The sequence below is a fragment of the Mesorhizobium sp. BR1-1-16 genome, assembly GCF_020165495.1.
GTDB lineage: Bacteria > Pseudomonadota > Alphaproteobacteria > Rhizobiales > Kaistiaceae > Kaistia.
In genome coordinates, this window is record NZ_JAIUIE010000021.1 from 1 (window position 1) to 42,079 (window position 42,079).

Genomic DNA, 42,079 nt, shown 5'->3' on the forward strand with positions numbered 1-42,079 from the left:
CCCGCCCCGCAAACCTTGCCCGGCACGAACCTCCGGAGAGCCCTGCCATGACCAGCTTCAATCTTCTGCTTCTGCCCGGCGACGGGATCGGCACCGAAATCATGGCCGAGGTGAAGCGGGTCATCGACTGGTTCGGCGCGCGCGGCGTTGCGTCGTTCGAATATGAGCACGACCTCGTCGGCGGTTCGGCCTATGACGCGCATGGCAAGGCCGTTTCCGAGGCGACCATGGCCAAGGCGCTCGCCGCCGACGCCGTGATCTTCGGAGCCGTTGGCGGTCCGAAGTGGGATAGCGTTCCCTATGACGTCCGGCCGGAAGCAGCCCTGCTGCGGCTTCGCAAGGACCTCGCACTCTTTGCCAATCTGCGTCCGGCGATCTGCTATCCGGCGCTCGCCGACGCCTCGTCGCTGAAGCGCGAGCTGGTCGAGGGCCTCGACATCCTGATCGTGCGCGAACTGACCGGCGGCGTCTATTTCGGCGAGCCGAAGGAGATCGTGACGCTGGAGAATGGCCAGAAGCGCGCCATCGACACCCAGCTCTACACCTCGCCCGAGATCGAGCGCATCGCCCGTGTCGCCTTCGAGCTTGCCCGCACGCGTGGCAAGCGCGTCGCTTCGGCGGAAAAGCGCAACGTCATGAAGTCCGGCGTCCTCTGGAACCAGATCGTGACGCGGATCGGCAAGGAGGAATATGCCGATGTCGCGCTCGAACACGTGCTCGCCGACAATTGCGCGATGCAGCTCGTGCGCCGTCCGAAGCAATATGATGTCATCGTCACCGACAATCTCTTCGGCGACATCCTCTCCGACGTCGCGGCCATGCTGACCGGCTCGCTCGGCATGCTCCCTTCGGCCTCGCTCGGCGCGCCGGATGAAACAACCGGCCGCCGCAAGGCGCTCTACGAGCCGGTGCACGGCTCTGCGCCCGACATCGCCGGCAAGGGCATCGCCAATCCGATCGCCATGATCGCTTCGTTCGGCATGGCGCTGCGCTATTCCTTCGGCCTCGCCGCCGAGGCGGATCTGCTCGATCGCGCCATCGCCGGCGTGCTCGGCAAGGGGCTGCGCACTGCCGATATCGCCGCCGCGGGCGCCAGCCCCTGCAGCACCAGCCAGATGGGCAGCGCGATCATCGCCGAGCTCGACCTCTTGTCGACCTGACCGCTGCGGCCGCGAGGCATGCCGCGAGAGCACCGGAAGGTGGCGAATGTTTTTGCCGCTTCCTTCTGGTCAAGGGCCGGTGATCTCTGTATAAGGCCGCATTCAAATTGACTGCTATGCCCCGCCGGGCGGCACGCCGCCGGTTGGCGGCGACGTGACGAAGGAAGATTGAAATGGCTGTTCCGAAGCGAAAGACGTCGCCGTCGAAGCGCAACATGCGCCGCTCGCACGATGGACTCTCCCAGCCGGTCTATGTCGAGGACAAGAATTCGGGCGAACTCCGCCGCCCGCATCACATTGACTTGAAGACCGGTATGTATCGCGGCCGTCAGGTCCTGACGCCGAAGACCGAAGCCTGATCCGCACCACCAGCATGGATCGGGACTGATGAGGCCGGCTTTCGCCGGCCTTTTCTTTTTGCGATTCTTTTCCAGGGCGGTTGGGCGCGGCATTGTTCGCGATCATCCCGCATGCGATTGTCGCGCCGGTTGTGGCGGCTGGCGGAGGGCTGGCTTATCGAGGGTCCGGCATGCCGATGGACGACGCTCCGATCGAGGCGGTTCTCGCTCATATCGGTCAGGCTGCCTATCGATGGTCGATCCCAAATGACGACATCGTCTGGAGCCTCGGCGCTGCGGAGATCCTCGGCGTCGCCGACGTGGCAGCGATCGCAACCGGCGCTGCCTATGAAGCGCTGGCCGACGCCGGCAATCCGGTCTCGCGCCGCGATATCCTGAAAGGCGTCGGCCATGACGCCGGCGAGGGTGTCGGTTACCAGATTGAATATGCGATCCGGCCGAGCGGGCCGACCGGACCCGTGCTCTGGGTCGAGGATACCGGGCGTTGGTATGCCGATGGCGCCCGTCGCGCGGTCCGCGCCGAGGGCGTGATCCGCATCATCAACGAGCGCCACGCCCGCGAGCAGCGTCTTGCCTTCCTGACGCGCTATGATGCCGATACCGGGCTCTTCAACCGCGCCTATATGATGGATCTGCTGCGCGCGACGATCGAGGATGCGCAGAAATTCCGCAAAGCGGCTGCGTTCCTGCTGATCGCGATAGACGATCTTTCGCTGATCAACGAAGCCTATGGCCTCAAGGCCGGTGACCGCGCGCTGGTCGCGGTGGCGCATCGGATTCGCGGGCGGCTCCGCGAGGGCGACGCCATCGGCCGCTATTCGGGCGGCAAGCTCGCGATGTTGCTCATGAATTGCGACGAACACGAGATAGAAGTCGCGGCCGAACGTTTTCTCTCCGTGGTACGGGAGGATGTCATCGCGACGAGCGAAGGCACGTTCGCCATTACCGTCTCGATCGGCGGCGTGTCGATTCCGCGTCATGGTCGTGGCCGGGAAGACTGCGTCGAACGGGCACAGGAAGCGCTAGATCTTGCCCGGACCGAGGGACGTGGACGCTTCGTCGCCTTCGTGCCTTCGACGGAGCGGGCGGCTGAACGGCATGAGAATGCCGAATTGTCGCGCCAGCTGATCGGCGCGCTGACGGCGCGGCGGCTCCGCCTCGCCTTCCAGCCCGTGGTCGACATCACGACGCGCGAACCCGTCTTTCACGAAGCGCTCCTGCGGCTGGAACAGGCTGACGGCAGCATCGTCGGCGCCGGCCATATCGTGCCGCTGGCCGAGCGGCTCGGCCTCGCCCGCCTGTTCGATCTCGCGATCCTCGAACTCGTCCTGAAGGCGCTGGTCGAGCATCCGGGCGCGATCCTTTCGGTGAATGTCGCGCCGGAAACGGCGGCTTCCCCGGATTGGCTTGAGCTGGTCTCGGCGGCGGTCCGCCGCCAGCCGGACATCGGCAGGCGGCTGATCGTCGAGATCACGGAAACCAGCGCCATCCGCAATATCGAGGAGACGACGAACTTCGTCGCGGCCGTGCATGCGCTCGGCGCGCGGGTGGCGATCGACGATTTTGGCGCCGGATTCACCTCGTTCCGCAATCTGCGCATGCTCGCCGTCGATCTCGTCAAGATCGATGGCGATTTCGTCAAGCGGCTGGCGGCCAGCCCCGACGACCAGATATTCGTCCGCCGGTTGACCGAGCTTGCGCGGGATCTCGGCATCGAGACGGTTGCCGAATGGGTTCAGGACGAAGCGGCGGCAGGGCTCCTCGCCGGCTGGGGTGTGCAGCGCATCCAGGGCCAGCTCTCGGGCGAAGCCCGGCTCGATCCGCCCTGGCTGGCGGCCTCCTCAGGCTGAGGCGCCGCCAAACCTGTTCATTGCGGCCGCGAGCGCAACATCCTTGTCCGTCAATCCGCCGGCATCATGCGTCGTCAGCTTGACCGTGACCGTCTTGTAGACATTCGACCATTCCGGATGATGGTTCATCGCTTCGGCCGCCAGCGCCACGCGGGCCATGAAGCCGAACGCCTCGCTGAAATCGGCGAAAGAGAAGACGCGCGTTATCGCGGTTCCGTCAGGTGTGATCTGCCAACCCGGCAGCTTCGCCAGTTCGACTGCCCGCGCCGACTTACTCAATGTTCGCATCAGGCGGCCTCCGCCAGTGGATAGCTCTGTTCAAGCAGATAGGGCCCACCGCCGGTCGAATCCTTCGACGAATAGAGCACGAAGCGGCTGACCGGAAACGGACCCGCGAAAAAGCCGCCCCTCAGCGTCAGGTAGTTGGCGACGTCGCGCTGCGGCGTGCCGCGCAGGCGAGCCAGCGTGACATGCGGCGTGAAACGCCGGCCTTCCGGCGGCAGGCCTATTTTCTGCACGATGCGTTCCTGTTCGGCCTGCAATTCGCCAAGCCCTCGCGAGGGCGCAACGCGTGCGACGACTGAATGCGGCTTGGCCGAGCCGAAGGCGGCGAGGCCATCGATATTCAGCTCGATATCGCGCCGCTTCACCCGCGAGAGCGCATCGGCGACCTCGTCCGCGGTTCGGAAATCGATGTCGCCGATGAAGCGCAGCGTCACATGATAGAAGTCGGTATCGATCCAGCGCGCCCCGGGCAGCCCGCCTCGCAGCAGCGCGAGACGTTCCCCCACCTCGGACGGGACCTCGAGGGCTGTGAAGAGACGCGGCATCGGCATCCTCCGGTTCGGGTTGAGGATAGCGAAGCATTGCGGTTTGAGGTTGGCCTGTAAAGCAGCCGCGCTGCCGCGCCCCCCGGGGAAGGCACGGCAGCAAGGATCAGGGGCAGGGGTTGCCGCGCCGCTGCAGCACCGCGTCGAGCCGGTTCTCGATCTCGGACGTGATCGTGATGTCAACGCTGGCGATATCCGTCGCGAGTTGCTCGATCGTCGTCGCGCCGATGATGTTGGCGGTGACGAATGGCCGGCTGGTGACGAAGGCGAGCGCCAGCTGCGCGGGATCGAGGCCGAAATCGCGGGCCACCGCCAGATAGTCGTCGATCGCCTCGGCGGCGCCGGGCGTCTCGTAGCGGTCGCCGCGCTGGAATAGCGTCGTGCGAGCCCCGGCCGGGCGGGCGCCATTTTGGTATTTGCCCGAGAGATAGCCCTGCGCCAGCGGCGAATAGGCAAGAAGGCCAACCTGCTCGCGCATCGCGATTTCCGCGAGGTTCACCTCGAAGGTGCGGTTGAGCAGGTTGTAGGCGTTCTGGATCGAGACGACCCGCGGCCCCTGGCCCCTCTCACTCGCCGTCACGAACCGCATCGTGCCCCAGGCGCTCTCGTTCGAGAGGCCGACATGGCGGATCTTGCCGGCGGTGACGAGGTCGGCGAGCACGCCGAGCGTTTCCTCGATCGGAACCTCGTCGGCTGCGGGGGCCGGCACGCGATAGCTGGTCGGGTTGGAGCCCCATTGCGTCACGTGGCGGTCCGGCCAGTGCAACTGGTAGACGTCGATATAGTCAGTCCCGAGCCGCTTCAGGCTGCCCTCGATCGCATGCTCGATGTCGGCGCGGACGAGCTTCGACGGCCGGCCGCCGCGAAACCAGTTCATCGGCGTGCGGCCGACGACCTTGGAGGCGATGACGATCTTGTCGCGGTTGCCGCGTGCCTTCATCCAAGAGCCGATGATCCGCTCGGTCGCGCCCTGCGTCTCGGCGCGCGGCGGGATCGAATAGAGTTCGGCGGTGTCGAGGAAGTTGATGCCGTGATCGATGGCATAGTCCAGCTGCTGATGGCCTTCAGCCTCGGTATTCTGCTGGCCCCAGGTCATTGTGCCGAGGCAGATGGCGGACACGGCCAGATCGGTCCGGCCGAGCGAACGATATTCCATTTATGAACTCCGGAGGAGGGCAGGCGGCGGGCTGTCTCGTTCAGCGGGGCTTCGTTTCGCCGACGAGACGTTCGACGGAGGGTAGCATCCGTTCGACGATCAGCGCGACCCCCTTGGCGTTCGGATGCAGGCCATCGGCCTGCAGCAGTGTTGACTGCGCGGCTGCCCCGTCCAGGAAGAACGGGTAGAGGATCGCGCCATATTGCGTCGCAAGCTCGGGATAGATCGCGTCGAAGCGCGCGCCATAGTCGGATCCGAGATTGGGCGCGGCCAGCATGCCGGCGAGAAGGGTCGGGATCTTCTTTTCGCTGAGCTTTGCGAGAATCGCATCGAGCGCCTTTCGCGTGCCGGCCGGGTCCATGCCGCGCAGCATGTCATTGGCGCCGAGTTCGACGATCGCCGCGTCGGCGCCGCCGCCGAGCGCCCAGTCGAGCCGGGCAAGGCCACCCTCGGCCGTATCCCCGGAAACGCCGGCATTGATGACGGTGACGTCGAGGCCCTTCGCCTTCAGTGCCCGCTCGAGCTGTGTCGTGAAGCCGTCCTCAGGGCCGAGCCCGTAACCGGCGGTCAGGCTGTCGCCGAGCGCCAGGATGCGGATTGGCGCCGCCGAGGCTGCGACAGGGGCCATGACTGCGACAGGGGGAAGCAGCACGGCGAGCGCGAGCGCCAGAAGCGGCAGCAGGGTCTTTTTCATCCGTCTCCGGCTCCCATATGCAAACGATGCGTGCCGCGACGGGCGGCGACAAGCGAGACATATAGGGCGGCCGCCATTGAACGTCAGTGACATCTCCCCATCCGCCGTCATCTCGCTCGCGGATGTCGACCTGTCGCTGGGATCGGGACCGGCACGCGTCCATATCCTCAAGAAGGTGAGCCTTTCGGTCGCAGCGGGCGAGACCGTGGCGCTGGTCGGGCCGTCGGGTTCGGGCAAGTCGACGCTCTTGATGGCGATGGCCGGGCTCGAGCGCATCGACAGCGGGCGCCTCAGCGTCTCGGGCGTCGAGCTGTCGCGAGAGGACGAGGACGGGCTGGCGCGGTTCCGCGGCGCGAATGTCGGCATCATCTTCCAGTCCTTCCATCTCATTCCCAACATGACGGCGCTCGAAAATGTCGCGGTGCCGCTCGAATTGCAGGGACGGCGTGATGCGTTCGCGCGGGCCGAGGCTGAACTGATGCTGGTCGGCCTCGGACATCGGCTGACCCATTATCCCTCCGCCCTTTCCGGCGGCGAGCAGCAGCGCGTCGCGATCGCCCGCGCGCTCGTCGCAGAGCCCGCCGTGATCTTCGCCGACGAGCCGACCGGCAATCTCGACGAGGCGACGGGCCGACAGATCGCCGATCTCCTGTTCGAGACCTCGGCTCGGCGCGGGACTACGCTCGTGCTGGTGACGCATGACAATGCGCTTGCGGCCCGCTGCGCCCGCGTGGTGCGCATTCATTCCGGCATCATCGACCCTGCGGAAGCCGTGCGGAGCGCTGCCGAATGACGGCGCTGCGCTTCGCGGTCCGCGAGCTCAGGGCCGGGCTCAACGGCTTCATCATCTTCCTGGCGCTGATCGCGCTCGGCGTTGCTGCGATCGCGGCTGTCGGCTCGGTATCGCGCGCCATGACGGTGGGCCTGGCGCGGGAAGGCGCCAACATCCTCGGCGGTGATCTCTCCGTCACGCTGGTGCAGCGGCAGGCCAACCCCGAGGAACGACGCTTCCTCGATGCGGCCGGCAAGGTTTCCGAAATCGCGACGCTGCGCGGCATGGCTCGGAAGACCGATGGCAGCGACCAGACCCTGGTCGAGATCAAGGCCGTCGACGGGGCCTATCCCCTGACCGGCACGCTCGACATCGCATCGGGCGGCAGCAGCCTCGATCCGGCACGGCCGCTCGACGCCGTTGTGGATTCTGAGCTCTTGATACGCCTCGGTCTTCAAGTCGGCGACAGCATCGATCTCGGTTCGGCGCGACTGCGCATCGCCGGCGCGATCGCAAGCGAGCCTGACAAGCTTTCGACCGGGCTCGGCTTCGGGCCGCGCCTTCTGATATCGCGTGCCGCGCTCGACGCCAGCCAGCTGCTGCAGCCGGGCAGCCTCGTTCAGTGGGCCTATCGCGTCCGTCTGCCGTCAGGCGGCGATCCCATTGCGGTCTCCGATCAGGCGACCAAGGATTTTCCGGAAGCCGGCTGGCAGGTCCGCACCCGGGACGACGCATCGCCCGGTCTGAAGCGCAGCATCAACCAGTTCGCGCAATACCTGACACTGGTCGGGCTGGCCGCGCTGATCGTCGGCGGCGTCGGCGTTGCCAATGCGGTGGGCGCCTTTCTCGACATGAAGCGGCCGGTCATCGCCACGCTGCGATCGCTCGGTGCTTCGGCGCGCTTCGTCGTGGCGCTCTATTTCATCCAGATCATGGCCATCGCGCTGGTCGGCATCGTGATCGGGCTCGTCATCGGCGCGCTGGTGCCTTTGATCGCGCTGCGCTTTCTGGTCGACGTGCTGCCGGTCGGCGCCGAGACCGGCTTCTATCCGAGCGAACTTGCCATCGCCGCGCTGTTCGGCCTGATGACCGCCATCTCCTTTGCGCTTGCCCCACTCGGGCGCATCCGGGATGTGAAGCCGACGGCGCTGTTCCGCGATGTCGCGTCCGGCCTGCCGGCCCGCATCCGCCCGGCGTTTCTCGCCGCCGCGATCGCCTCGGCAGGGCTGCTCGCCGCGCTTTCGGTGCTGCTCGCCTATGACCGCCGTATCGCGATGATGTTCGTCGTCGCCATGGGTGGTTCGTTCGTGCTGCTGCGGCTCGTCGGCTTCCTGGTGATGCTGGCGGCCCGGCGGGCGCCGCGGCCGCGCTCGACGGAATGGCGCTTCGCCATCGGCAACATCCATCGCCCCGGTGCGCTGACTGCGTCCGTCGTCCTCTCGCTCGGGCTCGGGCTGACATTGCTGGTCGCGATCGCGCTGATCGATGGCAGCCTGCAACGGCAATTGACCCGTTCGATGCCGGACAATGGCCCCAGCTTCTTCTTCCTCGATGTGCCGAGCAGCCAAATCGAGCCATTTTCTGCTTTCCTCACAAAGGAAGTTCCATCGGCGACGCTCGAAAGTGTGCCGATGCTGCGCGGACGGATCGTCAGTGTCGGCGGCGTCGCGGCGGCCGATCTGAAGCCGGCGCCGGACCAGGCCTGGGTGCTGCAGGGCGACCGGGGTGTCACCTTCTCCGCGATTGTGCCGAAAAACTCCCGCCTCGTCGCCGGCGACTGGTGGCCGGCCGGTTATGCCGGGCCGCCGCTCGTCTCGCTGGAGGCGCGTGTTGCCGAGGGTCTCGGCGTCAAGGTCGGCGACAGCCTCGTCGTGAATGTGCTCGGCCGCCCTGTCGAAGCCAAAATCGCCAATCTGCGCGAGGTCGATTGGGAGAGCCTTGCGATCAATTTCGTCATGGTCTTCTCGCCGAATGCCTTCACCGGCGCGCCCTATACGGTGCTGACGACGCTCGCTTATCCCGGTGCCGCCGATCCGGCGCTGGAAGCCCGCGTCATGAAGGATGCCGGCGCGGCTTTCCCTGGCATCACGGCAGTGCGCGTCCGCGAGGCGCTCGACCGTATCTCGACCATCCTTGGGCAATTGATGTTGGCGATCCGCATCGCCTCGTCCGTCGCGCTGGCGGCTTCGGTGCTCGTCCTCGGCGGGGCGCTGGCTGCCGGTCATCGCCGCCGGCTTCACGATGCGGTGATCCTGAAGACGCTGGGCGCCACGCGCCGGCAACTCATCACGGCTTTCAGCCTCGAATACGGGCTGCTCGGGCTCGCCACCGCTACCTTCGGCGTGCTGGCCGGGTCGCTGGCGGCATGGGGCGTCGTCGCGGGGGTGATGAAGCAGACGTTCCATTTCGCGCCGATGAGCGCGCTCGGCGCTGCGGTCGCGGCCGTATTCGTCACCTTGGTGCTCGGCCTTGCCGGTACTTGGCGGCTGCTCGGCCAGAAGGCGGCGCCAGTGCTCAGAAACCTGTAGGATCAAGGCTCCGCTTCAGCTACCATTTGCGAGACGCTGTCATCTGGCGCACTTGCGCGCCGGGGTGGCAAGGGCCATATCGCAGGCACATCCCGGGCGGCCGGTTCCGGAGTTTTCGGAGGGTCGGATCGACGGGGCGTCGCGTGACAACGCGGTACACTGTTCGGGAGAAGGGACTTCGATGGCAGATTTCGACAATCGCGTCTCACCGTTTGGCGCAGCGCGTGCCGAAACCGGTGTTATCGACCAGGGCCTGCGCACGCATATGCTGCAGGTCTACAATTACATGGCGATCGGCCTGATGATCACCGGCGCGGCCGCGATCGGGCTGTTCCGCCTGGCCACGACCACCGACGCCTCGCAGGCGGCGGCGACGCTGGCCAATGGCGTGATGCTGACCAGCCTCGGCACGACGGTGTTCACCGGCCCGCTGATGTGGGTGCTCGTGCTGGCGCCGGTCGCGCTGGTCTTCGTGCTTTCCTTCGGCATCCAGCGGATGTCGGTCGGCACGGCGCAGATCACGTTCTGGGCCTATTCCGCGCTGATGGGCCTGTCGCTGGCCTCGATCTTCGTCGTCTATACCTCGGAATCGATTGCCCGCGTGTTCTTCATCAGCGCCGCCACCTTTGGTGCGATGAGCCTCTACGGCTACACCACCAAGCGCGACCTGACCGGGATGGGCTCGTTCCTGTTCATGGGCCTGATCGGCATCGTGATTGCGTCGATCGTCAACATCTTCATCGGATCGTCGGCCCTCGGCTTCGCGATCTCGATCCTCGGCGTGCTGATCTTCGTCGGCCTGACGGCCTATGACACGCAGAAGATCAAGGAGATGTATTCGGCCAATGACGACGGTACCGTCACCGGCCGCAAGGCGATCATGGGCGCGCTGACGCTCTATCTCGACTTCATCAACCTGTTCCTGATGCTGCTGCGCCTGTTCGGCGACCGCCGCTAAGCCGGAACCACGACACGGCAAAGGGCGCGGCTTCGGCCGCGCCCTTTTCGTATCTGCGCCAGACATTCTGCCGATGCCGTCCTTGCCCCGCTTCTCGATCAGACCCGTTGCCGACGCAGACCTCGCCGCGATCACCGCGATCTATGGCGCCGCTGTCATCGAGGGAACCGCCAGTTTCGAACTGGATCCACCGTCGCTGGACGAGATGGGCCGGCGATGCACCGCGCTCCTGGCAGGCGGCCACCCCTATCTCGTCGCGATCTCGGACACCGATGCCGTGCTCGGCTACGCCTATGCGGGGCCCTATCGGGCGCGGCCGGCCTATCGCTGGACGGTCGAGGATTCGATTTATCTCGCCGCCGAGGCGCGCGGTGCCGGCGTCGGGCGAGCTTTGCTCGCCGCGCTCCTGGCGACCGCGACGGAGGCGGGCTACCGGCAAATGATTGCCGTCATCGGCGATTCCGGCAATGCCGCGTCTATCGCGTTGCATCGCGCGCTTGGTTTCCGCCTGGTCGGGACGTTCGAGAATGTCGGCTTCAAGCATGGCCGCTGGCTCGACAGCGTGCTGATGCAATGTGCGCTTGGCAGCGGCGCCACGGTGCCACCGCCCTGACGTCAGCTCTCGACGAGCTTCAACCGCTTGTCGAGCACCGTCAGCACTTGGCGAAGATCGTGGCCTCGCTTCATGACATAGCCGCCAGCGGCAATGACCGCATAGGCGCCCTGGCGGCGCGCGAGGCTTGGATCCTTCTCGACGCGATAGAGCGGCATCTCCGAGGTACGGCGGAAGATGGAGAACACTGCCTTTTCAGCCATATGATCGATGGCATAGTCGCGCCATTCGCCGGCCGCCACCATGCGGCCATAGACCCGAAGGATCTGGTTGAGCTCCTGGCGGTTGAAGGCGATCTGCCGAGTACCGGGCGCCGGCCCCGCAAAGGAAACCAGCGTCGCGGCCTCGCCGCTCTTTGCTTCCTCTTCACCGTCGCTCAAAAGCGCCTCCGCCAAATGCCGCCTTTGTCACCGATCCGTCATGATCGCGCCGAACCGCGGCGCTGGCAAGGCGGCGCCGGTGTCGGCGGAAAGCGTGGTCTCACGAAGGCGTGAATTCATAACAGCAAAATCCACTTTTTCGCCCTCTTTCAGCCCGCCACCAGCCGCAATACACTGGCTACCTTAGCATCGTATTCAGACGGTCCGGCTCGGCGGGAACTTCGGAATTTCTCAGCCCCCCAGCCCCCCGGGGAACCTTGTTCGAGCCGGACCACCTTTTCGCGCCAAGTGCGCCTGCGTCTGAAACAACCCATCCGCTCTTTCATTGATGCCGCGCGCCTCGCGCCGTCGGTCCAGCTTGACAGTCAAGGGCCTTGCCGCCAGTGTGCGCGCGCTTTCGGACCCCGCCCCCGCCACGGGCCGGTCCGCTGATTTTGGTCCGGCGCGTAGGTCTGGATGCGAACCTTTCTGGAATTTGAGAAGCCCGTCGCCGATCTCCAAGGCAAGGTGCAGGAACTGCGCGCCATGGGGGAGAGCGGCGATGCCGTCGCCATCGGCGAGGAGATCCAGCGCCTCGAGGCGAAGGCAAGCCAGGCGCTGGCCGACATCTATGGCAAGCTGACGCCATGGCAGAAGACGCAGGTGGCCCGCCATCCCGACCGGCCGCATTTCGTCGCCTATGCCAAGGGGCTGTTCGAGGACTTCACCCCGCTGGCCGGCGATCGCAAATTCGGCGACGACCAGGCGATCCTGGCCGGCTTTGGCCGCTTCCGTGGCCGTCCCGTCGCCATCATGGGGCAGGAGAAGGGTAACGACACCGAGACCCGCCTCCGGCACAATTTCGGCATGGCGCGGCCCGAGGGCTATCGCAAGGCCGTGCGGATCATGGAACTCGCGGAGCGATTCGGCCTGCCGGTCGTTTCGCTGGTCGATACGGCGGGCGCCTTTCCAGGCATCGATGCCGAAGAGCGCGGCCAGGCTGAGGCGATCGCCCGCTCGACCGAGGCGGCTCTCGGTCTCGGCGTGCCCAATGTCTCCGTGATCATCGGCGAAGGCGGCTCGGGCGGCGCGATCGCGATCGCCACGGCGAACCGCGTCCTGATGCTCGAACATGCGATCTACAGCGTGATCTCGCCGGAAGGCGCGGCCTCAATCCTCTGGCGCGATTCGACCCGCGCCCAGGATGCCGCTACGAACATGAAGATCACCGCGCAGGACCTGCTGCGCTTTGGTGTGATCGACCAGATCATCGCCGAGCCGGTGGGCGGGGCTCATCGCGGCCCGGAACAGGCGATCGAGGCGGTTGGCGATGCGGTTTCGGTTGCGCTCGCCGCGTTCGACGGCATGCCCGAGGCCGATATCAAGCGGCAGCGACGCGAGAAGTTTCTTGCGATCGGCCGTTCGCTCTGACACGATTCCGCCTGTCTTTTGAGGCATTCGGCCGGCCGGGCGCCGCTGGGCCGCGCCGCCGGCCCGACGGCTGGCGCGTGGTGTGATCGCTGCGCTGCGACGGATCCTTGAGGTGTTCATGCTGAGAATCGCGCTGACAGGCCGTCTCATCCGCGCCGTGCTCGTCGTTGCCGCAGGCCTGCTGCTGGCGGCCTGCGAGGATTATTCCGGTCCGAACGGCCCGAAGGAACTGATGCCGGTTCCGGAAAAGCTCGTCACCAAGATGACCGAGCTCGATATGGCGCCGACGGCGCCGATCTATGTCCGCGGCTACAAGGAAAGCTCCGAACTCGAAGTCTGGAAGCAGACGCGCTCGGGCAGCTACAAGCTGCTGACGACCTATTCGATCTGCAAATGGTCCGGAAAGCTCGGGCCGAAGATCAAGGAAGGCGACCGGCAGGCGCCGGAGGGCTTCTATACGATCACGCCCGGGCAGATGAACCCGAAGTCGAACTACTATCTGTCGTTCAATATCGGTTTCCCCAACGCCTATGACCGCGCCCTCGGCCGCACCGGCACCAATATCATGGTGCATGGCGCCTGCTCCTCGGCCGGCTGCTATTCGATGACGGATGCCGCCGCCGGCGAGATCTATGCGCTTGCTCGCGACTCGTTCCGCGGCGGCCAGCGGTCGTTCGAGGTGCACCTCTTCCCGTTCCGAATGACGCCGGAAAACATGGCGCATCATCGGCAGGACCCGAACTATGAGTTCTGGGTGATGCTGAAGGAGGGCAGCGACAATTTCGCTGTCACAGCGAAGGTGCCGAAGGTCGGTGTCTGCGGCAAGCGCTATATCTTCAATGCCAATTCTAGCACGGCGCTGAATGCGTCGATCGCCTGTCCGCCGCTCACCTATTCGCCGACGGTGCTCGCCGCCGTGAAGGCCAAGCAGGCGAGCGACAACGCCCTGATCGCCGAACTCGCGCCGAAATACGAGCAGGAAGAGCAGATCGCAGCCGCCAAGGCCGCCGAGCAGGCGGCCCGCATCGCCGCGGTCAAGGCCGCCAACGAAGCGCAGAAGGCAGGCGGCGCCACACCCGCGACCGTCATGCCTGTGCCGACGATTGCTGCCAGCGAGCAGGCCGTGGCAGCGGCGAATGTGTCGGTTCCGCTCGCGGTGGCGCCGCCTGCAGACGCGTCGCTCGCAGGCGCTGCGGGTGCCGCCGCTGCAGTGGGCACGGCCGCTCCGGCTGAAAATCCCGATGACGCCATCGACCCGGTCGCGACCGCAGCGCTCGGCGGCACGCCGGCCCCCGGCATCCCGCTGCCCGTCGCCTCGCCGTTGCGGCCTGTCGTGACGCCCGTCGTCGCGCCCGAGCCGCAGCCCGGCTTCTGGGGCAAGATCAAATCGAAGATCCCGAAGGTCCCGAACCCGTTCGGCTAGGATCGCTGGCAGGACCGTCCGGATAGAAGTCCTCCGGCCGTCCCTCGGCGAACCAGGGCGGCAGCGACCAGCGCTCGGGTATGTGCTCGACGCCCCAGCGTGCGAGCGCCTGCAGCACCGGCAGCAGGTCGGCGCCCCGCCGCGTCAGCCGATATTCATGCCGCGGCGGCGCCTGCTGATAGGGGCGCTTCTCGATCAGCCCGAAGGTCTCCAGCCGCTCGAGCCGATCGGCGAGGATGTTGCTCGAAATCCGCTCGGACGCGCCGGCGAGTTCGCCGAAGCGGCGCGCGCCGGCAAAGATCGTCCGCAGCACGACCAGCGACCAGCGGTCGCCGAACAGGTCGAGCGCCGAGGCGATCGGGCATTGCGAGCGGAAGCCAGTCTCCATCATGCCATTCAGTCCATCAGGCGGGAGCGCCGTCGGGTCGGTATAGTGACTTGCATATTGCAAGTCACTGGCCGTCGTGCTTTTCTCGTCAACAGTGGCATCTTGAGAGGGGGGATCTCATGGCGGCTGCATCGCGTTCCGGTGCGGGCGTCGACGCGGGGTCGAGCGGCGCAGCCGCATCGGGCCCTGCCGGACGCGTTCGCGCCATTCTTGCCGGGCCCGGCGGCAGCGAGAAGCCTATGTTCGGCGGGCTCTGCTTCCTGATCGGAAGCCGGCGGAGGAGCAGGCTGACATGACCCGCTTCGGTCTCGCCGTCCTCGCCTATCTGCTGCCGACCTTCGCGCTCGGCTTCGTCTGGCATCTCGTCGCCTTCGAGGACTACTACCGCGCGCTTGCGATGTATCGCGCCGATCTGATCATCCCGCTCGGCTTTCTCTCGATGCTGATCCAGGCGGTGATCTTCGCTCTCGTCTACGAGCGCTGCTTCGCGCAGCGGCCGGGATCCTGGCTCGAGCGCGGCCTCGCCTATGCCGCGCTCGGCGCGGTTCTGTCATGGAGCTACACGACACTCGCCGTCGCGGCCAAGAACGTCATGGCCTCGGTGCCGGACTATGTGCTGATCGAAACCAGCTTCACGCTCGTGCAATGGATCATCGTCGGGCCGCTGACGGCGCTCGTCTTCGCATGGCGGAGCGAGAGCCGCAGCAAGGCGCCGGCTTAGCTTGGCGCCCAGGTTCCCCGCACGGCCGCCTCAGGCGAAACGGCCGTGGCAGTGCTTGAACTTCTTGCCCGAGCCGCAGGGGCACAGCGCGTTGCGCTGGATCTTGCCCCAGGTGGTCGGATCGTTCGGATCGACGCCGGCCGCTTCGAAGCCCTGCTGCTGCGAGGGCGTGAAGCTCGAATAGAACGCTTCGTCCAGTTCGTTGCCGCCGGTCACCGGATCGAGATGAATAGGCTCGACATCCTCGACATCGGTCGGCATCAGAGGCGGCGACTGCATGATCTCGACGCGCATCATCTGCGCCGTCACGGCCTCGCGGAGGCTCTGCAGCATCGCTTCGAACAGCTCGAAGGCCTCGGTCTTGTATTCGTTCAGCGGGTCGCGCTGTGCATAGCCGCGGAAGCCGATCACCTGGCGCAGATGATCGAGCGTCACCAGATGCTCGCGCCAGAGATGGTCCAGCGTCTGCAACAGCACGGCCTTCTCGACCTGGCGCATGACTTCCGGCGAGAAGCGCGAGGTCCGCTGTTCGGCCGCTTCATCGCCGGCCTTCAGCACGCGCTCGCGCACTTCAGCATCGGCGATGCCGTCCTCGGCAGCCCAGTCCTCGATCGGCAGGTCGAGATTGATCGCCTGCTGCAGCGCCTCGCGAAGGCCTTTCGAATCCCACTGCTCGGGATAGGCGCGCTCCGGAATGTGCTTGGCGACCAGATCGCTGATCACTTCCTGACGCATGCCGTCGACGGTGGCGCTCACATCGGCCTCGCCCATGAGTTCGACGCGCTGGTCAAAGATGACCTTGCGCTGGTCGTTCATGACGTCGTCGTATTTCAGCAGGTTCTTGCGGATGTCGAAATTGCGCGCCTCGACCTTCTGCTGCGCCTTTTCGAGCGCGCGGTTGATCCAGGGATGAACGATCGCCTCGTCTTCCTTGAGGCCGAGCTTCTGCAGCATGCCGTCCATGCGCTCGGACCCGAAGATGCGCATCAGATCGTCCTGCAGCGACAGGAAGAAATGCGAATGGCCGGGGTCGCCCTGGCGACCGGAGCGGCCGCGGAGCTGGTTGTCGATGCGGCGGCTTTCATGCCGCTCGGTGCCGATGACATAGAGGCCGCCGGCGGCGAGCGCCTTCTGCTTCAGGACAGCGATCTCGGCCTTCACCTCTTCGGTGCGGCGGGCGCGCGCAGTTTCGTCCTCGATGCTGGCAAGCTCATGCTCGAGCCGCATGTCGAGATTGCCGCCGAGCTGGATGTCGGTGCCGCGGCCGGCCATGTTGGTGGCGATCGTCACGGCGCCCGGCACGCCGGCCTGGCTGACGATATAGGCCTCCTGCTCGTGGTAACGGGCGTTGAGGACCTGGTGCGGCACCTTCTCCTTCTTGAGGAACTCCGAAAGCAGTTCCGACTTCTCGATCGACGTGGTGCCGACGAGGACGGGCTGGCCGCGCTCGCTGCAGTCGCGGATGACGCGGATGATCGCCTTGTACTTCTCGGCCGCCGACCGGTAGACCTCGTCGTCATCGTCGATGCGCGAGACGGGCACATTGGTCGGGATCTCGACAACATCGAGGCCGTAGATGTCGAGGAACTCGGACGCTTCGGTCTGCGCCGTACCTGTCATGCCGGCCAGCTTGCCATACATGCGGAAATAGTTCTGGAACGTGATCGAGGCGAGCGTCTGGTTCTCGGGCTGGATCTGGACGTGTTCCTTGGCCTCCAGGGCCTGGTGCAGGCCTTCCGAATAGCGACGGCCCGGCATCATGCGGCCGGTGAACTCGTCGATGATGATCACCTCGTCGCCCTTGACGATGTAATCCTTGTCGCGCTGGAACAGCCGGTGGGCGCGCAGCGCCTGGTTGACATGGTGCACGACGGTGACGTTCTCGACGTCGTAGAGCGACTCGCCCTTGAGCAGGCCCGCTTCCGTCAGCAGCTGCTCGAGCTTCTCGTTGCCAGCCTCGGTGAAATTGGCCGTGCGCTGCTTTTCGTCGATCTCGTAGTCATCCGGCGTCAGGCTCGGGATGAACTTGTCGATGGCGTTGTAGAGCTCCGAGCGGTCGTCGAGCGGGCCGGAAATGATCAGCGGCGTGCGCGCCTCGTCGATCAGGATCGAATCGACTTCGTCGACGATGCCGTAATGGTGACCGCGCTGGACCATCTGCGCGAGGTCGTACTTCATGTTGTCGCGCAGGTAATCGAAGCCGTATTCGTTGTTGGTGCCGTAGGTGATGTCGCAGGCATAGGCGGCGCGACGCTGATCGTCGTCGAGCCCATGCACGATCACGCCGACTGAAAGGCCGAGGAAACGATAAAGGCGGCCCATCCATTCACTATCGCGCTTGGCGAGATAGTCGTTCACCGTCACGACATGCACGCCCTTGCCGGCGAGCGCATTCAGATAGACCGGCAGCGTCGCGACCAGCGTCTTGCCTTCGCCGGTCTTCATCTCGGCGATCGAGCCGTCGTTGAGGACCATGCCGCCAATGAGCTGGACGTCGAAATGACGCATCCCGAGCGCGCGTTTGGCGCCCTCGCGCACCGTGGCGAAAGCCTCGACGAGAATATCGTCGACGGAGGCGCCGTCGGCGGCGCGTCGCTTCAGCTCTTCCGTCTTCGCGCGAAGTTGATCATCGGTGAGCGCCGCATATTCGGCTTCGAGGGCGTTGATCTCGACAACGCGAGGACGATAGCCCTTCACGCGCCTGTCATTGGCCGAACCGAAGAATTTGCGCGCCAGCGAGCCGAGACCTGCCATGGGTCATCCTTGATTGTTGGTCGGCGCCTTGATCCGGGAAGAAGGGTCGGCGCCGGGCATTCCTTGCAGGCTCCGAGGTCGGAGACCATCGGAAGCGCCGTAACCACGAACGTCAAAGCGTTCTGGACGCCGCGACCCGAGACAGATAAGAGGGGGCACCCAGGATGTCAACGTGGCCGAGAGGCCTCGGAATGCCCGCAGAATGCCGCATTCTCAACCGATCCACGAGGCGATCGGCGGCCGGCTGACGCTGCCCCGCTCGCGCGAGTGACTTCACCATGGACAAGGACAATTCGATGACCTTCCGTCTTCCGCCGCGGCGGTTCCAGCTCAGCGTTTCGGCGCTGGCCTTTCTCGGCCTCATGACGGCCGCAGGCGCCGCCGCTGCGCAGGATGCGCCGGCTCCCGCTCCGGCTGCGCCCGCCGCTGCGCCGGCCCCGGCCGCGGCTCCCGCTCCGGTCCTCGACCCGAAGACGGTTGTTGCAACCGTCGACGGCCAGCCGATCACCGATGGTGACCTCGCGCTTGCCTCGCAGGATCTCGGCGACGAGCTCGGCAAGGTGCCCGCCGATCAGCGCCGCCGCGCCGTGCTCGACGTGCTCATCGACCTGAAGCTGATGGCCAAGGCCGCGACCGCCGCCGGGCTCGACCAGTCCGACACGTTCAAGAGCCGGGTCGAGCTTCTGCGCGAGCGCGCGCTGCGCAATGAATTCTTCCGCGTCGAGATCGATGGCAAGGCGACGGACGATTCCGTGAAGAAGCGCTACGACGAAGAGATCGCCAAGGTCACGCCGCAGGAAGAAGTCCAGGCAGCGCATATCCTCGTGCAGACCGAGGACGAGGCCAAGGACATCATCAAGCAGCTCGATGCCGGCGCCGATTTCGCGACGCTCGCCAAGGAGAAGTCGAAGGATCCGGGCTCGGCCAAGATGGGCGGCCAGCTCGGTTATTTCGCCAAGGGCCAGATGGTGCCTGAATTCGAGGCGGCTGCCTTCCAGCTGCCGGTCGGCAAATATACCGAGACGCCGGTCAAGACGAAGTTCGGCTATCACGTCATCGAAGTGACCGACAAGCGCAGCCAGCCGGTCCCGACCTATGATCAGGTCAAGGACCAGGTCCGCCAGATGGTGCTCCGCGACATGTTCGTGAACGCAGTGGCTCAGCTGCGTAAGGACAACAAGGTCGAGATCGTCGATCCGGCCCTGAAGGCGGCTCCGGCGCCGGTCGCGCAGTAGTACCGCCCGGCAGACGGGAGGAGCGATCCTCCCGCCTGCCGTTGCCGGCGCGGCGCGGGTCCCGCATTCGCATCGGCCTTGGCCTTTGCATTGATCGAGGGCCGAGCTCGTCGGATCGGCGCCTGCCGGACCGACGGCTTTTTGTCATGTTCGTCGCCCATAGAGGGCGATGTTGTTTTTCCACGGGATCGTCCATGTCCACCGCCGTCTCGCCGCTCGCCGTTCCGTTTCCTGACATGCCGCCGATCGCCGGTGTCGCCTTCGCCACGGCGGCGGCCGGGATCAAGTATCGCGACCGCCGCGACGTGTTCCTCGCACTCTTCGAGGCTGGCACGACGGTCGCGGGCGTGTTCACGCGTTCGAAATGCCCGTCGGCACCGGTCGACTGGTGCCGGGCAGCGCTTGCCGGGGGCTCCGCCCGCGCGCTTCTCGTCAATTCCGGCAATGCCAACGCCTTCACCGGCAAGAAGGGCCGCGCCACCACCGAGGCGCAGGGCGCGTTGGCGGCAGCGGCTGCCGGCTGCCGCCCCGACGAGGTGTTCATCGCCTCGACCGGCGTCATCGGCGAGCCGCTCGACCCGGAAAAGTTTGCCGCCGTGCTGCCTGAGACGGCGCAGCGCGTCGCGGAAGGGCCGTGGATCGACGCGGCGCGGGCCATCATGACCACCGACACCTTCCCGAAGGGCGCCACGCGCCGCGTGAAGATCGGGGATGCCGAGGTCATCATCAACGGCATCGCCAAGGGCGCCGGCATGATCGCGCCTGACATGGCGACGATGCTGTCCTTCGTCGCGACCGACGCGGCGATCGCGGCGCCGGCGCTGCAGGCCATTCTCTCCGACGGCGTCGAGGCGAGCTTCAATTCGGTGACGGTCGACAGTGATACGTCGACCTCGGACACGCTGCTTCTGTTCGCGACGGGCAAGGCGGATGGCGCGACGCTCATCACCGAGCCGAGCGATCCGCGGCTCGAGGATTTCCGTTTGGCGCTCGACGAGGTGCTGAAGGATCTCGCGATCCAGGTCGCTCGCGACGGCGAGGGCGCACGCAAGCTGATCGAGGTTCGCGTCTTCGGTGCGCTTTCCGATGCATCGGCGAAGCGCGTCGCGCTGTCGATCGCCAATTCGCCGCTGGTCAAGACCGCCGCGGCTGGCGAGGACGCCAATTGGGGCCGCGTCGTCATGGCCGTCGGCAAGGCCGGCGAGCCCGCTGACCGTGACCGCCTGTCGATCGCGTTCGGCGACATCCGCGTCGCCTTCGAGGGCGAGCGCGATCCGGATTATTCTGAGGCCGCTGCGTCCGCCTATATGAAGAATGACGAGATCGTGATCACGGCCGATCTTGGCCTTGCCGCCGGCAAGGCGCGGGTATGGACCTGCGATCTCACCAAGGAATATGTCGCCATCAATGGCGACTATCGGAGCTGAGATGGCGGGCGAGGCGCGGACGCTGCCCACGACACTGCAGATCGAGGGGGCGTGCCTTTCGGCCTGGCCGGCGATCGCGGTTGTCCATGAGGGGGCGTGGCTTTGGCGCTTCGCGCATGGCTACAGCAAGCGCTCGAACGCGTTCCAATGCCTCGATCCCGCCGATGACGGCGATGCCGAGGCGCGGATAAAGGCGCTGTCGGCGCTGTCGCGTCGGCATGGCATCGAGCCGGTGTTCCGCGTCACGCCGCTGGCCGGCCCCGGCGTCGTCGCCGCGCTCGACCGACTCGGCTGGGCGCCGTTCGAGGAAAGCCGCGTTCTGGCGATGGATCTGACGGCGGAGCCGCCTGCGCCTGCGGGCGATATCCGCTGGCTCAATCCGGGCGATCCGCGCTGGTATCGCGCCGAGGCGAGCCTTTCCGGCTATGACGCGCGCACGCTCGAAACGCTGAAGACGCTGCTCTCGCTGATCGCCTATGAGAGCAAAGGCATTGTGGTTCATGGCCGCGACGGAACGCCGGCGGCGGCGGCGCTGGCCGTCAATGCCGGCGGCATCGGCGTCTATCTGAATGTAGTGGCCGACAAGGCGCGGCGCCGCCAGGGCCTCGGTACGGCGGTCATGCGCGCGGCGCTCGGCTGGACGCGCGAGAAGGGCGCCACCAGCGCCGCGATCCAGGTCGTCTCCGACAATGCGCCGGCGATCGCGCTCTATGAGCAGCTCGGCTTCGTCGAACAGTACCGCTACCATTATCGCCGCCCTCCGAAAGCCTGAGTTTTCATGTCCCGATTGCTGCTCGTCGTCGCCTGCGCGCTTGTTGATCCCGACAATCGTGTGCTGATCGCCCAGCGGCCGGAGGGAAAGTCTCTGGCCGGTCTCTGGGAGTTTCCGGGCGGCAAGGTCGACGCCGGCGAGGCGCCGGAAGCGGCGCTGATCCGCGAACTCCGCGAGGAGCTCGGCATCGAGACCAAGGAAGCCTGTCTCGCGCCGCTGACCTTCGCCAGCCATGCCTATGACGACTTCCACCTGCTGATGCCGCTCTATGTCTGCCGGCGCTGGACCGGCACGCCTGAAAGCCGCGAGGGCCAGGCGCTGAAATGGGTGCGCGCCAAGGCGCTCCGCGACTATCCGATGCCGCCGGCCGACCTGCCGCTGATCGCGCCGCTGGTCGATCTTCTCTAGGGTCCGTCGTCCGCCGGCGGGCGTGATTCTGCCATCTCATCGGCCGTCGCGGGCGGCAGGTGATCGGCAAAGGTGACCAGCGCGCCGTGCCCCGCGCCGGTCAGGCCGTAGATGCCGCGCTCGATGCGCTCGAACCAGCCATAGACATTGGTTTGCAGGATCTTTGCCGCGTCCGGAGCGAGCGGCTTCAATTGGCGCGGCGAAGCGCTTGCCGCCGCCAGCGCGTTGGCGATCGTCAGGGCCTGCTGGCGATAGGCGGTCATCTGCGGCAGCCGCGTCGAGCCGCCGGTCACCGGATCGCCGCGGCGGCGGCGGAATTCGGCGACGATGCGCGAGCGCCGCTTGCCATCGCGGCGCGGCTTCCAGGGTTCGGGCTCGACGATCACTTCGATCCCGCCTGAAGGTGTGACGGCCAGAAGGCCGAAACCGAGGAAGCGGCAGAGCTTCTTCACGCGTGGGTCGCCTTCGCGGCCGCGACCGCGCTTCGAGGCGGCGACCGCGAGCCAGATCTCGTCGCAGGCCGGCGTCCTGTCGACCGCCTGCAGGACAAGCTCGAGCGTAAAGGTCTGTTTCAATTCGCCGATGACGACGAGTTCGGGCGTCCCATCCGCGATGCCGACAAGATCGCAGCCCCGCACCTCGCCCTTCACCGCAAGGCCGAGAGCCTCGAGATAACGCTTCACCGGCAGATAGAGGTCGGTTTCCAAGGGGCGAGCTCTCGATGGCAGGCCGATTCGGCCGGCATACCCCTGTCTCGGACAAGGGCGCGGCCGTTGGCAAGCGCGCGGCTTAGTCGGTCCCTTTTTCCTTCTCGGCGGGGAGGGCGGCATGCCGTGCCGCATTCACGGCATCTTCGAGCCGCGCTGTGGCCGAGCCCGGCTTCAGCGGCTTCGGCTGGCTTTCATGCGGCGCCCAGGCCGAAACCGAAACGAAGTCGAATGTGGCGCGGATGCGCCCATCGGCATCGGCGAACCGCTCGGCATAAAGCGCGGCCGCGCGGCCGGCGATGGCGCGGGTCAGCGGCCGTGGATCGCGTTCGGCCAGCACATTGCCGGCGCCCATGGCGCGGAGGTCGCGCACCAGATGGAACATCGTGTCGTAGCGGACCGTGATGCGATCGGTATCGACGACGGGCAGCGCGAAGCCGGCCCGCTGCAGGAGCGATCCGACATCGCGGATATCGGCGAACGGCGCGACACGCGGGCCGGCGCCGCCGCGCAGTTCGGCCTCGGCGCCGGCCAGCGCGGTGCGCAGCTCCATCAATGTCTCGCCGCCCGCGAAGATCGCGAGCAGCAGCCCATCGCCGGCAAGCGCGCGGCGGATCTGCGTCAGCATGCCCGGCAGATCATTGACCCATTGCAGCGCCAGCGCGCTCACGGCGAGATCGAACTGTGCGGGCTCGAGGGCCAGCGCTTCGGCGCCGCCCCCATGCGTCCACGCGGCTCGCTCGATGCTGCCGACCTGTCCGCCTGCCAGAAGCGCTTCGGCGAGCGCGGGCGTCGGCGTGCCGATATCGACGGCGCGGGCGAAGTGGCGGTTGACGGTCATGAGGCGATCGGCCAGTTCATCGACGGCCTGGCGGAGCAGGAAATCGGCGCCAGGGACGGCCATGCGCGAAGCGCGCGCCTGGCGGAGCGCGAGCAGGGCCGGATCGAAGATGGTCGGTGCGCCGCTCATGGGGAAATCCGCGCTCGGAAGGGGTCCGCTGCTATATGGGCTGCTCCTGCGCCGCGGTCAAAGCCGCTTCCGCGTTGCGGCTGCGGCGCCTATGCTTGCGACATGGAAAGCGCGGACCTCATCGGCGAGGACGAGATCCCTGCCGCCGCGCTGCGCCGGCCGGGCCTCCTCACGCGTGCGCTCGACCTCGTTCTGCCGCCCGCCTGCATGGCCTGCGGCAAGCCGGTTGCGACCGGCGGCGCGCTTTGCAGCCAATGCTGGGGCGTCATCCGCTGGATCGAGCGGCCGTTCTGCGAGCGGCTGGCGATTCCCTTCGGCTATGACATCGGACCCGGCGCGCTATCGGCGGAGGCCATTGCCCATCCGCCGCCCTTTGCCCGCCTGCGCGCGGTCTGCATCTATGGGGCCGAAGCGGGCCATATCGTCCAGGCGCTGAAATATGGCGACCGCACCGAACTTGCCAAGCCGATCGGCGTGATGATGGCACGGGCACTCGGGCCTGTTGCCGATGAGGTCGACGTGGTCCTGCCGGTGCCGCTGCATCGGCGGCGGCTGTGGCAGCGGCGTTTCAACCAGTCGGCGCTGCTCGCCGAGGCGCTGGCCGGGGCCATCCACCGACCCTATGACCCCGCGCTCCTCGCGCGCATCCGCCCGACGCGGCAGCAGGTCGGGTTGAAGGCCAACGAGCGCGCGAAAAACGTCGAGGGTGCGTTTCGGGTGCCGGCGGCGCTGGCGCCATCGCTGAAGGGGCGGCGGGTGCTGTTGGTGGACGACGTCTATACCACTGGCGCGACCGTCAAGGCCGCGACGCGGGCGTTGCTCCGAGGCGGCGCGAAGGCCGTCGAGGTGGCCGTTTTCGCGCGGGTTGTCGAAGGGATGCCCTGAGCCCTATATTGCGCTGCTTCCAAAGCCATCAGGGATCCAGCAATGGCCGATGTGACGATCTACACCCGGCAGGGCTGCGGCTACTGCGTCGCGGCCAAACGGCTGCTCGACCGGAAGGGCGTCGCCTATGCCGAGCATGATGCGACCGGCAATCCGTCGCTGCGCCAGCAGATGATCGATCGCGCTCATGGCCGCTCGACATTCCCGCAGATCTTCATCGGCGAGACGCATGTCGGCGGATGCGATGATCTGCACGCGCTCGAGGCGGAGGGCCGGCTGGAAGCGCTGCTCGCTTCCTGAGTGCTCTGACCACTTTTTTGACGTTCGAAGGAGAAGCCGATGACGAGCTTCAAGGCTGCTTGCGTGCAGATGAACAGCGGCCGGTCGGTGGAGGCCAATGTCGAAGCCGCCGAGGCGCTGATCCGCGCCGCCGCCGCTGCCGGTGCAAGCTATGTGCTGACGCCCGAGATGACCACCATCCTCGATCGTGACCGCGAGAACCTCTTGGCCTCGATCGGCCCTGAAGATGTCGATCTCTCGCTGCAGCGCTTTCGTGAGCTGGCGCGCGAGCTCGGCATCCACCTCCATATCGGCTCGATGGCGATCCGGCTGCCCGACGATCACATCGCCAACCGCTCCTTCGTGATCGCGCCAAACGGCTCCATCGTCGGCCGATACGACAAGATCCACATGTTCGACGTCGATCTTTCCGGCGGCGAGAGCTATCGCGAATCGGCGACCTATCGTGCCGGCGAGACGGCCGTGGTCACCGATCTTCCCTGGACCAAGCTTGGGCTCACCATCTGTTACGACGTGCGCTTCCCGGTCCTGCATCGGACGCTCGCCAAGGCCGGTGCCGCCGTGCTCGCCGTCCCCGCCGCCTTCACGAAGAAAACCGGCGAGGCGCATTGGCATGTGCTGCTGCGCGCCCGGGCGATCGAGACCGGCTCCTATATCGTTGCGGCGGCGCAGGCCGGTCATCACGAAGACGGCCGCGATACGTTCGGCCACAGCATGATCATCGATCCCTGGGGCAAGATTCTCGCCGAGGCCAGTGGCGATCAGCCGGGCTTCATTATCGCCGATATCGACCCCGCCTTTGCCCAGTCAGCGCGGCAGGCCATCCCGGCGCTCGCCAACCAGCGCGAATTCGCCCTGCCGGCCATGCCGCAGGTTGGGTCCTTCGTGAACTGACCCCATATCAAGACGCATGATACGCTATGATCTCATCTGTGAGGCCGGCCACGATTTCGATGGCTGGTTTCGCGACGCCGGCGCCTTCGACAAGGCGGTGGCTGCGGGCGCCGTGAGCTGCACGATCTGCGGCTCCGAGAAAGTCATGAAGGCGTTGATGGCCCCGGCCGTCGCGACCGCGCGCAAGCGCCAGCAGGTGCAAGAAAAGCTGGCGGCGCTTCAGGTTGCGGCGCCCGATCCGCGTCAGGCGGCGCTGGCCGACATGCTCCGGCAGGTGCGCGCGCATGTCGAGGCAACGGCCGATTATGTCGGCGACCGCTTCGCGGAAGAGGCGCGCAAGATCCATTACGGCGAGACGGAAGCGCACGGCATCTATGGCGAGGCTTCTCCTGCCGAGGCCCATGCCCTCGCGGAAGAGGGCATCGAGGTTCATCCGCTGCCGCGGCTGCCCGAAGAGGGCAACTGACCGCCGCGCTCAGTCGCGCGTGGCCGCCAGCATGTAGTTGACGTCCATGTCGCGCGACGTCTTCCAGATATCGCGCAGCGGGTCGTAGACGACGCCGGATTGTGCCGAGGGCGCGAGGCCCGCCTCGGCGAGCGCTGCTTCCAGTTCGCGCGGCTTGACCAGCTTCTCGTAGCTGTGCGTGCCGCGTGGCAGCCAGCGCAGCACATATTCGGCCCCCATGATGGCGAGCATGAAGGCCTTCGGCGTGCGATTGATGGTCGAGAACACGATCAGGCCGCCCGGCCGAACCATGCGCGCCGTTTCGCGCACGAAAAGGCCGAGATCGGCGACATGCTCGACGATTTCCATCGCCAGCACGATGTCGAAGCTTTCGCCCGCCGCGGCCAGCGCCTCGGCCGTGGTGGCGCGATAGTCGATGTCGAGGCCGGCCTCGCTGGCGTGCAGCGTGGCGACACCGATATTGGTCGCCGACGCATCAGCGCCGACGACGGTGGCGCCGAGCCGGGCCATCGGCTCGGACAGCAGGCCGCCGCCGCAGCCGATATCGAGCAGGCGAAGGCCGGAAAGCGCACGCGGGTCCCTGGCATCGCGGGAGAAAAGCCGCGCGGCCTCATCCTTGATGAACTGGATGCGGATCGGGTTCAGCCGATGCAGCGGCGCAAACTTGCCGCCGGACGCCCACCATTCGTCGGCGATGGCCGAAAAATGCGCGATCTCGGCATCGTCGACGGTGGTGTTCTGATCTCGTGTGGCTGCAGACATCCGGCCAACTCCTTTGCGGGGAAGGTCGGTGGCGCGGGTCGCGAAGTCAAGTTCGCCCGCCGCCCGTCCTTACCGGGGCAGGGGGCCGAGAATGGAGATCGAGTGGCGCTCGGCAGCCGCCACAAAGCCGGCCATGTCAGGCGGAACGGGCGTCGCATCCTTCGGAACGCTGGTTTCGGCGATGAAGTCGGCGAAGTCGCCGCCGGTCGTCAGGAACAACAATCGCAGCGGGCCGCTTCCCTCGACGCGGAAACCATGGGGCGTTCCGCGCGGGCCGAAGCCAAAATCGCCGGCTTGGAGCGTGGTGATGGTGTCGCCGACGATGACCGTGACGGTACCGTCGATCACATAGAACGACTCGTCTTCGGAATGATGCACATGCCAGGGCGATTCGAAGCCGGGCGGGATGATCTGCTCGACCAGACTGAGGCTGCCGCCGGTCTTGGCGCGATCGGCCTTGATCCAGGTCGGGAGTCCGAGAAACCTGACCTCGTCGACCTTCGCGGCTTGGCCGGAACTGATGTGAACATTCATGGTGCGATTCCCCGTCTCGTCGCCGCTTCGATGGACAACCTGCGGCGTCATTGTTAATTTGACGGAATATTTATTTCGCGAAAAGTTCTTCGCGTCAATAGGGGTGATGATGGTCCGTCGCGAATATCGGATGAAGGAACGCGCGAAGGCGCGCGACGAGACGCGGGAGCGCATTCTCGCCGCAACGATGCAGCTGCATGATGAGCAGGGGGTGGCCGCGACATCCTTTGTGGATATCGCCAAGCGCGCGGGGATCGGCGCGGCAACCGTCTATCGCCATTTTGAAACGCCGGGGGCTCTGGTGAGAGCCTGCGGCGAGCATGTCTGGGCGGAAATGCGTCCGCCGCAGAAAGACCATGCGCCGGAACTGTTCGATTCAATCCGCGGGCGCGATGCGCGCTTGCGGCGTCTGGCCGAGGAGCTCGACCGGTTCTACGCCCGCGGTGCTCTCCGCCTTGAACGCGCGACGGCCGATCGCGACCACGTGCCGGAACTGGACCAGTTTCTCGGAGCTGTCGAAGCGGGCGTCGCGTCCTGGGTCGACTATGCGGTCAAGGATACGGAGGAACCGGGTGGACCGTCGACGACCCCGATCCGCCGCTTGCTGGCGCTGACCAGCTTCGGCGTCTGGCTTTCCATGCTGCGGGCCGGATTGGGTCCGGAGGAGCGCGTCGACCTCCTCGCCCGTGTGCTCGCCTGTGCGATGAGGCCATGATCGTCGCGGCCGCGTCGTTGCCGGCGACTTAACGCCAGCGCTGCCGTTGCCGACCCGCGCCCGACCCGCTATGAAGGCGCCGCCCGGCGCGGTTTCCTTTGCCGGGAGTGCCCCATTCCTTCCGCCCTTCTGCGGAAACTGCCCTTCGAAGGTTGATGATGGCCCGGCTGGTGATGAAATTCGGCGGAACCTCCGTCGCCGATATCGATCGCATCCGCAATGTGGCCCGTCATGTCAAACGCGAGGTCGATGCCGGCTTCGAGGTTGCCGTGGTCGTCTCGGCGATGTCGGGCAAGACCAACGAACTCGTCGGCTGGACCCGTGCTGCCGCTCCCATGCATGACGCGCGCGAATATGACACCGTGGTCGCTTCGGGCGAGCAGGTGACGTCGGGCCTCCTCGCGATCGCGCTGCAGGAAATCGGCGTCAATGCGCGTTCCTGGCAGGGCTGGCAGATCCCGATCCTCACCGATAATGCGCATGGCGCGGCCCGCATCATGGAGATCGACGGCTCGCGGCTGATCGAGCGCATGGCGCAGGGCCAGGTCGCCGTCATCGCCGGCTTCCAGGGGCTCGCGCCGGACAACCGGATCGCGACGCTCGGCCGTGGCGGCTCGGACACCAGCGCCGTCGCCATCGCCGCGGCGATCGGGGCGGTGCGCTGCGACATTTATACGGATGTCGACGGCGTCTACACGACCGACCCGCGCATTGTCCCCAAGGCGCGCCGGCTCGACCGCGTCTCGCATGAAGAGATGCTGGAGATGGCCTCGCTCGGCGCCAAGGTGCTGCAGGTCCGCTCCGTCGAGCTGGCCATGGTGCATGGCGTCAGGACCTTCGTGCGTTCGAGCTTCGACGATCCGGCGGATCCCCGCCTTGCGGACGCCGACAATCCCCCTGGCACCCTTATTTGCGACGAGGACGAGATCGTGGAAAAGCAGGTTGTCACCGGCATCGCCTATTCCAAGGACGAGGCCCAGATCTCGCTGCGCGAGGTTGCCGACAAGCCGGGCGTCGCCGCCGCCGTGTTCGTGCCGCTGGCCGAGGCGAACATCAATGTCGACATGATCGTGCAGAACGTCTCCGAAGACGGCACGACCACCGACATGACGTTCACCGTCCCGACCTCGGAACTCGACCGGGCGATGAAGGTGCTGGAAGGCGCGCGCGCCTCGATCGGCTATGCCAGCATCCAGGGCTCGGGCGATCTGGTGAAGGTGTCGGTGATCGGCATCGGCATGCGCAGCCATGCCGGCGTCGCCGCTTCGGCCTTCCGCGCGCTCGCCGGCAAGAGCATCAACATCCGCGCCATCACGACCTCGGAGATCAAGATTTCGATCCTGATCGACTCGGCCTATACCGAACTGGCGGTTCGGACGCTGCATTCGCTCTACGGCCTCGACGCGGCCTGATCGGGGTGCCGGCCGGACTTCTCGATAGAGTGTATATTTCGGCCGCTACTCATGTCACGAGTAAGCTGAAATCGGTCCCGGGGCGACGGGTGAGTCGCTGTATCGGCGCGTTTGGAATGCGCCGGGCCTTTGGTTCTTGAGGGAAGGCGGACGATGCGGGGGTCTCTCGCCGGGCCGCGCGTCCTGCTCCGCCGCCTTCGCGAGATCATGGCGGAGCCGATCAGCGCGCAAGACCGGCTCGACAAGATCGTGGCGCAGATCGCGTCGAACATGGTCGCCGAAGTCTGCTCGGTCTACGTACTGCGCGCCGACGACGTGCTCGAGCTCTATGCGACGGAAGGCTTGAAGCGCGAGGCCGTGCACCATGCCGGCCTTCGCGTCGGGCAGGGCCTTGTCGGCCTGATCGCGGCCGAGGCGCGCCCGCTCAACCTGCCCAACGCGCAGAGCCACCCGTCCTTCGCCTATCTGCCGGAGACGGGCGAGGAGATCTACAACGCCTTTCTCGGCGTGCCGATCCTCCGCGCCGGCCGCACGCTCGGCGTGCTGACGGTCCAGAACCGCGCTCACCGCACCTATTTCGACGAGGAAGTCGAGGCGCTGCAGACGACTGCGATGGTGCTCGCCGAGATGATCGCCGTCGGCGAGCTCGAGGGCCTGGCGCGGCCCGGAACATCGCTCGACGTCAAGCGGCCGATGTCGATCCGCGGCAGTTCTCTCTCCGAAGGCATCGCGCTCGGCCATGTCGTGCTGCATGAGCCGCGGGTCGTCGTCACGGCACTGATCGCAGAGGATGCGGAAAAGGAGCGGCTGCGTCTGGAGGAGGCGATCGCCCATCTCCGCCTCTCGGTCGACGACATGCTCTCGCGCGACGATATCGCGCTGGCCGGCGAGCATCGCGAGATCCTCGAAGCCTATCGCATGTTCGCCTATGACCGTGGCTGGGCGCGGCGCATGGACGAGGCGATCCAGAACGGTCTTTCCGCCGAGGCGGCGGTCGAGAAGGTGCAGAGCGATACGCGGGCGCGGCTGCTGCGCCAGACCGATCCCTATCTTCGCGAGCGGCTGCACGATTTCGACGACCTCGCCAACCGGCTGCTGCGCGAATTGATGGGCAAGGGCGCGGCCTTCGATCGCAAGGAGATGCCGAAGGACAGCATCGTCGTCGCGCGCAACATGGGCGCCGCCGAGCTGCTCGACTATGATCGCAGCCGCCTGCGCGGCCTCGTGCTGGAAGAGGGCGGGCCGACCAGCCATGTGACGATCGTCGCGCGCGCGCTCGGTATCGCCACCATCGGCCGGGCGACCAATGTCGTCTCGCTGGTCGAGAACGGCGATGCCATGATCCTCGACGCCGATACCGGCGAGGCTCATATCCGCCCGCCGGCCGATGTCGAGGTGTCCTATGGCGAGAAGGTGCGCTTCCGCGCCAAGCGCCAGGCGCAATATCGGCTGCTTCGCCACAAGCCGGCGGTGACGCGCGACGGCGTGCGCATCGGCCTCAACATGAATGCCGGCCTCCTGGTCGACCTGCCGCATCTGGCCGAGGCCGGCGCCGAGGGGATCGGTCTTTTCCGCACCGAGTTGCAGTTCATGGTCGCCTCGACCATGCCGCGGATGAACGCGCAGACCCAGCTCTACGCCTCCGTGCTCGCGGCCAGCGGCGAGCGGCCGGTGACGTTCCGCACGCTCGATATCGGCGGCGACAAGGTGCTGCCCTACATGCGTAGCCATCCGGAGGAGAATCCGGCGCTCGGCTGGCGGGCGATCCGGCTTGGCCTCGACCGTCCGGCCTTGCTGCGCATGCAGCTTCGCGCCCTGATCCGTGCCGGCGCCGGACATGAATTGCGAATCATGCTGCCGATGGTCACGGAAGTGGCCGAGATCGAGCAGGCGCGCGCCCTGCTCGACCGCGAGGTCGAGCATGCCCGCCGGCACGGGCATGAGCTGCCTTCGCGCATCCTGCTCGGCTCGATGGTCGAGGTGCCCGCGCTGCTGTTCCAGCTCGATGCGCTGATGGCGTCAGTCGATTTCGTGTCCGTTGGTTCCAACGACCTGTTGCAGTACATGACGGCGAGCGATCGCGGGAACACGCTGGTCGCCAGCCGCTTCGACCCGATCTCGCGCCATTTTCTGCGGGCGCTCCGCGCGATCGTCGCCGCGGCCGATGCGGCCGGCAAGCCGGTGACGCTGTGCGGTGAGATTGCCGGACGTCCGCTCGCCGCGCTGGCGCTGGTCGGCATCGGCTTCCGCTCGCTGTCGATGTCGGCAGCCTCGATCGGACCGATCAAGGCGATGCTGCTGGCGCTCGACATCACCAAACTCACGGCGCTACTCGATCCGCTTCTCGCCGATAATGGCGCCGAGGACGGCATCGCGGAGACGCTGCGCGGCTTTGCCGCCGACCATGGCGTGCCGATATAATAGAGATGCTGCCAACCGGACTCCCCTGGGACAAGATCGACCAGCTCGTCACGCGCGCTGAGATCATCGATCAGAAACTCGCCTCGACCAGCGACGGGGAGGAGCTCGTGCGCCTCTCGAAGGAGCGTGCCGAGCTTTCCGAAATCGTCGATACCGTCGGCCGCCTCAAAGCGGTCGCGGGCGAGCGCGCGGCGCTCGACGAACTGGCCGGCGATCCCGAGATGGCGGCGCTTGCCGACGAGGAGCGCCCGCAGCTAGACGCCGAGATCGAGCGGCTCGTGCAGGATGTGCGACTGCTGCTGCTGCCGAAGGATGCGGCCGACGAGAAGAGCGCGATCCTCGAAATCCGCGCTGGAACCGGCGGCGACGAAGCGGCGCTTTTCGCGGGCGATCTCTTCCGCATGTATCAGCGTTACGCGGCGCTGCATGGCTGGAAGGTCGAAGTGCTCTCGGAGAGCGAGGGCGAGGCCGGCGGCTTCAAGGAAATCATCGCCAATGTCAGCGGGCGCGGCGTCTTCGCGCGGCTGAAATACGAATCGGGCGTCCACCGCGTCCAGCGCGTGCCCGCCACAGAGGCGAGTGGCCGCATCCACACCTCAGCCGCCACGGTGGCCGTTCTGCCGGAGGCCGAGGATGTCGATATCGCGCTGAAGGCCGAGGACATCCGGATTGACACGACGCGCGCCTCCTCGGCCGGCGGTCAGCACGCCAACACGACCGACACTGCCGTCCGCATCACCCATGTTCCGACCGGCACGGTGATCGTCGTAGCGGGTCGCTCGCAGCACCAGAACCGAGCGCAGGCGATGCAGATCCTGCGCGCCCGTCTTTTCGAGGATGAACGGGCGCGGCTCGACAGCGAACGTGCGGCCGACCGTCGCGGCCAGGTCGGCTCCGGCGATCGCTCGGAGCGCATCCGGACTTACAATTTCCCGCAAGGGCGCGTCACGGACCATCGCATCAACCTGACACTCTACAAGCTCGAATCCGTCGTTTCCGGCGAGGCGCTCGACGAGGTCATCGGGCCGCTGATTACCGAGCACCAGGCGAGCCTGCTCGCGGCGCTCGATCGATGAGCGGCGACGCGGTCACGCTCGGAGCTGTCCGACGCCTGGCCGCGAAGCGCCTCACCGAGGCAGAGACGGTCGATACGCCCGCGCTTGACGCCCGCCTGCTGATCGCTGCCGTCGTCGGCATGGCCCCGAACGAACTCGTGCTTGCCGACTATCGGGCCGTCTCGATGGACGAGAGCGCCCGGATCGACGCGATGCTGGAGCGCCGCGCGGCCGGCGAGCCCGTGGCGCGAATTCTGGGCGCGCGCGAATTCTGGGGCCTGTCGTTCAATCTTCAGCCGGCAACGCTGGTGCCGCGACCCGATTCGGAGACCGTGATCGAGGCTGCGCTTGGCTTTATCGACCGTACCGGCGGGCGAGAGCGGCCGTTGCGGCTGGTCGATATCGGGACCGGCAGCGGCGCGCTGCTGGTCGCGCTGCTCTCGGAACTGCCAAATGCAGTCGGGCTCGGCATCGACCTTTCGGAGGCGGCCGCGCGGGCGGCGCGGGACAATGCCGACCGGCTCGGCTTCGGCGCGCGCAGCCTCTTTGTCTGCGGTGATTTTGCCGCATGTGCGCGACCAGCCGATGTCGTCGTCAGCAATCCTCCCTATATAGAGAGTGCGGTAATCGCGACGCTGCCGGCCGAGGTCAGGGATTTCGATCCTCGCCTTGCCCTCGATGGCGGTGCAGACGGGCTTGATGCCTATCGCGTGATCATTCCCCCGTTGACGGCTCTTCTCGATCCCGCAGGGGCGGCTTTTCTGGAGATCGGCTTCGACCAGGGGGATGCCGTCCAGCGCCTTGCGGTGGAGGCGGGATTCGCGGCAGCCCTGCACCGCGATCTCTCTGGACATGACCGTGTCGTCGAAGTGGCGCCGGCGTGATGGGAGGCGGAACATCAAGGTTGCCGAGCGGCTCTGAAATCTCCGCTTGGAAAACCCGAGCGAAACAGCTAGCTTCCGAGCCGCCGCAGATGGATTTGATGCGTTTCCCGATGACATGGCGTGAGCCATACGGGAGCTGCGCGGCGGAGGCCACCAGATGGCCTGCGGGTCAGACCGGGGGTCCGACCCAGATCTGGTTGTCACGGATGTCATCTCTGCTCGGCGCGGCACGATGCGCTGATCCTGCCTGATGGGTGTTGACCCGCGTCAGCTCTTCGTGAGCCATGCGGGCCAGGCGCTCCTCTGTGAGGCTCGATCGAACGATGCCGATGCACCTATCGCCGATTCCGGCGCCGCGGCTTCTGACCGCGACGGCCCAGTCGACGGGTTTGCCGACCGGCTTGATGCCGTTCGTTGACGCGATTTGACCTTCGAGGGTCACGGAAGAGAAAACTCATGCGACCAGGACAGCAAAACAATAACAATAACAACAACAAACGGATGCGCGGGAGGAACCGGAAGGGACCCAATCCGCTCACCCGCTCCTATGAGAGCAACGGCCCGGATGTGAAGATCCGCGGCACCGCGCTCCACATCGCCGAAAAATATGTGACGCTGGCGCGCGATGCGCAGTCGTCGGGCGACCGCGTGATGGCCGAGAGCTATCTGCAGCACGCCGAGCATTATTTCCGCCTGATCGCCGCGGCGCAGGCGCAGACCCAGACACCGGGCCAGAACGCTCCGTTCTTCCGCGCCGACCAGGACGATGATGGTCTGGACGAGGAGGATGATCGTTTCAGCGACCGCTTCGGTCAGCACGATCGCGGCCAGGAGGGCGAGGGCCAGCAGGCTCCCGGCCAGAACGACCAGCAGCCCTTCGTGAATGGCAACGGCAATGGCAACGGCCATTACCAGAACGGCCAGGGCAATCAGGGCGGTGGCCAGCGCGAGCGCGGCGACCGGCAGGACTTCCGATCTGACAATCGCGACCGCGACAACCGCGACAACCGCGAGCGTGGCGACAATCGCGATCGGCAAGAGCCGCGCGATCGGCAGGAGCCACGCCAGGAATCACGGCAGGAGCCGCGCCAAGAACCACGCCAGGACGCCCGCCCCGAAGGCGAGCGCACTGACAATCGCGGCGGTGAGCGCCAGGAAGGTCGCGGCGAGCGGCCGTTCCGCCAGAATCGCGAAGGCCGTGGCGAACGCCGCGAGCGGGGCGATCGGCAGGACCGTTCGATGCTGCCGCGTTTCGTGACCGGCGAGCCCGCCGAGGCTCAGCCGGCCCCGGCTGCCGAAGCTCCGCGCCCGGTTGATCCGGCCAGTGCGCCGCAGCCCGTGGCGGAATATATCGCGGAGGCTCCGGCCGTTACGACGCCGCCGCCGGCAGCCGCCCCCGCGCCGGCGCCTGCACCCGTTGCGGCCGAGCCGGCCGAAGCTTCGGCGCCGCCAGCCGATGAAGCGGCACCTGTTGCCGATGAGGAAGGCTTCCGCCCCCGCCGCCGCCGCACCACGCGGGCACGGACGCGCCGGGCTGATGATGCCGAGCCGACGCTGGACGTTGTCCCCGCTGTCGAGGAATGAGCGATACGGAAGCCCGAACGGGCATTTCGATGACAAGTGGCCGGGGCTTTCCCCGGCCATTTTCTTGTCGGCTCCCCGCCCGAGCCGCTGCGCCGCCAAGGCTTCAGAAAAACCCTTCGTGTCCCCTTCCTGTTGCTATAGTGTCACACCATATCGATGGTGCTGGCGGATCTGACGATCGTCAGCGGGCCGGGCCGGCATGACTGGCTGGCTCATTCCAGAACGATCGGGTGTGCTTTACGGTTGAAGGCGTCCGATACGGCCAGGAGGGACGATCTTGAATATCGAGAAATACTCCGAGCGCGCGAAGGGTTTCATCCAGTCGGCCCAGACGCTTGCGCTGACGCGCGGACACCAGCAGTTCGCGCCCGAACATCTATTGAAGGTGCTGCTCGACGACGAGGAAGGCTTGGCTGCCGGCCTCATCGACAGCGCTGGCGGTCGCTCGCGCGATGCGCTGGCTGCCACCGAACGACTGCTCGCGGCCATTCCGAGTGTCTCGGGCGGCGGGGCAGGCCAGCTTTATCTCGCGGGGCCGCTCGCCAAAGTGTTCGAGCAGGCCGAGCAACTCGCCAAGAAGGCGGGCGACAGCTTCGTCACGGTCGAGCGGCTGCTGCTCGCGCTCGCGCTTGAGAAGGATGCGAAGACCGCACAGGCGCTGAAGGACGCTGGCGTCACGCCGGTCGGCCTCAACCGTGCGATCGAAGCGCTGCGGCAGGGCCGTACAGCCGATTCGGCAGGGGCCGAGGGCCAGTATGATGCGCTGAAGAAATATGCCCGTGACCTCACCCAGGTTGCGCGCGACGGCAAGCTCGACCCGGTCATCGGCCGCGACGACGAGATCCGCCGCACGATCCAGGTGCTCTCGCGGCGCACCAAGAACAATCCGGTGCTGATTGGTGAGCCCGGCGTCGGCAAGACGGCGATCGCCGAGGGCCTCGCGCTCAGGATCGTCAATGGCGATGTGCCGGAGAGCCTGCGCGACAAGCGTCTTCTGGCGCTCGACATGGGCTCGCTGATTGCGGGCGCGAAATATCGCGGTGAGTTCGAGGAGCGGCTGAAGGCCGTGCTCTCCGAAGTCACGGCAGCCAATGGCGGCATCATCCTGTTCATCGACGAGATGCACACCCTGGTCGGAGCCGGCAAGGCGGACGGGGCGATGGACGCCTCGAACCTCCTGAAGCCGGCGCTGGCCCGCGGCGAACTACACTGCGTCGGCGCGACCACGCTCGACGAGTATCGCAAGCATGTCGAGAAGGATGCGGCGCTCGCCCGGCGCTTCCAGCCGATCTTCGTCGGCGAGCCCACCGTCGAGGACACGATCTCGATCCTGCGCGGCATCAAGGAGAAATACGAGCTGCATCACGGCGTGCGAATCACCGATTCGGCGCTTGTGGCAGCCGCGACCTTGTCGAACCGCTACATCACGGACCGCTTCCTGCCCGACAAGGCGATCGACCTCGTCGACGAGGCCGCGGCGCGGCTCCGTATGCAGGTCGATTCGAAGCCGGAGGCGCTCGACGAACTCGATCGCCGCATCATCCAGCTGAAGATCGAACGCGAGGCTCTTAAGAAGGAGACCGATCAGGCTTCGAAGGATCGGCTCGAGCGGCTCGAAAAGGAACTGACCGACCTCGAGGAGGAATCGGCCGCCTTCACGCAGCGCTGGCAGACCGAGAAGGAGAAGCTCAATTCGGCCCAGAAGCTGAAGGAGCAGCTCGATCAGGCGCGGAGCGACCTCGAAAAGGCGCAGCGCACCGGCGATCTCGCGAAGGCCGGTGAGCTTGCCTATGGCACCATCCCCGCGCTGGAGCGTCAGCTTGCGACCGCTGAGAGCGCCCAGACCAGCGCGATGATGGAAGAGGCGGTGACGCCTGAGCATGTTGCGCAGATCGTCGCCCGCTGGACCGGTGTCCCGGTCGACAAGATGCTGGAAGGCGAGCGCGACAAGCTGCTGCGCATGGAGGACGACCTCGCCAAGCGCGTCGTCGGCCAGGCGGAAGCCGTCCATGCGGTTTCGACCGCTGTCCGTCGTGCGCGGGCCGGGCTGCAGGATCCGAACCGGCCGATCGGCTCGTTCATGTTCCTCGGGCCGACTGGCGTCGGCAAGACCGAGCTGACCAAGGCGCTCGCCGCGTTCCTCTTCGACGACGAGAGCGCGATGGTGCGCATCGACATGTCGGAATTCATGGAGAAGCACTCCGTGTCCCGGCTGATCGGCGCTCCGCCCGGCTATGTCGGTTATGAGGAAGGCGGCGCCCTGACCGAAGCGGTTCGGCGCCGGCCCTATCAGATCGTCCTGTTCGACGAGATCGAGAAGGCGCATCCGGACGTGTTCAACGTCCTCCTGCAGGTGCTCGACGACGGGCGGCTGACGGACGGGCAGGGGCGGACGGTCGACTTCAAGAACACGCTGATCATCATGACGTCGAATCTCGGCGCCGAATATCTCGCCAATCTCCGGGACGACGAGGATGTCGACGCGGTGCGCGAGCAGGTGATGAACGTGGTGCGTGGGCACTTCCGGCCGGAGTTCTTGAACCGGCTCGACGACATCATCCTCTTCCATCGCCTCAAGCGGTCGGAGATGGGGCGCATCGTCGAGATCCAGCTGAAGCGGCTGCAGTCGCTGCTCGCCGATCGCAAGGTCACGCTCGACCTCGACGAGACCGCGCGGGCCTGGCTTGCCGAGAAGGGCTACGACCCGACCTATGGCGCGCGGCCGCTGAAGCGGGTGATCCAGCGTTACGTTCAGGATCCCATGGCTGACAAGATCCTGGCCGGCGAGATCCCGGATGGGTCAACCGTCAAGATCACGGCCGGCACCGACAAGCTGCTGTTCCTGCCGCGCACGGCCGAGACGGCCAAGGCCGCATAGAGATATCAGCCGCACGAGGTCACCCGCTGACCCCGTGTGGACCTTCCCGACAGCGCCGGCGTCCGGAGTTCCGGGCGCCGGCGCTGTTTGTTTGTACCGCTGTGCTGATTTCCGTTGTCGGGCGTGATCGCTGGATCGCCGGGCGGTCATCGTGTCCGGCCTAGTGATCCAGCCTTTGTCGTTGCATCGGCTTTCCGAAAACCGGAGGCCATTTTCGGGCCGATGCTCTATCGTCCGGCGACAGTCAGGAGACGACAGACGATGATCAGCAAGCCGGCGGCGGTTCTTCTCGGTCTCATTCTCGCGGCTGGCTGCGGCCCGGCGTTAGCGGATGACGGCGATTGCGGCGGGAGCCCTTGCGCCGGCGGGCCATGGCTGTCGCTGGCCGGGAACTGGCGCTTCGTATCGCCCATCGCGCAATGGAGCGTTGCCGTCAACGATTCCGGCCGGTTTCACGCCGAAGGGCCGCGCAGCGTCACGATCGGCGGCGAACAGGCGAGCTATATCTCGACACTCGCGGGCACCATCAGCCACGATCGCGTCGCGCTGTCGATCAAGGCCGACAACTTCTCGCTGCCGAATTTCGTCCCGGGGCCGGCCACCATCTGTACGGGCGTGCCTGCCGGGCCGGGACGCTATGAAGGGAGCTGCGCCAATGGCAAGCAGCGGCTCGGTTTTGCCTTCATCCGTGAAGGCGCGGCAACTCCGTAACCGTCAGACTTCGGCCTCAGTTGGTAGCCGAGTCGTCGCTGGCTGCCGCGAGCTTCGAGCCTGCCGGGGCACCCAGCAGGGCATCGATCCGCGTCTTCTCTGACTTGAAGTCGGCCAGCATCTCGCCCTGCAGGACGCGGCCGCGCGGCAGGCGAACGCGTAGGGGATCGACCGGCTTGTCGTTGATGCGAACTTCGTAATGGAGATGCGGTCCGGTGGAGAGGCCGGTCGAGCCGACATAGCCGATGATCTGGCCCTGGCGAACCTTCACGCCCGGCCGGATACCGCGCGCGATGGACGACTGGTGACCGTAAGCCGTCTCATAACCGTTCGTGTGCCGGATCAGCGTGAAGTTGCCATAGCCGGACGACCAGCCGGCCTTCTCGACGGTGCCGTTGCCGGCAGCCATGATGGGGGTTCCGCGCGGCGCTGCCCAGTCGACGCCGGGATGCAGCCGCACATAGCCGAGAATCGGATGGCGGCGATAACCGAAGGGCGAGCGGACGATGCCGACAGTCATCGGCTTGCGGACCAGGAACTTCTTGGCGCTGCGGCCGTCCTCGTCGAAATAGTCGATGACGCCGTCATCCGGTGAGCGGTAGCGGTAATAGCGCTTGGTCGTGCCATCGAGCGTGATCGAGACGTAGAGAATCTCATCGTCGGCATCGCTCGCCCCATCCTCCGGCAGCGAGTGGAACACCTCGATGCTGTCGCCGGGCGAAATGCGCGACTGGAAATCGACGTCATAGGAGAGGATTCGCACGAGTTCCGTGATCAGCGGCTCGGGAATCTGCTGCTCGCGCGCCGTCTCATAGAGCGAATCATAAAGATTGGGCATCGGACCGGCATCGTCGGGCGCAGGCGTGTCGGCCGTATCGAATTCGGCATCCGTCGAGCTCTCGGGCTCGTCAGCGCGCACGAAACTATCGTCGTCGCGCCGGGCGACAGTCGCCTGATGCACGCCTTGATCATAGAGCGAGACGCGGAGCGCGCGTACGGCGTCCCCTTCGCGGGCGACGAGCAGGCGCAGTTTCTGGCCGATCTTCAGGTCGCTGAGATCGACGAGACCCGACATCGCCGACACGATCGCCGTCGCGTCGCTGTCGCTGATGCCGTTTTCAGCCAGAACGGCCTGCAGCGGTTCCTTCTTGTCGACCGAAGCGATCTGTTCCTCGGTCTCGGTCGTGGGCGCCGATTTCGCGACGAAGGAAACATTTTCCGGCACGATCTTGACGCCGAGCGCTGCAAAAGGATCGGCGCCGGTATCGCCGAAGCTGAACCGCTCGGGATCGACATAGGGCATCGCCGCGATGACGCCCGGGCCGGCAGCCGGGGCGATGGCGCGGGCGGCCTCCTCCGCTTCGGCCACCGTGATGGCGGATTCGTTCTTGTCAGCGGGCTCGTCGAGCGGGAACGGGCTCACCTTGACCGAGACTTCGCCCTCGACATCGGCGCCGTAGATCTGCTCCTGCCCGGCTGCTACGGGCGCAGACGCGGCATCGGCTGTCGCATCCATCCCGTCGCCGTCACCGCTGCCATCGGCCGCTGCGGCGGAGTCGACGGGCACGCTGTCCTCGCCATCGCCCGATGCGCCCTCGTCGCTGACGACGCCAAGCTTCTCACTGCCGGCAATCGGCTCTGGCGCGGGCGGGTCGCTCTCGGCGCCAGCGAGCTTCATGGGATCGAAGCGAGGCACGTCAGTGCTCAGATCCGTGATGGTCGTTGCCAGCGCGGTGGTGATCCGCGCAAAAGGCTTCATCTTGATCAAGTCGCGATCGCCCTGGCGGCTGACCGTGGAAACCTGGATCACCTGCCGGTCGGAGACCGGCTCGCGCGTCGGCTTGATGCGATCGGCTTTATGCCCGGTGCCGAGCCCGTCGCCATTCTGCGCGCTGGTGAGGCGCCCGATCTCGGGCGCGACGGCAAGCTGATGACGACCGTCGAGCGCCGCCATCAAGGCGCCGCCCATCAGAATGGTCGACGTCAGTCCGGTCAGGATAGTGCCGGTGAGCCAGCGGATGGAGACGGCGTGGCGCTGTGGCGCGCCCTTCTGAAGGCCGACAGTGAGGGCGGGTTCGCGGCCGAGATCGATCTCGTCGCTGATGCCCGCTCCGGCCGGTCCCCTGATGGCCGCGCCTCTCACCAAACCTCTCACGGCTCCGTCTTCTCCCCGTCGCCGGTCCTTGAATGCGGCCGGCTTGCCATCAAAACGGCCCCAGCGAGGCCACGAAACTTGACGCCTCGACAGGGTCAAGTCAACGCGGCTCTCCGGCAAAGGCCAGCAAAACCGCCATGGGCTTGCGATCTGGTCGCAATAGAAGGTGCCCGCCGCCGTGGGCGCTGCTCCCGCTTGCGAGACCATGGTGCTCGCAAGCGAAGAAGCATCGAAAGCTGCAATCCCGGGCGTCAGCCCAGGAAGTCTCGGAAGAAGTAGGGCGCGACGCGTCGCGCAGTCACCCGCGCGAACCCGCTGTCTCGGCTCCCAAGATGTCATCAATATGGCCGGTGCCAGCGCGGGCTCTGCGCCTGAAGAAGCGATATTCCCGCGCTATCGTCTGAAAGGGACGTGCTGCGGAGGCGGCTCAGAAAACGTGTCGGCATCGTCGGCTGTGGAAAAGATGGGAAGAGGCGGACCGAAACGGCGCATACCCGCCGTTTGTCCCACCTGCCGGCAAAGGTTATTCACAGCGGCGAGATGCGTTCCCGACCGTTCGATGCATTTTTCCGAAAGCCGTTGTTGACACCCGGGCCGGCAATCCGTAGATAACAACCACCGACGCGGTTGACGCAGTTGACGGCGGGCGGCGAACTCGTCTCCGAGTTTGGTTGTTTTGGGGCTTGACTGGCTGCCGAGAGGTGGTTAGAAGGGCGCCATCGCTGCCGGGAACGGAAGCGGTTCTGGCGAGCCTGATGGCTCTGCCAAAGAGTTTTTCGGAAGGCTGAAGAGCTTTCTGGTGGAAGCGAGCCGGTGACGGCGGTTTCCTCTGATCGACGGTTTCTGCCGTCAGTTGTTTGACAATTTCATAGGAAGAAAGAGAAACGTAGGCGGCGTTGTCCTTGCGG

Annotated in this window: 40 protein-coding genes; 26 read left to right on the forward strand and 14 right to left on the reverse strand. The window is 66.2% G+C overall.

Annotation, left to right across the window (positions count from 1 at the left end; genetic code table 11):
• Positions 1 to 47: 47 nt before the first annotated feature.
• The 3 genes from leuB to LB518_RS23915 all read left to right on the forward strand — a co-directional run bounded on the left by leuB (position 48) and on the right by LB518_RS23915 (position 3,369).
• Positions 48 to 1,160: a 3-isopropylmalate dehydrogenase gene (gene leuB, locus LB518_RS23905; protein ID WP_224580363.1), complete on the forward strand. Its 1,113-nt coding sequence runs from the start codon at positions 48 to 50 to the stop codon at positions 1,158 to 1,160.
• Between the two features lie 173 nt (positions 1,161 to 1,333).
• Positions 1,334 to 1,519: a 50S ribosomal protein L32 gene (gene rpmF / locus LB518_RS23910; protein WP_224580364.1), complete on the forward strand. Its 186-nt coding sequence runs from the start codon at positions 1,334 to 1,336 to the stop codon at positions 1,517 to 1,519.
• A gap of 170 nt (positions 1,520 to 1,689) precedes the next feature.
• Positions 1,690 to 3,369, forward strand: coding sequence for a GGDEF and EAL domain-containing protein (locus tag LB518_RS23915; protein WP_224580365.1), 1,680 nt, complete (start codon positions 1,690 to 1,692; stop codon positions 3,367 to 3,369).
• Here the strand turns inward: LB518_RS23915 and LB518_RS23920 are convergent.
• The 4 genes from LB518_RS23920 to LB518_RS23935 form a co-directional block, all read right to left on the reverse strand.
• Positions 3,361 to 3,657: a 4a-hydroxytetrahydrobiopterin dehydratase gene (locus tag LB518_RS23920; RefSeq protein ID WP_224580366.1), complete on the reverse strand. Its 297-nt coding sequence runs from the start codon at positions 3,655 to 3,657 to the stop codon at positions 3,361 to 3,363. The genes LB518_RS23915 and LB518_RS23920 overlap by 9 nt on opposite strands.
• The gene (gene thpR, locus LB518_RS23925; protein ID WP_224580367.1) at positions 3,657 to 4,199 is read right to left on the reverse strand and encodes an RNA 2',3'-cyclic phosphodiesterase; all 543 of its coding nucleotides are present in this window, start codon (positions 4,197 to 4,199) and stop codon (positions 3,657 to 3,659) included. The genes LB518_RS23920 and thpR overlap by 1 nt, the downstream gene beginning before the upstream one ends.
• Positions 4,200 to 4,305: 106 nt before the next feature.
• On the reverse strand, positions 4,306 to 5,355 hold the full coding sequence (locus tag LB518_RS23930) for an aldo/keto reductase (protein WP_224580368.1): 1,050 nt from the start codon (positions 5,353 to 5,355) through the stop codon (positions 4,306 to 4,308).
• Between the two features lie 40 nt (positions 5,356 to 5,395).
• Entirely contained in the window at positions 5,396 to 6,049 is a 654-nt protein-coding gene (locus LB518_RS23935; protein ID WP_502845879.1) for an arylesterase, read from the reverse strand.
• Between the two features lie 76 nt (positions 6,050 to 6,125).
• Here LB518_RS23935 and LB518_RS23940 point away from each other — a divergent pair, with 76 nt between their 5' ends.
• The 4 genes from LB518_RS23940 (at position 6,126) to LB518_RS23955 (ending at position 10,920) form a co-directional block, all read left to right on the forward strand.
• Entirely contained in the window at positions 6,126 to 6,842 is a 717-nt protein-coding gene (locus LB518_RS23940; RefSeq protein ID WP_224580369.1) for an ABC transporter ATP-binding protein, read from the forward strand.
• Entirely contained in the window at positions 6,839 to 9,349 is a 2,511-nt protein-coding gene (locus tag LB518_RS23945) for an ABC transporter permease (RefSeq protein WP_224580372.1), read from the forward strand. The genes LB518_RS23940 and LB518_RS23945 overlap by 4 nt, the downstream gene beginning before the upstream one ends.
• Before the next feature lie 181 nt (positions 9,350 to 9,530).
• On the forward strand, positions 9,531 to 10,307 hold the full coding sequence (locus LB518_RS23950; RefSeq protein WP_224580373.1) for a Bax inhibitor-1/YccA family protein: 777 nt from the start codon (positions 9,531 to 9,533) through the stop codon (positions 10,305 to 10,307).
• A gap of 82 nt (positions 10,308 to 10,389) precedes the next feature.
• The gene (locus LB518_RS23955) at positions 10,390 to 10,920 is read left to right on the forward strand and encodes a GNAT family N-acetyltransferase (protein WP_502845880.1); all 531 of its coding nucleotides are present in this window, start codon (positions 10,390 to 10,392) and stop codon (positions 10,918 to 10,920) included.
• 2 nt (positions 10,921 to 10,922) lie between these two features.
• On the opposite strand, the gene LB518_RS23960 is transcribed toward LB518_RS23955, so the two are convergent.
• Complete coding sequence (locus tag LB518_RS23960) at positions 10,923 to 11,255, reverse strand: DUF2794 domain-containing protein (RefSeq protein ID WP_224580414.1); 333 nt, start codon at positions 11,253 to 11,255, stop codon at positions 10,923 to 10,925.
• Between the two features lie 501 nt (positions 11,256 to 11,756).
• On the opposite strand from LB518_RS23960, the gene LB518_RS23965 reads away from it, so the two are divergent.
• Positions 11,757 to 12,710, forward strand: a complete 954-nt coding sequence (locus LB518_RS23965; protein ID WP_224580376.1) for an acetyl-CoA carboxylase carboxyltransferase subunit alpha — start codon at positions 11,757 to 11,759, stop codon at positions 12,708 to 12,710.
• A gap of 118 nt (positions 12,711 to 12,828) precedes the next feature.
• A complete protein-coding gene (locus LB518_RS23970) occupies positions 12,829 to 14,133 on the forward strand; it encodes a L,D-transpeptidase family protein (RefSeq protein WP_224580378.1) in 1,305 nt (434 codons plus the stop codon).
• On the opposite strand, the gene LB518_RS23975 is transcribed toward LB518_RS23970, so the two are convergent.
• Positions 14,093 to 14,524 (reverse strand): winged helix-turn-helix transcriptional regulator, encoded by a 432-nt coding sequence (locus LB518_RS23975; protein ID WP_224580379.1) that lies wholly within the window; start codon positions 14,522 to 14,524, stop codon positions 14,093 to 14,095. The two genes, LB518_RS23970 and LB518_RS23975, sit on opposite strands and share 41 nt — an antisense overlap.
• A 289-nt stretch (positions 14,525 to 14,813) precedes the next feature.
• On the opposite strand from LB518_RS23975, the gene LB518_RS23980 reads away from it, so the two are divergent.
• On the forward strand, positions 14,814 to 15,242 hold the full coding sequence (locus LB518_RS23980) for a hypothetical protein (protein WP_224580381.1): 429 nt from the start codon (positions 14,814 to 14,816) through the stop codon (positions 15,240 to 15,242).
• A 30-nt stretch (positions 15,243 to 15,272) separates the two neighbouring features.
• Here the strand turns inward: LB518_RS23980 and secA are convergent, their stop codons facing one another.
• Positions 15,273 to 17,996, reverse strand: coding sequence for a preprotein translocase subunit SecA (gene secA, locus LB518_RS23985; RefSeq protein WP_224580383.1), 2,724 nt, complete (start codon positions 17,994 to 17,996; stop codon positions 15,273 to 15,275).
• A 296-nt stretch (positions 17,997 to 18,292) separates the two neighbouring features.
• On the opposite strand from secA, the gene LB518_RS23990 reads away from it, so the two are divergent.
• The 4 genes from LB518_RS23990 to mutT all read left to right on the forward strand — a co-directional run bounded on the left by LB518_RS23990 (position 18,293) and on the right by mutT (position 21,838).
• A complete protein-coding gene (locus LB518_RS23990) occupies positions 18,293 to 19,231 on the forward strand; it encodes a peptidylprolyl isomerase (RefSeq protein WP_224580385.1) in 939 nt (312 codons plus the stop codon).
• A gap of 194 nt (positions 19,232 to 19,425) precedes the next feature.
• The gene (gene argJ, locus LB518_RS23995; RefSeq protein WP_224580386.1) at positions 19,426 to 20,658 is read left to right on the forward strand and encodes a bifunctional glutamate N-acetyltransferase/amino-acid acetyltransferase ArgJ; all 1,233 of its coding nucleotides are present in this window, start codon (positions 19,426 to 19,428) and stop codon (positions 20,656 to 20,658) included.
• Positions 20,639 to 21,430, forward strand: coding sequence for a GNAT family N-acetyltransferase (locus LB518_RS24000; RefSeq protein ID WP_224580388.1), 792 nt, complete (start codon positions 20,639 to 20,641; stop codon positions 21,428 to 21,430). The genes argJ and LB518_RS24000 overlap by 20 nt, the downstream gene beginning before the upstream one ends.
• Positions 21,431 to 21,436: 6 nt before the next feature.
• Entirely contained in the window at positions 21,437 to 21,838 is a 402-nt protein-coding gene (gene mutT, locus LB518_RS24005) for an 8-oxo-dGTP diphosphatase MutT (protein WP_224580389.1), read from the forward strand.
• Here mutT and LB518_RS24010 read toward each other — a convergent pair.
• Positions 21,835 to 22,545, reverse strand: coding sequence for a DUF2161 domain-containing phosphodiesterase (locus LB518_RS24010; RefSeq protein ID WP_224580390.1), 711 nt, complete (start codon positions 22,543 to 22,545; stop codon positions 21,835 to 21,837). The two genes, mutT and LB518_RS24010, sit on opposite strands and share 4 nt — an antisense overlap.
• Positions 22,546 to 22,627: 82 nt before the next feature.
• Positions 22,628 to 23,515 carry a methyltransferase domain-containing protein gene (locus tag LB518_RS24015; protein ID WP_224580391.1) on the reverse strand — a complete coding sequence of 296 codons (888 nt, stop codon included), beginning with the start codon at positions 23,513 to 23,515 and terminating at the stop codon, positions 22,628 to 22,630.
• Positions 23,516 to 23,617: 102 nt separating this feature from the next.
• Between LB518_RS24015 and LB518_RS24020 the strand changes: the two genes are divergently transcribed.
• The 4 genes from LB518_RS24020 to LB518_RS24035 are packed head-to-tail and all read left to right on the forward strand — an operon-like array spanning position 23,618 to position 26,060.
• Positions 23,618 to 24,400, forward strand: a complete 783-nt coding sequence (locus LB518_RS24020; RefSeq protein ID WP_224580392.1) for a ComF family protein — start codon at positions 23,618 to 23,620, stop codon at positions 24,398 to 24,400.
• Between the two features lie 42 nt (positions 24,401 to 24,442).
• Positions 24,443 to 24,700: a glutaredoxin 3 gene (grxC, locus tag LB518_RS24025; protein WP_224580393.1), complete on the forward strand. Its 258-nt coding sequence runs from the start codon at positions 24,443 to 24,445 to the stop codon at positions 24,698 to 24,700.
• Positions 24,701 to 24,739: 39 nt separating this feature from the next.
• Entirely contained in the window at positions 24,740 to 25,594 is an 855-nt protein-coding gene (locus LB518_RS24030) for a carbon-nitrogen hydrolase family protein (RefSeq protein ID WP_224580395.1), read from the forward strand.
• A gap of 16 nt (positions 25,595 to 25,610) precedes the next feature.
• Positions 25,611 to 26,060, forward strand: coding sequence for a DUF1178 family protein (locus LB518_RS24035; RefSeq protein WP_224580396.1), 450 nt, complete (start codon positions 25,611 to 25,613; stop codon positions 26,058 to 26,060).
• A gap of 9 nt (positions 26,061 to 26,069) precedes the next feature.
• Here LB518_RS24035 and ubiG read toward each other — a convergent pair whose 3' ends face one another.
• Together ubiG and LB518_RS24045 are read right to left on the reverse strand one after the other, a co-directional pair.
• On the reverse strand, positions 26,070 to 26,822 hold the full coding sequence (ubiG, locus tag LB518_RS24040; protein ID WP_224580397.1) for a bifunctional 2-polyprenyl-6-hydroxyphenol methylase/3-demethylubiquinol 3-O-methyltransferase UbiG: 753 nt from the start codon (positions 26,820 to 26,822) through the stop codon (positions 26,070 to 26,072).
• A gap of 69 nt (positions 26,823 to 26,891) precedes the next feature.
• Positions 26,892 to 27,356 carry a cupin domain-containing protein gene (locus LB518_RS24045; RefSeq protein WP_224580399.1) on the reverse strand — a complete coding sequence of 155 codons (465 nt, stop codon included), beginning with the start codon at positions 27,354 to 27,356 and terminating at the stop codon, positions 26,892 to 26,894.
• Positions 27,357 to 27,486: 130 nt separating this feature from the next.
• Here LB518_RS24045 and LB518_RS24050 point away from each other — a divergent pair, with 130 nt between their 5' ends.
• The 5 genes from LB518_RS24050 to prmC all read left to right on the forward strand — a co-directional run bounded on the left by LB518_RS24050 (position 27,487) and on the right by prmC (position 33,843).
• The gene (locus LB518_RS24050; protein ID WP_224580401.1) at positions 27,487 to 28,071 is read left to right on the forward strand and encodes a TetR/AcrR family transcriptional regulator; all 585 of its coding nucleotides are present in this window, start codon (positions 27,487 to 27,489) and stop codon (positions 28,069 to 28,071) included.
• Between the two features lie 158 nt (positions 28,072 to 28,229).
• On the forward strand, positions 28,230 to 29,483 hold the full coding sequence (locus LB518_RS24055; RefSeq protein ID WP_224580402.1) for an aspartate kinase: 1,254 nt from the start codon (positions 28,230 to 28,232) through the stop codon (positions 29,481 to 29,483).
• 153 nt (positions 29,484 to 29,636) lie between these two features.
• On the forward strand, positions 29,637 to 31,904 hold the full coding sequence (gene ptsP, locus LB518_RS24060; RefSeq protein ID WP_224580403.1) for a phosphoenolpyruvate--protein phosphotransferase: 2,268 nt from the start codon (positions 29,637 to 29,639) through the stop codon (positions 31,902 to 31,904).
• Between the two features lie 5 nt (positions 31,905 to 31,909).
• Positions 31,910 to 32,980, forward strand: a complete 1,071-nt coding sequence (gene prfA / locus LB518_RS24065) for a peptide chain release factor 1 (RefSeq protein ID WP_224580404.1) — start codon at positions 31,910 to 31,912, stop codon at positions 32,978 to 32,980.
• Positions 32,977 to 33,843: a peptide chain release factor N(5)-glutamine methyltransferase gene (gene prmC, locus LB518_RS24070; protein WP_224580405.1), complete on the forward strand. Its 867-nt coding sequence runs from the start codon at positions 32,977 to 32,979 to the stop codon at positions 33,841 to 33,843. Before prfA ends, prmC begins: the two co-directional genes overlap by 4 nt.
• Positions 33,844 to 34,012: 169 nt before the next feature.
• On the opposite strand, the gene LB518_RS24075 is transcribed toward prmC, so the two are convergent.
• Complete coding sequence (locus tag LB518_RS24075) at positions 34,013 to 34,285, reverse strand: hypothetical protein (RefSeq protein WP_224580406.1); 273 nt, start codon at positions 34,283 to 34,285, stop codon at positions 34,013 to 34,015.
• A 14-nt stretch (positions 34,286 to 34,299) separates the two neighbouring features.
• On the opposite strand from LB518_RS24075, the gene LB518_RS24080 reads away from it, so the two are divergent.
• The 3 genes from LB518_RS24080 (at position 34,300) to LB518_RS24090 (ending at position 39,016) form a co-directional block, all read left to right on the forward strand.
• Entirely contained in the window at positions 34,300 to 35,427 is a 1,128-nt protein-coding gene (locus LB518_RS24080; RefSeq protein ID WP_224580407.1) for a DUF4167 domain-containing protein, read from the forward strand.
• Positions 35,428 to 35,704: 277 nt separating this feature from the next.
• The gene (clpB, locus tag LB518_RS24085) at positions 35,705 to 38,305 is read left to right on the forward strand and encodes an ATP-dependent chaperone ClpB (RefSeq protein ID WP_224580408.1); all 2,601 of its coding nucleotides are present in this window, start codon (positions 35,705 to 35,707) and stop codon (positions 38,303 to 38,305) included.
• Between the two features lie 261 nt (positions 38,306 to 38,566).
• Complete coding sequence (locus LB518_RS24090; protein WP_224580409.1) at positions 38,567 to 39,016, forward strand: hypothetical protein; 450 nt, start codon at positions 38,567 to 38,569, stop codon at positions 39,014 to 39,016.
• A 16-nt stretch (positions 39,017 to 39,032) separates the two neighbouring features.
• On the opposite strand, the gene LB518_RS24095 is transcribed toward LB518_RS24090, so the two are convergent.
• Both LB518_RS24095 and LB518_RS24100 read right to left on the reverse strand, forming a co-directional pair.
• Positions 39,033 to 41,171 carry a M23 family metallopeptidase gene (locus LB518_RS24095; protein ID WP_224580410.1) on the reverse strand — a complete coding sequence of 713 codons (2,139 nt, stop codon included), beginning with the start codon at positions 41,169 to 41,171 and terminating at the stop codon, positions 39,033 to 39,035.
• Positions 41,172 to 41,694: 523 nt separating this feature from the next.
• On the reverse strand, positions 41,695 to 42,079 hold a 385-nt coding region (locus LB518_RS24100; RefSeq protein ID WP_224580411.1), incomplete at its 5' end, for a hypothetical protein.

Bases quoted from the DNA above. Each gene is read 5' to 3' on its own strand.
- LB518_RS23930 (WP_224580368.1), bottom strand. From the start codon at position 5,355: ATGGAATATCGTTCGCTCGGCCGGACCGATCTGGCCGTGTCCGCCATC.
- LB518_RS24015 (WP_224580391.1), bottom strand. From the start codon at position 23,515: ATGAGCGGCGCACCGACCATCTTCGATCCGGCCCTGCTCGCGCTCCGC.
- leuB (WP_224580363.1), top strand. From the start codon at position 48: ATGACCAGCTTCAATCTTCTGCTTCTGCCCGGCGACGGGATCGGCACC.
- LB518_RS24080 (WP_224580407.1), top strand. From the start codon at position 34,300: ATGCGACCAGGACAGCAAAACAATAACAATAACAACAACAAACGGATG.
- prmC (WP_224580405.1), top strand. From the start codon at position 32,977: ATGAGCGGCGACGCGGTCACGCTCGGAGCTGTCCGACGCCTGGCCGCG.
- argJ (WP_224580386.1), top strand. From the start codon at position 19,426: ATGTCCACCGCCGTCTCGCCGCTCGCCGTTCCGTTTCCTGACATGCCG.
- mutT (WP_224580389.1), top strand. From the start codon at position 21,437: ATGTCCCGATTGCTGCTCGTCGTCGCCTGCGCGCTTGTTGATCCCGAC.
- grxC (WP_224580393.1), top strand. From the start codon at position 24,443: ATGGCCGATGTGACGATCTACACCCGGCAGGGCTGCGGCTACTGCGTC.
- LB518_RS23935 (WP_502845879.1), bottom strand. From the start codon at position 6,049: ATGAAAAAGACCCTGCTGCCGCTTCTGGCGCTCGCGCTCGCCGTGCTG.
- secA (WP_224580383.1), bottom strand. From the start codon at position 17,996: ATGGCAGGTCTCGGCTCGCTGGCGCGCAAATTCTTCGGTTCGGCCAAT.
- thpR (WP_224580367.1), bottom strand. From the start codon at position 4,199: ATGCCGCGTCTCTTCACAGCCCTCGAGGTCCCGTCCGAGGTGGGGGAA.
- ptsP (WP_224580403.1), top strand. From the start codon at position 29,637: ATGCGGGGGTCTCTCGCCGGGCCGCGCGTCCTGCTCCGCCGCCTTCGC.
- LB518_RS23980 (WP_224580381.1), top strand. From the start codon at position 14,814: ATGACCCGCTTCGGTCTCGCCGTCCTCGCCTATCTGCTGCCGACCTTC.
- prfA (WP_224580404.1), top strand. From the start codon at position 31,910: ATGCTGCCAACCGGACTCCCCTGGGACAAGATCGACCAGCTCGTCACG.
- LB518_RS23915 (WP_224580365.1), top strand. From the start codon at position 1,690: ATGCCGATGGACGACGCTCCGATCGAGGCGGTTCTCGCTCATATCGGT.
- ubiG (WP_224580397.1), bottom strand. From the start codon at position 26,822: ATGTCTGCAGCCACACGAGATCAGAACACCACCGTCGACGATGCCGAG.
- LB518_RS24000 (WP_224580388.1), top strand. From the start codon at position 20,639: ATGGCGACTATCGGAGCTGAGATGGCGGGCGAGGCGCGGACGCTGCCC.
- LB518_RS24035 (WP_224580396.1), top strand. From the start codon at position 25,611: ATGATACGCTATGATCTCATCTGTGAGGCCGGCCACGATTTCGATGGC.
- rpmF (WP_224580364.1), top strand. From the start codon at position 1,334: ATGGCTGTTCCGAAGCGAAAGACGTCGCCGTCGAAGCGCAACATGCGC.
- LB518_RS23990 (WP_224580385.1), top strand. From the start codon at position 18,293: ATGACCTTCCGTCTTCCGCCGCGGCGGTTCCAGCTCAGCGTTTCGGCG.
- LB518_RS23965 (WP_224580376.1), top strand. From the start codon at position 11,757: ATGCGAACCTTTCTGGAATTTGAGAAGCCCGTCGCCGATCTCCAAGGC.
- LB518_RS23975 (WP_224580379.1), bottom strand. From the start codon at position 14,524: ATGATGGAGACTGGCTTCCGCTCGCAATGCCCGATCGCCTCGGCGCTC.
- LB518_RS24045 (WP_224580399.1), bottom strand. From the start codon at position 27,356: ATGAATGTTCACATCAGTTCCGGCCAAGCCGCGAAGGTCGACGAGGTC.
- LB518_RS24055 (WP_224580402.1), top strand. From the start codon at position 28,230: ATGGCCCGGCTGGTGATGAAATTCGGCGGAACCTCCGTCGCCGATATC.
- LB518_RS24020 (WP_224580392.1), top strand. From the start codon at position 23,618: ATGGAAAGCGCGGACCTCATCGGCGAGGACGAGATCCCTGCCGCCGCG.
- LB518_RS24090 (WP_224580409.1), top strand. From the start codon at position 38,567: ATGATCAGCAAGCCGGCGGCGGTTCTTCTCGGTCTCATTCTCGCGGCT.
- LB518_RS23950 (WP_224580373.1), top strand. From the start codon at position 9,531: ATGGCAGATTTCGACAATCGCGTCTCACCGTTTGGCGCAGCGCGTGCC.
- LB518_RS24030 (WP_224580395.1), top strand. From the start codon at position 24,740: ATGACGAGCTTCAAGGCTGCTTGCGTGCAGATGAACAGCGGCCGGTCG.
- LB518_RS23970 (WP_224580378.1), top strand. From the start codon at position 12,829: ATGCTGAGAATCGCGCTGACAGGCCGTCTCATCCGCGCCGTGCTCGTC.
- LB518_RS24050 (WP_224580401.1), top strand. From the start codon at position 27,487: ATGAAGGAACGCGCGAAGGCGCGCGACGAGACGCGGGAGCGCATTCTC.
- LB518_RS23920 (WP_224580366.1), bottom strand. From the start codon at position 3,657: ATGCGAACATTGAGTAAGTCGGCGCGGGCAGTCGAACTGGCGAAGCTG.
- LB518_RS23945 (WP_224580372.1), top strand. From the start codon at position 6,839: ATGACGGCGCTGCGCTTCGCGGTCCGCGAGCTCAGGGCCGGGCTCAAC.